Genomic DNA, 57,671 nt, shown 5'->3' with positions numbered 1-57,671 from the left:
GCAGCACGGCACGCAGCCGGGCCAGCAGCTCCTCCATGGCGAACGGCTTGGTCACGTAGTCGTCGGCGCCGGCGTCCAGCACTTCGGCGACGTCGGCGGGTGCGGCATGCTCCGACAGCGCAATGACCGGCATGGACGACCAGGACCGCAGGCCGGTGATGACGTCGGTGCCGTCGAGGTCCGGGAGGTCGAGGTCGACGATGACGGCGTCGGGCGGCTTGTCGGCGGCGAGGCTGAGGGCGATGGTGGCGTCGGGCGCGGTGGCGACGGCGTAGCTCTGCGCCGTGAGACTCACGTCCAGGGCGCGCAACAGCTGCGGCTCGTGGTCGACGACCAGCACGTGACGCGTCATCTCGGTCCCGTCCCTCTCTTTGAGCCGGCGGCCATCTTGCGCCAGGTGTCACACGGCCTGGTCCGGCGAGGGGGAGCTCGCGGAACCGGACAGGGTGACGCATGGGCTGCAGTGCATGTTCATCGTTGCTTCAATGCGGCCAGATCGTGGTTGAGCCGGACGACATTGACACTTTCCTGACCCAGGAATCCCAGCTGGCGGCCGCTGACGTGCGCGGCGACGAGCCCCCGGACCGCGGCCGGGCCCAGCCCACGGGCCTTCGCCACCCGGTTCACCTGCTCGTAGGCGTACGCGGGTGAGATGTCCGGGTCGAGACCGGAGCCGGAGGCGGTGACCGCGTCGGCGGGAACGCTGCTCGGCCGGACGCCGTCGAACGCGGCCACCGCGGCGCGGCGCTGAGCGATCGTCTTCACCAGCGTGGTGTTGTTGGGGCCGAGATTGGAGGCGCCGGAGCTGCTCGCGTCGTAGCCGGTGCTTCCCGCCGCGGACGGACGGGGCTGGAACCACCTGGGATCGGGTGCTGGCGTGGTCTGGTCTTTGCGCAGCGGGAGGCCGAAGTTCTGGCCGATGAGGGCGGAGGCGACCGGACGCCTGTTGTCGTTGATCACGGATCCGTTGGCCTGGTGCGGAAAGATGCCCTGGGCGATGCCGGTGACCGCCAGCGGATAGGCGATGCCGGTGATCACGGTGAACACCAGCAGCATGCGTAGGGCCGCCAGGTGGTGGCGGACCACATGGGCGAGAGAGCCGAGCACGAAGATCGCCCTCCTTGTCGGTCAGTGCAGTCCGGGGACGAACTGGACGATGAGGTCGATCGCCTTGATGCCGAGGAAGGGCAGTACCAGGCCGCCGAGGCCGTAGATCCAGATGTTGCGGCTGAGCAGCGCGGCCGCGGAGGACGGCCGGTAGCGGACGCCGCGCAGGGCCAGCGGGATCAGCGCGATGATGATCAGCGCGTTGAAGATGATCGCGGAGGAGATGGCCGAGGTCGGGCTGTGCAGGCCCATGATGTTGAGATGGTGCAGGCCCGGGTAGACGCTGGCGAACATCGCGGGGATGATCGCGAAGTACTTGGCGATGTCGTTGGCGATGGAGAAGGTGGTCAACGAGCCGCGGGTGATGAGGAGTTGCTTGCCGATCTCGACGATCTCGATGAGCTTGGTCGGGTTGGAGTCGAGGTCGACCATGTTGCCGGCCTCCTTGGCGGCCGACGTGCCCGTGTTCATCGCGACGCCGACGTCCGCCTGCGCGAGCGCGGGGGCGTCGTTGGTGCCGTCGCCGGTCATCGCTACGAGCTTGCCGCCGGCCTGCTCCCGCTTGATGAGGGCCATCTTGTCCTCGGGGGTGGCCTCGGCGAGGAAGTCGTCGACGCCTGCCTCCTCGGCGATCGCCTTCGCGGTCAGCGGGTTGTCACCCGTGATCATGACAGTCTTGATGCCCATGCGGCGCAGCTCGTCGAAGCGGTCCCGCATGCCGTGTTTGACGACATCCTTGAGGTGGATGACACCGAGGATCCGGGCGCTCTCGACCCCTCCCCGTCGTACCACCTCGCCGACGACCAGCGGAGTGCCGCCGCTGGCGGAGATGCCGTCGACCAGCGGACCGACCTCGTCGGTGGGGTGGCCGCCGTGCTCGCGGGCCCAGCGCATCACCGCCGTGGCCGCGCCCTTCCGCAGGGAGCGGTTGTCCAGTTCGTCGTCGAGGTCCACCCCTGACATGCGGGTCTGCGCGGTGAACGGGACGAACTGTGCGTGCGCCAGCTCGCCCTCGGTCCGTGCACGCAGCGCGTGACGTTCCTTGGCGAGGACCACGATCGAGCGCCCTTCGGGCGTCTCATCGGCGATCGAGGACAACTGGGCGGCGTCCGCCAGCGTGTCCAGGTCCACGCCGCTGACCGGCAGGAACTCGGCGGCCTGCCGGTCGCCCAGGGTGATCGTGCCGGTCTTGTCCAGCAGCAGGGTGTTGACATCGCCCGCGGCTTCCACGGCGCGCCCGGACATGGCCAGCACGTTGCGCTGTACGAGCCGGTCCATGCCCGCGATGCCGATCGCGGAGAGCAGCGCGCCGATCGTGGTCGGGATCAGGGCGACGACCAGCGCCACGAGGATGACGATCGACTGCTCGGCGCCAGCGAAGATGGCGAACGGTTGCAGGGTCACCACAGCGACCAGGAAGACGATGGTCAACGAGGCCAGGACGATGTTCAGCGCGATCTCGTTCGGTGTCTTCTGCCGGTCCGCGCCCTCCACGAGTGCGATCATGCGGTCGATGAAGGTCTCCCCGGGTTTCGAGGTGATCCGCACCACGATGCGGTCGGAGAGCACCTTCGTTCCGCCCGTCACGGCGGAGCGGTCGCCGCCCGATTCGCGGATCACCGGAGCCGACTCACCTGTGATCGCGGACTCGTCCACGCTCGCGATGCCCTCGACCACATCGCCGTCACCTGGGATGATCTCGCCGGCCTCGACCACGACGTGATCGCCGAGCCGGAGGTCGGTGCCCAGGACCTCCTCGGTGACCTCCGGTGCGCCGGGCTGCCCGTCACGGATGACACGGCGGGCCATGGTGTCCCTCTTCGTCCGGCGCAGTGTCTCCGCCTGCGCCTTGCCGCGTCCCTCCGCGACCGCCTCCGAGAGGTTGGCGAAGAGCACGGTCAGCCAGAGCCAGACGGTGATGACCCAGGCGAAGACGCTCGGGTCCCTGATCGCCGACAGGGTGGTCAGCACCGCGCCGACCTCGACGACGAACATCACGGGGTTCTTGACCATCAGGCGCGGGTCGAGCTTGCGCAGCGCGTCGGGGGCGGAGGCGAGAAGCAGCCTGGGCTCCATCATTCCCCCGGAGATCCGGTGCGGTTCGGCCTCCGGCGGGCCCTTCGGCGCCTTGGCTTCCAAGGTGGTGGTGGGCATCAGTGCAACCCTTCCGCGAGCGGCCCCAGCGCGAGCGCGGGCAGGTAGGTGAGGCCGACGACGATGAGGATCACGGCGGACAGCAGCCCGACGAACTGCGGCCGGTGGGTGGGCAGTGTGCCCGCTGTGATGGGCACCGGCTGCTGCTGGGCGAGCGATCCGGCCAGCGCCAGCACGAACACCATCGGCAGGAAGCGGCCTAGGAGCATCGCGAGACCGAGCGCGGTGTTGTACCAGACGGTGTTCGCGCTCAGCCCGGCGAACGCGGAGCCGTTGTTGTTGGCGGCCGAGGTGAAGGCGTACAGCACTTCGGAGAAGCCGTGCGGACCGTGGTTGAGCATCGCCGCCCGCTCACCGGGCAGCGCCATCGCGACACCGGTGCCGACCAGCACGATCGCCGGGGTGGTGAGGATGTACAGCGAGGCGTACTTCATCTCCCGGCCACGCAGCTTCTTGCCGAGATACTCGGGCGTGCGGCCGACCATGAGGCCGGCGATGAAGACCGCCACGACGGCCAGGATCAGGATCCCGTACAGGCCGGATCCGGTGCCGCCCGGCGCGATCTCGCCGAGCATCATGTTGAAGATCGTCAGGCCGCCGCCGCCCGGCGTGTACGAGTCGTGGAAGGAGTTGACCGCCCCGCAGGACGTCAGGGTCGTGGACACGGCGAACAGAGCCGAAGCCCAGATCCCGAAGCGCTGCTCCTTGCCCTCCATCATCCCGCCTGCCGCGTGTCCTGCCGAACTGCTCACGCTGTGCAGCTCGTTGGCGGTGACGACGGCCACCGAGGCGGCCCAGATCAGCGCCATCACGGCGACGATGGCGTAGCCCTGCCGTTTGTCGCCGACCATCGTGCCGAAGGTGCGCGGCAGCGAGAAGCCGATCGCGAGCAGCAGGTAGATCTCCAGCCAGTTGGTGAACGGATTGGGGTTCTCGAAGGGGTGGGCGGAGTTGGCGTTGTAGAACCCACCGCCGTTGGTGCCCAGCTCCTTGATGGCCTCTTGGGAGGCGACCGGGCCGCCGGGGATGGACTGGTGCTGTCCGGCGATAGTGGTGATCGACTGGAAGCCGTGGAAGTTCTCGACCGAGCCCGCGGCGACCAGCACGACCGCCATGACCAGCGAGATCGGCAGCAGGACCCGCAGGACTACCCTGGTGAGGTCCTGCCAGAAGTTGCCGACCCGGTCGGTCTTCTTCCGGGTGAACCCGCGGATCAGGGCCGCGACCACGGCGATCCCGACCGCCGCAGAGACGAAGTTCTGCACCGCCAGGCCCGCCATCTGCACCAGATGGCCCAGGGCCGACTCGCCCGAGTACGCCTGCCAGTTGGTGTTGGTGACGAAGGAAGCGGCGGTGTTGAAGGACAGGTCGGGCGCGACCGGCTTCGTGCCGAGGGAGAGCAGCAGATGGTTCTGCAGCCGCAGGAAGCCGTAGAGGAACAGCACCGAGACCACGGAGAACGCAAGCACGCTGCGCAGATAGCCGGGCCACGTCTGCTCGGCGTCCGCGTGCACGCCGCCGACCCGGTAGACCAGGCGCTCCGCGCGCCAGTGACGGGGGGAGGTGAGGACATGGGCCATGTAGTCGCCGAGCGGGCGGAAGGTCAGGGCCAGCGCACCGACCAGGGCGATGATCTGCAGCCAGCCCGCGAGAGTGGCGTTCATGGAGAACCTCTCCAGCTACGGACTGTGTGGGACGCAGCTAGAACTTCTCGGGGAAGATGAGGCACAGGACCAGGTAGATCACCAGGCAGACGGCGACGACCAGGCCGACGATGTTGTCCAGGCTCACAGCCGGCTCACTCCCTTGGCGATCAGACCGATCAGAGCGAACGCGGCGATGACGAGAACGATGAATCCGATATCCGGCATGTATGACACCCCCGTGGCGAAGACAGGAAGGGGATGCTCGGCTGCAGTGCGCCAATGTGGACGCGCGGAAAGGATGGTGCCGGGTGAAAGACCGGTCTTATTCAGCACAGTTTCAGGCCGGTCGTTTGGCCAGTCTCATTAGCGGATTTGTAATGACTTCAGCGGCTTCTTTGATGAGTCCTTGACGCGTGGGGGTCGACTCGCTCCGATCAATGGCCACCGGTACTGATCGGTCGGCGCGCGTGGTCTCGGCTCCTGCCGGAACGCCTGTCCCGCGGGAGGCGGTGCAGTAGCCCATGGCCGTCCGTCCCATTCATTGCCCGCCGAAGGCAAACTGCCGCCAGGCCGCTGTCGGATCTCCTTCGGTCTGAGACGCGCCCACTTCACGTCCTCCGTCCAGGACGGCCGCTCGACGGTGAACGGCTTGCTTCCCTGGGCAAGCGGGTTGCCGGCGGTGGCCGCCCTGCTGTCCTTGCTCGGGTTGCGGCCCAGGCCGGCCGAGTTCCGTCAGGCGTCCGCCAGCCGGGCTTCCTCGAGATCCAGCGCGCGCTGCAGCCTGCGGCGGCTGGTGTCGCTGATGCGGTGGGTGTCGTAAAGGCGCTGCAACTCAGTTGTCTCCACCGCGATGAGATCGCGGCGCAGTTGACGGTAGACCCGGTCGGCGGACTCGGTGGCCGCGGCGGTGCCGTTGCTCTCGGAGAGCCGGTCGCGGGCGTCGTCGAGGCGGGCGTTCAGGCCACGGCGCAGCCGGTCGAGGACGACATCCGAGACGACCTCCAGCTCTGCGAGTTCCTCCAGGCGGGCGAGGCCGGCGTGGGCGAGGTGGGAGCGGGCCTCGGCCTCCTCGCGGGCGGTGTGGGCGGGCTCCAGGGCGATGCCGGAGGCGCGGACGACCGGGGCGAGGGTGAAACCCTGGACGACGAGGGTGACCACGACGACCGAGGTGGTCAGGACCAGGACCAGCGGCCGGTCGGTGAGCGGGCTGCCGTTCTTCGCGACCTCGGGGATGGACAGCGCGGCGGCCAGCGGCATCACGCCGCGGGTGCCCGCCCAGGTCAGCACCATCGGTATCCGCCAGTTCGGCCGGCCGATCCCGCCCTTGCGCTGCACGACCGCCGACAGGGGCGCCAGCCACAGCAGGCGTACGGCGACGAGGGTGGCGGCGACGGCGAGGGCGTACAGCGGCCAGGAGCTGCCGCCGTCGGCCAGCGCCCGCACCTCGCCGGGGAGAGCCAGCCCGATCAGGGAGAAGACGACGCTCTCCAGCAGGAAGACGACGGTGCCGTACACCGCGTGCAGCTGGAGGCGGATGCGGGCGTTGGTCAGCCGGTCGCCCCGGCCGCCCAGCACCACCCCGGCGACCACGCAGGAGGTCACCCCGGAGGTGTGCGCGGCCTCCGCGAGCAGGTAGGCGGCGTACGGGGTGACCAGGGCGATCACCGTCTCCAGGACCGGGTCCTCGGTGCGGCGCCGGATCAGGGTGACCACTCCGGCCACCGCCGTCCCGATCACCGTGCCGCCGCCCGCGAGCAGGAAGAACTGGCCGCTCGCCGCGCCCCAGTTCGCGGCGGCCGAGGCAATGGCGATGCCCGCCGCCACCCGGACCAGCACCAGGGAGGTCGCGTCGTTGAACAGGCTCTCCGCCTGGACGAGGACCTGCACTCTCGGGGGCAGGGCGAGGCGGCGGCCGAGCGCGGTGACCGCCACCGGGTCGGTGGTGGGCGGCACCGCGCCCCCGCCGAACGCGCACCTGCACTGTGGGGGGCCGGGCGGGGCGGCGGCCGTGCGGGGTGCCCGCCACGGGGTCGGTGCTGGCCACCACCGCGCCCAGGACGAACGCCATCGGCCAGGACAGGGGCGTGACCAGCACCGCCACGGCGGCGACGGCCGCCGCGGAGGCGAGCACCAGGCCGATGGCGAGGATCCCGACCGGTTTCCACACCGCCCGCAACTCCCGCCAGGGCATGTCCTCGGCGCTCGCGTACAGCAGGGGCGGGAGGACGACGAGGCCGATGATCTGGGGGCTGATCTGGATCTGCGGGGTGCCCGGCAGCAGCGCCACCGCGAGACCGGCGACCACGAGCAGGGAGGGGGCGGGGATGCGCCAGCGGCGCGCGAAGGTGGCGACCACCGTGGCGAGGACCACGAGGGCGAGAACCGTACCGACGCTGCGCATGCCGTCCCCCTGGGATTGCGGAAGCCGCTCCGGCTCCCGGCCGACCAGACTTCCCGGCACACCTGTCCTCACCCTATCGGGCCAGGTCACGTCAAGACAGTGTCAAGGTCCCCGAGACTGCCGCCAAGGAACCGCTAACACGTGCACCGCGTGCCCCGCGAAGCGGCTTCCTTGGAGGAGGAACCCTTCAGTGCAAGGGAATTTGACTCAGTGAGCGGAGCGCGTCGGCGGCGATGAGTGACGTACGGCCCGGACGACTGAAGGTCTACCTCGGGGCGGCCCCGGGGGTCGGCAAGACCTACCGGATGCTCGACGAGGGACGCCGCCGTGCCGAGCGCGGCGCGGACGTGGTGGTGGGGTTCGTGGAGTGCCACGGGCGTCCGCGCACCGAGGCGATGCTCGACGGCCTGGAGACCGTCCCGCGCCTGGCCTGCACCTACCGCGGCGGCGGCTTCGAGGAGATGGACCTGGCCGCGGTGCTGGCGCGCCGCCCGCAGGTGGCGATCGTGGACGAGTTCGCCCACAGCAACGTCCCCGGCGACGGCCGCAATCCCAAGCGCTGGCAGGACATCGAGGCCCTGCTCGACGCCGGCATCGACGTGATCAGCGCGCTGAACGTCCAGCACCTGGAATCCCTCAACGACGTGGTCGAGAAGATCACCGGGGTGCCGCAGCACGAGACGGTGCCGGACGAGGTGGTACGGCGGGCCGGGCAGATCGAGCTGGTGGACATGCCGCCCGAGGGGCTGCGCCGGCGCATGGCGCACGGGAACATCTACGCCCCGGAGAAGATCGACGCCGCGCTGGCCAACTACTTCCGGCCCGGCAATCTGACGGCCCTGCGGCAGCTGGCGCTGCTGTGGGTGGCCGACCGGGTGGACGAGGCGCTGCAGGAGTACCGCACTCAGCACGGGATCGGGCGGGTGTGGGAGACCCGGGAGCGGGTGGTGGTCGCGCTGACCGGCGGGCCGGAGGGCGACACGCTGGTACGGCGGGCCGCCCGGATCGCCGACCGGTCCGCCGGCGGCGATCTGCTGGCCGTGCACGTGGCCCGCAGCGACGGCCTCGCCGCCGGTGTCTCGCACGCCTCGCTGGCCCGGCAGCGCCGGCTCGTGGAGGACCTCGGGGGCAGCTACCACTCGGTCGTGGGCGACGACGTCGCGACCGCGCTGGTGGAGTTCGCCCGCGCCGAGAACGCCACCCAGCTGGTGCTGGGTACGAGCCGCCGTGGGCGGCTGGCCCGGTTCCTGACCGGGCCCGGCACGGGGGAGACGGTCACCGAGCTGTCCGGCGACATCGACGTGCACCGGGTCACGCACGAGCGTGCCGGGCGCGGCACCCTGCTCCCGTCCCGGCGCCGCACACTGTCCACGGCCCGGCTGATCGCGGGCCCGGTGGCCGGACTGGTGCTGCCGGTCCTCCTCACCGCCGTCCTCGCCCAGCTGCGGGGCACGCTGAACCTGACCAGCGAGGCCCTGCTGTTCCTGCTCGCCGTGGTGGGCGTGGCCTGCATAGGCGGGGTCGCCTCCGCGGTGATCGCGTCGGTGACGGCGTCCCTGCTGCTCAACTACTGGTTCATCCCGCCCATCGGCGCCTTCACGCTGGACGACCCGAACGCCCTGGTGGCCTTGGGGGTGTTCGTGGTCGTGGCGGCAGTCGTGGCTGCGGTCGTGGACCGGTCGCTGCGGCTGTCCCGCCGCTCGGCACGGGCGACGGCCGAGGCGGAGACCATGTCGTCGCTAGCGGGCAGCATCGTGCGCGGCGAGGCGACCATCCCGGCCTTGCTGGAGCGCACCCGGGAGACCTTCGGGATGGAATCGGCGGACCTGATGGACGAGCCGCCCGATGAGACGGGGACGACGGCTGTTGCTGCCGGGCCCGGCGCCTGGCTCGTACTGAAGGGCCGCACGCTGTCGTCGTCCGAGCGGCGGGTGCTGGCCGCGTTCGCCGCGCACGTGGGCTCCGCGGTGGAGCGGGCCCGGCTGGCCGAGGCGGCGGCCGAGGTGGAGCCGGTGAAGGCCGCCGACCGGCTGCGTACGGCGCTGCTGCGGGCCGTCGGCCACGACCTGCGCACCCCGCTCGCCGCCGGCTGGGCCGCCGTCACCTCCCTACGCAGCCAGGACGTCGCCTTCTCAGCGGAAGACCGCGACGAACTCCTCGCCACCGCCGACGAGTCCATGGCCAAGCTCAACCGCCTGGTGGAGAACCTCCTCGACCTCAGCCGCTTGGAGGCTGGCGTTCTTCCCCTGAGCCTGCGTCCCACCTCCCTGGAGGAGGTGCTGCCCATGGCACTGGCCGACGTGGCGGTGGCCGAGGTGGCGGACGTCGAGGACATTCCCGTGGTGCTGGCCGATCCGCCGCTGCTGGAGCGGGTGATCGCCAACCTGGTCGGCAACGCCGCCCGGCACACCCCGGCGGGCAAGAAGGTGCTGGTCACTGCCAGTGCCCTGGCCGGGCGGGTTGAGCTGCGGGTGGTGGACCGGGGGCCCGGACTCCCCGCCGACGGCCGCGACCGTCTATTCGAGCCGTTCCAGCGGCTCGGCGACACCGACAACACCACGGGCCTCGGCCTGGGCCTCGCCCTCGCGCGGGGCCTGACCGAGGCGATGAACGGCACTCTCAGCCCCGAGGACACTCCCGGCGGCGGCCTTACCATGGTGGTGTCGCTGCCGTTCGCGGCACAGGCGGTGGGTGCCGGACCGACCGAGCAGACTGTAGGAGGTGCGTGATGAGCACCCTGACCGGCACGTGGAAGCTGCACCGCGGGGGAGGAACCCGCGCCAAGCCCAGCACCTGGTCGCTGCGCGACCGGCTCGCCCTGGCGGCGGGCCTGGCCACCCCGTTCCTGGTGGCCCTGGCGCTTGTCCCGTTCCGCGCGAGCCTCACGCACACGAACGCCGCACTCGTTCTCGTCGTCGTGGTCGTCGCTGTGGCAGCGCTCGGCAGCCGTACGGCAGGCGTGGTCGCGGCGCTGTCGGCGGCCGCCTGGTTCGATTTCTTCCTCACCCGGCCGTACCAGACCTTCGACATCACGGCCTCGGCCGACATCGAGACGGCCGTGCTGCTGCTTGCCGTTGGGCTGATCGTCTCCCAACTCGCCGCGAGGACCCGCCGCCTGGAGGTCATGACGGTGACGGACGCGGCCTACCTGGCGCGCATCCACCGCACGGCCGACCTCGTCCAGTCCGCCAACTCGGCGGACACCGTGGTCGACCACGTCCGCACCGAGTTGACCGACCTGCTCAACCTGCGCGCCTGCCGCTTCGAGTACGGCACCCTCATCGGCCGGCCGCCGCGCCTGGAGAAGGACGGCAGCGTGACGGTGGGCCGACGCACCTGGAACCCGGACATCGACGGCTGGCCCGATGGTGAGGTCGAGCTGCGTGCCTACGGCAACGGCCACTACCTCGGCCGGTTCATGCTCACCCCCCGCCCCGGCGACGTACCCTCCGTCCAGGCCCGGCTGGTCGCGGTGACGCTGGCCGACCAGACGGGGGCCGCACTGGACACAGCGGGACCGGCACGGAGGTGAACCAGGCGCGACGGATCTCCTGACGCGATCCTGACGCCGGATCCGCCGCCTGCTGGAACGTGGCCGCCCCTCCCGCCGTTCCTTGTCGATGTGACGTCAACTCTCCATCTACGCACAGAACTTGGGCAACGCTCCCAGCACATGGTGATCTGCGGTGACGACGGACTCGCGCACCGGCTCGCGCTCGAACTCGACGCGGTGTGCGGCGAGGTCGTCACCGTGGTGGTGCCGTCCCGGGACGACGAGTACGGCGCCCAGATCGCCGCGCTGCACGACGACCCTCGCTCGCCGGTCGAGCTGCTGGTCTCGGCGCGCCCGGACGAGCGAGCCTTGCGGGCCGCCGGTGTCGAGCGGGCCGCCGCGCTCGCCCTCACCTACCGTGACGATCAGGTCAACATGACCGCCGCGCTGCTGGCCCGCACTCTGAACCCGTCGGTGCGGCTGGTGGTGCGTATGTTCCACCGTGAGCGCGGACGTCACCTGGAGCGCTTGCTGGACCGCGCCGCCGGCCGGGTCGAGGACCCCGTGCAGGACACCTCCACCACGGTGCTGTCGGATGCCGATACCGCCGTACCCGAACTGGTGGCGGCCGCCGCCGTCGGCCACGGACACACCCTCCAGGTCGAGGACAAGGTCTTCCGCGGTGTCGTACGCCCGGCCGGCAGCCCGTCGCGGACCACCGACCTTGCCACCCTCGCCGTCCTCTCCGGCGCTCACCAGGACGACCCGGCGAGCGAGGACAGCCCGGAGACACCGGGGGAGGACGGCACCCAGCTTCTGCCTGACACCGGGACCGCCTACCACCGGCAATTCACGCACGGCCGGCTGATGCTGGAGGAGGTCACCCACCACCACGCGCCCGAACCCGCCCGCCGCAGCCGCCGCGGCCGCACGGGCGCATGGCTGCGGGCGCGGCTGGCGCACCTGCCGTGGAAGGTCTTCCTCTCCCGCGAGGTCACCGCTGTCTTCGGCGCGCTCGGCGCCATGGTGCTGGCCCTGGCCGCGGCGACCGCGCTGTTCGCGGACGAGCACCCGTGGTGGAAGAACCTGTACCTGCCGATGCTGGACATCTTCACCATGGGCGATCCAGCCACGAACGAGTCCGTCGCCCGCCGCATCCTCCAGCTCGTCGCCGGTTTCGTGGGCCTGGCCGTCCTGCCACTCGTCGTGGCCGCCACGCTGAACGCCACCGAAGCCTTCCGCGCCGCCTCCGCGAGCCACCCTCCCGACGAGGACACGACCGGCCACATCGTCCTCGTCGGCCTCGGCAAGATCGGTGCGAGTGTGCTGGCCCGGCTGCGCACCACCGACCACCAGGTCGTGGTGATCGAACGCGACCCGCATGCGCGGGGCGTCGCGCTCGCCCGCGAGTTCGGCGTGCCACTGATCATTCAGGACGCCACCGCCCCCGGCGTACTTGACCTCGCCCGGGTCCGGCACAGCCGCTCGTTGCTCGTCCTGACCCGCGATGACGGCCAGAACCTGGACATCGTCATGGCCGCTCGCGAGACCAATCCACAGGTGCGGGTGGTCATGCGGCTGTACGACGACGACCTGGCGGCGACCGTTCAGCGCACCCTGCGCGCCTCGTACCCGGACGCGCTCACCCGCAGCCGAAGTGTTTCCGCGCTGGCCGCCCCGTCCTTCGCCGCCGCCATGATGGGCCGGCATGTGCTTGGCGTGATGCCGGTCGAGCGGGGCTCGTTGCTGTTCACCTGCGTGGACGTGGCCGGACATCCGGAGCTGGAGGGGCGCTCGGTGCACGAGGCGTTCCGGAAGAACGAGTGGCGGGTGCTCGCCGTCGGTGCCGCGGGCCCCACGTGCAGATTTCCTCCATGGACACGCTGACCGGCCTGCGCCTGAACCGGTCCGGCTTCGACTGGCGTCCGTCACAGGGCCGGGTGCTCCGGGCTGGTGACCGGGTGGTCCTGGCGACCACGCGGCGTGGGCTGGACATCCTCATGACGGGAGTGCAGCCGCATCCGGCGAACCGTAGGGACTGAGCTTCATTCAGCCGGTCGGCGGCTGACGGCTCTCAGCTTCCGTCAGTTGGCCTGACAAGGTGGTGCAGTTCGAGGTAAATGGTTTTCGATCACCTTTCCGCACTCCATTTTTGCTCGACACCTCTGCAGACCTGTGGATCTCCGGCGACGGGCGGACCCACGGCATCGTCAATGAAGACGGAACTGACGATCAGCGCAACACAGGCTTCGCCCGCCGTTGTGGCCCTAGTCCAGTCCGGATGCCTTGAACACGGCCCGCGCGGTCTCGCGGTCCATACGGGCCGAGAGTTGGCGCAGCGCGGTCTGCCCGCACAGCAGCAGGCCGTCGGCCGCCGCCTTCTGTGCGCCCTCGTCCAGACGGAACCACAGCTGCGGGTTGCGCACCAGGACCTCGGGGTCGATCTCGACGCGGCCGCCCAGGGCGTCGCGCAGCAGGAGCCGTGGGGAGACGCCGTCCAGGCAGCGGACCGTCACCAGCAGATCCGTCCGTACGCGGTGCTCGCGCACCAGTCGGCGCGAAGTCAGCCAGTTCCCGCCGGCGGACACCCGGGCGGGATACAGCACGACGAAGAGCAGCCCGGCAACGGCGACCCACAGGACGGCGCGCCACACGGCGATCCGGCTGGAGCCCCAGTCGACCAGGACCAGCAGGCAGAGCAGCACGCCGGCGCAGCGCACAGCGCTCCACAACTCCCGCGTCCACTCCAAATCGTTCACCGCCGCGCCTGGTTCATCAGGGCGTCCCATGACACAGACGGTAGCGACATGGGAAAGCAGATCGGCGGACCTTGATAGGGCTCTGACGCAGATGCCCGTCAAGGCCACGTTAAGGACGACCGGTTGAGCGCGAAGATGCCGCAAGGACGCTCGGATGCGGCGGGAAACGGTCAGAACCTGGGTGCACCCGCGCGCCTCGGCCTTGGTGCGCGGCCCAGGGAAGAAGGAGCACGCGCCCATGTCCGTCCTGACCACCGAGCAGCCGGATGCCGTCCCCGCCGGCGAGGAGCCGCCTGATACCGGCGAACGTCACCGGCTGACCGCCGTCACGGGGCTCGCGGCGCTCTCCCTGGACGCGATGGCGTCGGTGGCGTACGGCCCCGAGGCGATCGTGCTGGTCCTGGCCGCGGCGGGCGCGCACGGGCTGGGCTTCACGCTGCCGGTGACGCTGGCCATCGCGGCCCTGCTGGCGGTGCTGGTGGCCTCCTACCGTCAGGTGATCGCGGCCTTCCCGGACGGCGGCGGCTCCTATGCGGTGGCGAAGACGCACTTGGGGGCGCGGACCAGCCTGGTGGCCGCCGCCTCGCTGGTGCTGGACTACGTCCTCAACGTCGCCGTCGCCGTCACGGCCGGCGTGGCGGCACTCACCTCCGCCTTCCCCGCCCTGTACGGCGACCGGCTGTGGCTGTGCCTGGCGGTGCTCGCGCTGATCACCGGCGTCAATCTGCGGGGGATCGTGGAGTCGGCGAAGGCGTTCATCGTGCCGACGGCCGTCTTCGTCGGCTCTATCTTCATACTGATCATCGTTGGCCTGTTCAGGTCCCACCCGGCGAGTACGGCGACGGCGGCCGGGCATGCCTCGGTCGTCGCGGACAACGCCTCGACCGTAGGGGCGCTGCTTCTGCTGAAGGCATTCGCTTCGGGGTGTGCCGCGCTGACCGGCGTGGAGGCCATCGCCAACGCCGTTCCCTCCTTCCGGGTGCCGCGCGTGAGGCGGGCCCAGCGGGCGGAGGTCGCCCTCGGCGCCGTGCTCGGACTGATGCTGATCGGCCTGTCGGTGCTGATCGGCCGCTTCCACCTCCAGCCGGTCGAGGGCGTCACGGTCCTCGCCCAGCTCGCGGACGCCTCGCTCGGCCACAACTGGGCTTTCTACGTCATCCAGTTCGCGACGATGATCCTTCTGGCGCTGTCCGCGAACACCTCCTTCGGCGGGCTGCCGGTGCTACTGAAGCTGCTCGCCCGGGACAACTACGCGCCGCACGTCTTCGCCCTGAGAGCCGAACGTCAGGTGCACCGGCACGGCGTTCTCGCGCTCGCCGTGGTCTCGGCCGCGCTGCTGGTCTTCTCCGGCGGCGACACCAACACCCTGGTGCCGATGTTCGCCATCGGTGTGTTCGTCGGCTTCACGATCGCCCAGATCGGCATGGTCCGGCACTGGCGCCTGGAGCGGGGCCCGGGGTGGCGCGGGAAGGCCCTGCTGAACGGGTTCGGCGCGGTGCTGACCGGGGTCGCGACCGTCGTCGTCACGGCGAGCAAGTTCACTGAGGGGGCGTGGCTGATCGCGATTGCCCTGCCGCTGCTGGTGGTCGGATTCGAGACTGTGCACCGTGCCTACGGCCGGATCGGTGAGCGCCTCGGGCTCGGTCGCATACCGGATGCCCCGTACCGAGAGCGCTCGCTGGTAGTCGTGCCCGTGTCGTCCCTGTCCCGGCTGACCTCGGAGGCCCTGTCGGCGGCGGCCTCGCTCGGTGACGAGGTCCGTGCGGTGACCGTGTCCTACCCGGACCCCGAGGACCGGGCCCAGCTGCACGCCCTGGAGCGGTCCTGGGCGGAATGGGACCCGGGGGTGCCGCTGGTGCGTCTGTCCTGCGGGCGGCGCAGCCTGGGCCGTCCCATCGCCGCGTACGTCCGTGAGGTGGCCGCCGCCGAGCCCGGCACCCGGGTCACCGTGCTGATCCCGGAGGCGGAGCCGGAGCGGCTGTGGCAGCGGCTGCTGCAAAACCAGCGGGGCGCCGTCGTCGCGCACGCCGTGCGGCGGGAGACGGACGCGGTGATCTGCCGGCTGCGGTTCCGGCTGTGAGCGGGGTCACCGACCGTCACGGCGGGCTGCCCACCGGTACGGCCCAGGGGTCGTAAGAGTCCCGTCAAAGGTGTCGGCGTGGCCGTAAGAGGGTCGTCAACAAGCGACCGGATCCAGCCAGAGAGGCGCTTTCCTCTAACCGTCCTTGTTCCAACCCCGAACCTCTTCAGGAGTTCACGATGGCCGATCTGGCCTTCGTCGTCACCGTGCTCGCGGGTTTCGCGCTGGTGGCCCTCGTCGCCAAGGGGGTGACGAAGCTGTGACCGTCGAGAACATCGTCGGCCTGGTCGTGGCCGTCGCCCTGCTGGGCTATCTCGTCCTCGCCCTGATCTTCCCGGAGAGGTTCTGAGACACGACATGAGTCCCGTACTCGCAGGACTGCTCCAGCTGCTCGCCCTGATCGGCGCGCTGGCGCTCGCCTACATCCCGCTCGGCACCTACATGGCCCGGGTCTACTCCTCCGACAAGCACCTGCGGGTGGAGAAGTGGGTCTACAAGGCCATCGGTGCCAACCCTGACACCGAGATGACCTGGCCCGCGTATCTGCGCGGTGTGCTGGCCTTCTCGGCGGTCAGCGTCCTGTTCCTCTACCTGCTGCAGCGGCTGCAGGGCGTGCTGCCCGGCTCGCTGCACTTCTCCGCGGTCAACCCGGCGCAGTCGTTCAACACGGCCGTGTCGTTCGTGACGAACACCAACTGGCAGTCGTACTACGGCGAGCAGACCATGGGTCACGTCGTGCAGACCGTCGGTCTGACCGTGCAGAACTTCGTCTCCGCCGCGGTGGGCATCGCGGTCGCGGTGGCGCTCGTGCGCGGCTTCGCCCGCTCGCGCACCGGTGAACTGGGCAACTTCTGGGCCGACCTGGTGCGCGGCACGCTGCGCATCCTGGTGCCGGGCGCGGCGATCGCCGCGATCGTCCTGGTGGCGTGCGGTGCGATCCAGAACTTCTCCGGCATCCACGAGGTCGGTCAGTTCATGGGCGGTTCGCAGCAGTGGAACGGCGGCGCGGTCGCCTCGCAGGAGGCCATCAAGGAGTTCGGCACCAACGGTGGCGGCTACTTCAACGCCAACTCCGCCCACCCCTTCGAGAACCCGACGCCCTTCACGAACCTATTCGAGATCTTCCTGCTCCTGGTGATCCCGTTCTCGCTGACCCGCACGTTCGGTGTGATGGTCGGGAACGTGAAGCAGGGGTACGCCATCCTCGCCACGATGTTCACCATCTGGTTCGGCTTCGTCGCGCTGATGATGTGGACCGAGTTCGCGCACCACGGCGCGGCGCTGCAGGCCGCGGGCGGGGCGATGGAGGGCAAGGAGGTCCGCTTCGGCGTCGGCGGCTCGTCGATCTTCGCGGTGTCGACGACCCTCACCTCGACGGGTGCGGTGGACTCCTTCCACTCCTCCTTCACCGGACTCGGCGGCGGCATCACCATGCTGAGCATGATGCTGGGCGAGATCACGCCCGGCGGCACCGGCTCCGGCCTCTACGGCATCCTGATCATGGCCGTGATCGCGGTGTTCATCGCCGGCCTGATGGTCGGCCGCACCCCCGAGTACCTGGGCAAGAAGATCGGCGGCCGCGAGATGAAGCTCGCCGCCTGCTACATCCTCATCACCCCCGCCCTGGTGCTGGTGTTCACGGCCGCCTCGATGGCGCTGCCGACCCCGCCGCACTCGATGCTCAACTCCGGTGCGCACGGGTTCTCCGAGGTGCTGTACGCGTTCACGTCCGCGTCGAACAACAACGGCTCGGCCTTCGCCGGCCTGAACGCGAACACCGACTGGTACAACACCATGACCGGGCTCGCGATGCTGCTGGGCCGCTTCCTGCCGATGGTGTTCGTGCTGGCGCTGGCCGGCTCGCTCGCCGAGCAGAAGCCGGTACCGGTGACCGCGGGCACCCTGCGCACCGAGAAGCCGCTGTTCACCGGGCTGCTCGTGGGCGCGATCCTGATCATCACCGGTCTGACGTACTTCCCGGCGCTGGCGCTCGGCCCACTGGCAGAGGGGCTGGCGTCATGACCACCCGTATAGAGAGCTCAGAGGACTCCATGTCCACAGCCACTCCCACCCGGGCGCCGCACAGCGACGTCCCCAGCGGGCACAAGCCCGCCGAGGGCCGTGTAGGAGCGGGCCTCTTCGACCCCAAGGCACTGGTCAAGTCGCTGCCGGACGCGTTCCGCAAGCTCGACCCGCGGGTGATGGTCAAGTCCCCCGTGATGTTCGTGGTGTGGATCGGCTCGGTGCTGACCACCGTCTTCTCCTTCCAGCACCCGGGCCAGTGGTTCGGCTGGACCATCAGCGCCTGGCTGTGGCTGACGGTGATCTTCGCCAACCTGGCGGAGGCCGTGGCCGAGGGCCGGGGCAAAGCGCAGGCCGACACCTTGCGCAAGGCCAAGACCGACACCGTCGCCCGGCGGCTCCTCGCGGACGGCACGTCGGAGGAGCAGGTTCCCGGTACCGCGCTGACCATCGGTGACCTGGTGGTCTGCGAGGCCGGCGACATCATCCCCGGCGACGGTGACGTCGTCGAGGGCGTCGCCTCGGTGGACGAGTCGGCCATCACCGGTGAGTCCGCTCCGGTCATCCGCGAGTCCGGCGGCGACCGCTCGGCCGTCACGGGCGGTACGAAGGTGTTGTCCGACCGGATCGTCATCAAGATCACGACGAAGCCGGGCGAGACCTTCATCGACCGGATGATCAACCTGGTCGAGGGCGCCGCCCGGCAGAAGACGCCCAACGAGATCGCGCTGAACATCCTGCTCGCCTCGCTGACCATCGTGTTCCTGCTGGCGGTGGCGACCCTGCCGCCGTTCGCCACCTTCGCCCACACGCACCTGACGATGGTCGTGCTGGTGGCCCTGCTGGTCTGCCTGATCCCGACCACGATCGGCGCCCTGCTGTCCGCGATCGGCATCGCGGGCATGGACCGGCTGGTCCAGCGCAACGTCCTGGCCATGTCCGGACGTGCGGTCGAGGCCGCCGGTGACGTCTCCACGCTGCTGCTGGACAAGACCGGCACCATCACCCTCGGCAACCGTCAGGCCGCCGAGTTCGCGCCGGTCAAGGGCACCACCGAGGCGGAGGTCGCCGACGCGGCCCAGCTCTCCTCGCTGGCCGACGAGACGCCCGAGGGCCGTTCCATCGTCGTCCTGGCGAAGGAGAAGTACGGGCTGCGCGAGCGCCACCAGGGCGAGCTGGCGCACGCGGAGTGGATCGAGTTCACCGCCCAGACCCGTATGTCGGGTGTGGACGTCGACGGCCGGAAGATCCGCAAGGGCGCCACCGCATCGGTCATCGCCTGGGTCCAAGAGCAGGGCGGCACGGTCGCCAAGGACGCCGACGCCATCGCGAACCGCATCTCGGAGGCCGGCGGCACCCCGCTCCTCGTCGCCGTGAACGACGACAAGGGCGCCCGCGTGCTGGGTGTCATCTACCTGAAGGACGTCGTCAAGGAGGGCATGCGGGAGCGGTTCGAGGAGCTGCGCCGCATGGGCATCAAGACGGTCATGATCACGGGTGACAACCCGCTGACCGCGAAGGCGATCGCCGAGGAGGCGGGCGTCGACGACTTCCTCGCGGAGGCCACTCCCGAGGACAAGATGGCCCTGATCAAGCGGGAGCAGGCCGGCGGCAAGCTGGTCGCGATGACCGGTGACGGCACCAACGACGCCCCGGCGCTGGCCCAGGCGGACGTCGGCGTGGCGATGAACACCGGTACGTCGGCCGCCAAGGAGGCCGGCAACATGGTCGACCTCGACTCCAACCCGACCAAGCTGATCGAGATCGTCGAGATCGGCAAGCAACTCCTCATCACCCGGGGAGCGTTGACGACGTTCTCCATCGCCAACGACGTCGCGAAGTACTTCGCGATCATCCCGGCGCTGTTCGCGGCGGTCTACCCGGGCCTGGACAAGCTGAACATCATGCACCTGTCCTCGCCCGACTCCGCGATCCTGTCCGCGGTGATCTTCAACGCGCTGATCATCATCGCGCTGGTGCCGCTGTCCCTGAAGGGCGTGCAGTACAGGCCGGTCAGCGCCGACAAGATGCTGCGGCGCAACCTCGGGATCTACGGCATCGGCGGCCTGATCGCGCCCTTCATCGGCATCAAGATCATCGACCTGCTCATCTCCCTCATCCCCGGAATCGGCTGATCGCCATGAACAACTCCGTAACGAACACCGTCCGGTTGCTCGGGGCGGGCCTGCGGGCCCTCCTCGTGCTGACCCTGGTGACGGGCGTCATCTACCCGCTGGTCGTGACCGGCATCGCCCAGGGGCTGTTCGGCGACAAGGCGAACGGCTCGGAGATCAAGGCGGACGGCAAGGTCGTCGGCTCGTCGCTGATCGGGCAGACGTACAACCTGCCGCTGAAGAAGGGCCAGACCAGCCCGGACCCGGACCTGAAGTGGTTCCAGGGCCGCCCGCAGAACGGGCTCGGCACCAACTCCGTCAACACGCGGTACCAGCTGATCCTGTCCGGTGCCACCAACCTGTCCGCGGACAGCGGCGCGGTGAACGGCAAGTGCCCGGACAAGCCCGCGGACAAGACGCTCTGCGCCCAGGTCCTCGCCGCCAAGGACGCCGTGGTGAAGGACAACTCGGTCCCCGGTTACACCGTGAAGCCGGCCGACGTCCCCGCCGACGCTGTCACCTCCTCCGGCTCCGGACTGGATCCGGCCATCTCCCCGGAGTACGCCGAACTCCAGGTGCACCGGGTCGCCGCGAAGAACGGTCTGCCCGTCGCCGCGGTGGAGAAGCTGGTCAAGGACCACACCACCGGCCGCACCCTGGGCTTCATCGGCGAGCCGCAGGTGAACGTCCTGGAGCTCAACATCGCGCTCAAGGACCTCGCAGCGAAGCAGTGATGGCTTTACGCGACCACACGGGAGTCGGCGGCCGGGGGAGGCATCCCGGTTCCGCCGACTCCCGCAGGCATGACAGGAGAGGCACACACCCATGACCAGGGTGCTCGTGGTGGAGGACGACCCGCAGCTCGTACGGGCACTCCTCATCAACCTGCAGGCGCGCCATTACGGCGTCGACGCGGCGCCCGACGGCGCCACCGCGCTCCGCCTGGCGGCTGCACGCCAGCCGGACGTGGTCCTGCTCGACCTCGGCCTGCCCGACATGGACGGCGTCGACATCATCAAGGCGCTGCGCGGCTGGACCCGGGTGCCGATCATGGTGCTGTCCGCCCGGCAGGCGTCCGACGAGAAGGTGTCCGCCCTCGACGCCGGTGCCGACGACTACATCCCCAAGCCGTTCAGCATGGACGAGCTGCTCGCCCGGCTGCGGGCCGCCGTCCGCCGGACCGAGGACACGCCGCTGATCCCCGAGACGACACTGGTCGAGACGGAGCACTTCACCCTGGACCTGCTCGCCAAGAAGGCCGTACGGGACGGCAGGGACGTACGGCTGACCCCGACCGAATGGCACCTGCTGGAGATCCTGGTGACCAACCCCGGGCGGCTGATCACCCAGAAACAGCTGCTCCAGGAGGTCTGGGGCGTCTCGCAGAGCAACAAGACCAACTATCTGCGGGTCTACATGGCCCAACTCCGCCGGAAACTGGAGTCGGATCCCGCCCGGCCCCGCTATCTGATCACCGAGCCCGGCATGGGCTACCGCTTCGAGGGATGACATGGCACGTGGCAGACTCCGGATCTACCTCGGCGCGGCACCCGGCGTCGGCAAGACCTACGCAATGCTGTCGGAGGCACACCGCCGGATCGAGCGGGGCACCGACTGCGTGGTCGCCTTCGTCGAACACCATCACCGGCCGCGCACCGAGGTGATGCTGCACGGCCTGGAGCAGGTGCCGCGCCGGGAACTCGCCTACCGGGGCGGCGTCTTCACCGAGATGGACGTGGACGCCGTCCTCGCGCGCCGCCCCCAGGTGGCGCTCGTGGACGAACTGCCCCACACCAACATCCCCGGCTCGCGCAACGCCAAGCGCTGGCAGGACGTGGAGGAGCTGCTGGCCGCCGGTATCGACGTGATCTCGACCGTCAACATCCAGCACCTGGAGTCGCTGGGCGACGTCGTCGAGTCGATCACCGGGGTGCGGCAGCAGGAGACCGTCCCGGACGAGGTCGTACGCCGCGCGGACCAGATCGAGCTGGTCGACATGTCCCCGCAGGCACTGCGGCGCCGGATGGCGCACGGCAACATCTACAAGCCGGACAAGGTCGACGCGGCCCTGTCCAACTACTTCCGCCCCGGAAACCTCACCGCCCTGCGCGAACTTGCGCTGCTGTGGGTGGCCGACCGGGTCGACGAGTACCTCAACGCCTACCGCAGCGAACACCGGGTCTCCAAGATCTGGGGCTCCCGCGAGCGGATCGTGGTCGGTCTGACCGGCGGTCCCGAGGGACGCACCCTGATACGGCGTGCCGCCCGGCTCGCCGAGAAGGGCGCCGGGGGCGAGGTGCTCGCCGTCTACATCTCCCGCAGCGACGGTCTGACCGCCGCCTCCCCGAAGGAACTCGCCGTCCAGCGCACGCTGGTCGAGGACCTCGGGGGCACCTTCCACCACGTCGTCGGCGACGACATACCAGTCGCGCTGCTGGACTTCGCCCGGGGCGTCAACGCCACCCAGATCGTCCTCGGCGTCTCCCGCCGCCGCAGCTGGCAGTACGTCTTCGGGCCGGGGGTCGGTGCGACGGTGGCCCGGGACTCCGGGCCCGACCTCGATGTGCACCTGATCACGCACGACGAGGTGGGCAAGGGCCGCGGACTGCCGGTGACTCCAGGAACGCGCCTCGGACGCTCCCGGGTCATCTGGGGCTGGCTCGTCGGCGTGTTCGGACCTGTCCTGCTGACATGGCTGCTCACCAGCGCCGCCCCGGACGTCGGCCTCGCCAACGACATGCTGCTGTACCTGACGCTGACGGTGGCCGCCGCCCTGCTCGGCGGGCTCTTCCCGGCGCTGGCCTCCGCGGTGGTCGGCTCCCTGCTGCTCAACTGGTACTTCACCCCGCCCGTCCACACCCTGACGATCGCCGACCCGAAGAACATCGTCGCCATCGCGATCTTCGTCGGGGTCGCCGTGTCCGTGGCGTCCGTGGTGGACCTCGCCGCCCGGCGCACCCACCAGGCGGCCCGACTGCGCGCCGAGTCCGAGATCCTCTCCTTCCTCGCCGGGAACGTCCTGCGCGGCGAAACCACTCTGGAGGCGCTGCTGGAACGGGTCCGCGAGACCTTCGGCATGGAGTCGGCGGCCCTGCTGGAGCGGACCGGCGAGACGGCGCCCTGGACCTGCGCCGGCAGCGTGGGGCCTGAGCCCGCGCGGATTCCTGAGGACGCGGACGTCGACGTACCCGTCGGCGACCACATGGCCCTGTCCCTGCGCGGCCGCGTGCTGCCCGCCGCCGACCGCCGGGTGCTGGCCGCGTTCGCCGCGCAGGCCGCCGTGGTCCTGGACCGGCAGCGGCTGCAGAGCGAGGCCGACCGGGCGAAGGAACTCGCCGAGGGCAACCGCATCCGCACCGCCCTGCTCGCCGCCGTCAGCCACGACCTGCGCACCCCGCTCGCCGGCATCAAGGCCGCCGTCACCTCACTGCGATCCGACGACGTCGAATGGTCCGAACAGGACCAGGCCGATCTGCTGGAGGCCATAGAGGAGGGCGCCGACCGCCTCGACCATCTGGTCGGCAACCTGCTGGACATGTCCCGCCTGCAGACCGGCACGGTCACGCCCATCGTCCGCGAAAGCGACCTCGACGAGATCGTGCCCATGACGCTCGGCGGGGTACCCGAGGACAGCGTGGAGCTCGACATCCCCGAGACCCTGCCCATGGTGCACGTGGATCGGGGCCTGCTGGAGCGGGCGGTCGCAAACGTCGTGGAGAACGCCGTCAAGTACAGCCCGCCGGGGGAACGGGTGTTGGTGTCCGCGAGTGCCCTTGCCGACCGTGTCGAACTGCGGGTCGTCGACCGGGGTCCCGGTGTCCCGGACGAGGCCAAGGACCGCATCTTCGAACCCTTCCAGCGCTACGGCGACTCGCCCCGCGGCGTCGGTGTCGGTCTCGGCCTCGCGGTCGCGCGCGGCTTCGCCGAGGCCATCGGCGGCACCCTGCACGCCGAGGACACCCCCGGCGGCGGGCTCACCATGGTGCTCACCGTGCCGACCACACCGGACCGGCGGCCCGAACAGCCGGAACCGTCGGCAGCGACCACCTCCTGAGGGGCGAAAACCGCCGCTTCAGGCGTCGGGCGGCACGGTCTCGAACTCCTTCTGGAGGTCCCTCATGTCCAGCCGCAGCCGCCAGGTGTTGCGCCGGTGCACGGACGCCAGCGCCGCCTGCAGCGGGGACGGCGGCACCGCGAGGACGGGACAGGTGGCATGGGCGAGGCAGAAGCGGCCGGCCGACGGCGACAGCGCCCGGTGCACCCGGCCCCGCTGTCCGGCACCGACCACCAGGATGTCGTCCTTTCGGTCGGCAATCCGCACCAGCATCGCCCCCGGGGCGCCCCGGACGACGAGCGCCTGCCCGGGCAACCCGGTGTCCGTGCCGCCGAACACCTCACGCAGCGCGCCGACAAGCCTCTCCCGTGCCAGCCGCTCCCATTCCTGGACCATGACGACCGCGGCCGGGAACCTGCGAGCAGCGTGGTCCCCGCCGGGCGGCTCCCAAGCCAACACCGGCCAAAGCTCGGCCTCCCGGCGCCTGGCCTCCTCGGCTGCCCGGCCCAGGGCGGTCAGACTGCCCAGCGAGCCACTCACTCCCACTACGACGCGGGAAGCTGAGGGTGGTTGGGACTCGGACATCTTTTTCACCGTTCTGCACACGCCGACCGAAGGTGTCCTGGTCGACGATCCTCCTTGGAATCGCTTCCATCTCACCTCCCCGCAGGGCTTTCGAACAGCCCGTACGCCAGTTCTTGGCGCCCCTCTGACGGCTCTCTCCATGCCCTCTGACCAGGCACGTCAGCATTCCGTCAAGGTCGCCATGGCACAACTCCTATACGGCGAAGACCTCGAGCCCTCCGATCGGTTCCCGGCCGGCTCCCTGTGCGTCCCGGTCCGACCGGGCCCCTCCGGCTGTGCGGCCCGGCTCTTCCGCACTCCGCTCGGCGACCGTACGGCCGTCGGCTTCACCTCCTTGCGTCGGCTGACCGCCACGCTCGGCCGTGACCAGGCGTGGATCCGCCTTGCCGAGCCTGCGTTGCGTGCGCTGACCGCGCCGCTCGGCGTCATGGCCCTCACGGTGGACCCGCAGTTCACCGCCCCGGCCCCCAGGCCGATGTCCGCACCGGCACCTGCTTTCGTGCTGCGGACCGCCTGAGCGGGGAAGACACGATGACCGCGGTTGACGAACCCACTGCCCCTAACACGGTGCGGACCCCTCGGTGTGGCCCCCGACCCCTTCGGTACCCCCGTCTACGTCCTGGATGAGGCCGAGGTCTGCCTGCGACCGCGGCCATACCGGGAGGCGCACGACCGCCCTACGAAGCACACCAACTCCGCCCGACCCTGAGGAGGTTGTTCCGACTCCTCAGCGGCCTCGCCGCTGGCCCCTTCCTGGGTGAGAACGCGCCGTCAACAGGCAGGGAGCGTGGTGGGGGTGCGCGGGCAATCAGCAGGCACCTATACCTCGATGTGTGAGCCCATGATGACCGTGCGGTCACGGGGCAGCCCGAAGTACTCGGCGGCGTCTGCGGTGATGTAGGAGGTGGCGATGAACAGCCGCTTGCGCCAGGGTGCCATCGTCGGTTCCTTGCCCCGCCGGAGATCGATCTTCGACAGGAAGTAGGACGCCTGGTCGAGCTGCAACGGCCCTTCGGTCTGGGCCGGCTCGAGCATGGCCAGGGTACTGGGTACGTCCGGGGTCTCCATGTAGCCGAACCGGGCGGTGACGTGGATGATCCCGTCGTCGGCGTAGCCGAGGTCGTCGACGACGAGCCGCCGGTCGGCCGGGACGCGGGGCACCGGCTCGGTCTGGAGGGAGAGGATCACGACCTGGTCGTGCCGTACGTGGTTGTGCTCGACGTTGGCCCGCATGGCCAGTGGCGTGGTCTGCTTGCCGCGGTTGAGGAAGACGGCCGTGCCGGGGACCCGCAGCGTCGACACCTCGCCACTGCGGAGGCGGTCGATGAACTCGGGCAGCGGACCCTCCTGGCGGATTCGTTCGGCTGTGACGAGTTCGCGGCCGCGTTGCCAGGTGGTCATGACGGTGAACGCGGTCAGGCCGATCAGCAGCGGCAGCCACGCGCCGTGGACGAGCTTGGTCAGGTTGGCCGCCACGAACAGCAGGTCCACGAAGAGCAGCACGGTTGCGCCGACGGTGATCAGCCACTTGGGTGTGCCCCACTTGGCGCGGGCGACGTAGAAGAACAGCAGGGTGGTGATGGTGATGGTGCCGGTGACCGCCATGCCGAACGCGAAGGCGAGCGCCGTGGAGCTGCGGAAGGCGAACACCAGGGTGAGGACCGAGACCATCAGCAGCCAGTTGATCCAGGGGACGTAGATCTGGCCGATGGTGGATTCGGAGGTGTGCGCGATCCGCAGCCTCGGCAGGTAGCCGAGCTGGGCGGCCTGGGAGGTGACCGAGTACGCGCCTGTGATCACGGCCTGGGAGGCGATCACCGTGGCCGCCGTGGCCAGCAGGACCATCGGCCACCTGCCCCAGTGGGGCACGAGCAGGAAGAAGGGGCTGCTGATGTTGTGCGGGTCGGCGAGGATCAGGGCGCCCTGGCCGAAGTAGCTAAGAACGCACGCCGGGAAGACGAGGAACATCCAACCGCGTGTGATGGCCCGGCGGCCGAAGTGCCCCATGTCCGCGTACAGCGCTTCCGCGCCGGTGACCGCGAGCACGACCGCGGCCAGGGCGAAGAAGGCGGTGCCGAAATGGCCGAACAGGAAACCCAGGGCATAACTTGGCGACAGCGCTCTGAGGATCGCCGGGTGGTCGGCGATGCCGGCCACACCGCAGGCGCCGATGGCCGCGAACCAGGCGATCATGACCGGCCCGAACATCCGGCCCACCGCCGCGGTTCCTCTGCGCTGCACGATGAACAGCAAGACGATGATCACCGCGGTGATCGGCACGACCGCGCTCTCCAGCGACGGCTGGACGACCTTGAGCCCTTCAACCGCGGACAGCACCGAGATCGCCGGGGTGATCATGCTGTCGCCGAAGAACAGCGAGGCGCCGAAGACGCCGAGCGCGGCCAGCACGGCCGTCGTCCGCCGGCCACGCTGCGAGCCCCACCGCCGTACAAGGGTGATCAGCGCCATGATGCCGCCCTCGCCCTCGTTGTCGGCACGCATCGCCAGCAGTACATACGTGACCGTCACAATGATCATCACTGACCAGAACACCAGCGACACCACCCCGTACACGTTCTGCGTGCTGACGGGGACGGGATGCGGGTCGCTCGGATTGAACACGGTCTGGAGCGTGTAGATCGGGCTGGTCCCGATATCACCGAAGACAACGCCGAGGGCACCGATGACCAGCGCGAGACGCACCGCGTCGTGCGCGCTCGCATCATGACTCTCCGGCAGCCACGATGCGGATCCGCCGCCCGACGCGGCTCCGTGCCGGGGATCGGCCATGGCATCCTCCTCCGCTAGGGCCGCTGTGCTGCAGGCCAGGTGGCTTACGCCGCGAAGATACCGATCACATGCACAGCCGTTGGTAGCGCACGCCGCTTCGTTCGAACGGGGCCACCTCGTCTGGCTCCCAGTGAGGGTTTCCAACGAGGGGGAGCAGCGCCGGTGGAGCCGCCGGGCTTACAGAGCGCGGCTCTCGTCCGGAGGCAGCATGCGGGGCGGTGCCCTCTGGGTCCTGGCTCGAGGAGTCCGAATAAGTGGCCCAGCAGAGAGTCGCCGGCTTCGTCACCACTTACGATTCATTGCGCACCGAGGGGTGTTCAGGGGGTGTCCTTCTCCTGCCGGGCCGTGACGTGAATCTCGATGCGGCTCTGGGCGCCGGTCCATACCCTGGTCAAGGTTCTCGGTCGTGGGTGAGGCTGATGGCTTATGCAGACTTCAGTATCTGACTAGCGAACTGTCAGCTGACTCAGCAAGCAGTCAGCGTGAATCCCTCAATGTGTGGGGGCGTTGGCTGGAGGATGAGCCGTTGTAAACTGAGGGGCAGCCCTTGACCTGCAAAAACGCGGGCAGGGAGCGAATTCGGGAGTGCTGAATGCTTCGTAATCTATTCAAGTCCAAGATCCACCGTGCCACCGTCACCCAGGCCGACCTCCACTACGTCGGATCCGTGACCATCGATGCCGACCTCCTCGACGCCGCCGACCTGCTGCCCGGTGAGCTCGTCCACATCGTCGACATCACCAACGGCGCCCGTCTGGAGACGTACGTCATCGAGGGTGAGCGCGGGTCCGGCGTGATCGGGATCAACGGGGCCGCGGCGCATCTGGTCCACCCCGGCGATCTGGTGATCATCATCAGCTACGCCCAGGTTTCCGATGCCGAGGCGCGGAGCCTGCGGCCGCGGGTCGTACACGTGGACGGCGACAACCGGATCGTGGCCCTGGGCACCGACCCGTCCGCGCCGGTGCCGGGCTCGGACCAGGAGCGCAGCCCGCAGGCCGTCGCGGTCTGAGCGCCTGACCAACGGATCGGGTCCCATGACCTCGTACGCCGGGCCGCTCGCCCTGCTCCACACCTCGCCCGTCCACATCCCCGTCTTCGAGTCCCTGCGCGACGAGGCCCATCCGGGGCTCACGCTGGCGCACCTCGTGGCCGAGGAACTGCTGGATCGCGCCCGTACCCAGGGCCCGGACGCCGTGGCCGACGATGTCCGGGAACTGCTCGGCGAGGCCGTCGCGGCCGGCGCCCGGGCCGTGCTCTGCACCTGCTCGACCATCGGCGCGGTCGCCGAGCGCGCGGGGGTCGGGGTGCCCGTACTGCGCGTGGACCGGCCGATGGCCGCCGCCGCGGTGGCGGCGGGCCCCCGCGTCGTCGTGGTCGCCTCGGTGGAGAGCACTCTGGAGCCGACGGCCGCCCTGATCCGGGAGGAGGCGGCGGGGCGATCGGTCGAGGTGCGCGCCCTGCTCGTCGAGGGCGCGTGGGACCGTTTCGAGGCGGGTGACATGGACGGGTATGTGCGTGCGGTAGCCGGCGCGGTCGACGGGATCACCGCCGCCGACGCGATCGTGCTCGCCCAGGCCTCGATGGCCCCGGCGCAGCATCTGACCAGGACCGCCGTCCCGGTGCTGTCGAGCCCCGCGCCGGGGCTCGCGGCGGCCGCCGCAGCCGCCCGCAGCGCCGCCTGGCCCGGTCGAGGTAGTCGGCCGTCCTCGTGTGCGGTGGCCCGCCCGGTCCCTGTGCGTACCGCGACGGGGTGAGTGCCCGCGCGGCGGCCGGGTACCCGGGGGAGATGTCCAGGGCCGATGTATCGACTGGCTGGAGGACACGATGACGCATCCGTTCCCCGATCCCGCACAGCCGGGACCGTTCCCCGGACCGGGACCGACACCGGGACCGGAGCCGACCCCCGAACCGGGCCCCGCACCTGGGCCGGAGCCCGTGCCACCGGGTCCAGGGCCAACGCCGCCCGAACCGGGCCCGGTGCCGCCGGGACCGGGTCCCGACCGTCCGCAGCCCGGCCCGGAACCGGTGCCCAGCCCGGAGCCGCGGCCCACTCCCGAGCCGCCGCCGTCCCCGATTCCCCAACCACCGGGCCCGGATCCTGTTCCAGAGCCCGAGCCAGGACCGCCCCTGAAGTAACCAAGTCGCAATAAGTCGGATTAAATTCGGAACAAGTAGGGATTGGACGTGGCCCGGCGCAGGGGGAAAGGCCTCGCGCCGGGCCATCCTCATACCCCGCGTCCTTGCGGAGCGAAGCCTCCCAGCCCGGCCGCTACGCCTCGACCTCCGACCGGTCCCCGCCCCACAGCGTGTGGAACGAGCCCTCCCGGTCGACGCGCCGGTAGGTGTGCGCCCCGAAGAAGTCCCGCTGGCCCTGGGTGAGCGCGGCGGGCAGACGCTCGGCGCGCAGGGCGTCGTAGTAGGCGAGCGCCGCGGAGAAACCGGGCGTGGGGACGCCCTGGCGGGTCGCCGCGACGAGGACTTCGCGCCAGTCGTCCTGCGCCGCCGCGATCTCCTGCGCGAACGTCTCGTCCGACAGCAGGCTCGGCAGGTCCGCGCGGGCGTCGTACGCGGCGCGGATGCGGTCCAGGAAGGCGGCGCGGATGATGCAGCCGCCGCGCCAGATGGAGGCCACCTTGCCGAGGTCGATGTTCCAGTCGTACTCCTCGCTGCCCGCCGCGATCTCGTGGAAGCCCTGCGTGTACGACACGATCTTCGACGCGTACAGCGCCTGCTCGACGTGGTCGGCGAAGGCCGCCGCCTCCGCCTCGCCGAGTGGCGCGGGCTTGGGCCCGGCCAGCCCGCGTGAGGCCTCGCGCAGTGCCGTGTGCCCGGACAGGGAGCGGGCGAAGACCGCCTCCGCGATCCCGGAGACCGGTACGCCGAGGTCGAGCGCGATCTGGACCGTCCAGCGTCCGGTGCCCTTCTGCTCCGCCTGGTCCTGGACCACGTCGACGAACGGCTTGCCCGTCGCCGCGTCCACGTGGGAGAGCACCTCCGCCGTGATCTCGATCAGGTACGAGTCCAGGCGGCCGGTGTTCCAGGTGCGGAAGATCTCGGCGATCTGCGCGGGGGTGTAGCCGGCGACATCGCGCAGCAGTTGGTACGCCTCGCCGATCAGCTGCATGTCGGCGTACTCGATGCCGTTGTGCACCATCTTCACGAAGTGCCCGGCGCCGTCGGGACCGACGTGGGTGACGCACGGCGCGCCGTCCTTCGCCTTCGCGGAGATCTTCTCCAGCATCGGGCCCAGGGATTCGTACGACTCCTTCGAGCCGCCCGGCATGATGCTCGGCCCGTGCAGTGCGCCCTCCTCGCCGCCGGAGATGCCCGTGCCGACGAAGTGGATGCCCTGCTCGCGCAGCTCCTTCTCGCGGCGGCGGGTGTCCGCGAAGTGCGCGTTGCCGCCGTCGATGATCATGTCGCCGGGCTCCAGGAGCGGGGCGAACTCCTGGATCACCGCGTCGGTGGGCCCGCCCGCCTTCACCATGATGATCAGACGACGGGGCCGCTCCAGCGCCGCGACGAAGTCCTTCGCGGTCTCGGTCGGCACGAAGTCGCCCTCGTGTCCGAATTCCTTCACGAGGTCATGGGTCCGTGCCACGGTCCGGTTGTGCAGGGCGACCGTATAGCCGTTGCGCGCGAAGTTGCGGGCGAGGTTGCGGCCCATGACCGCGAGACCCGTGACGCCGATCTGGGCGGAAGTGCTCATAACGGTTGGCTCCTGGAGGTCCTGGAATCGGCGGTGCCGGTTCGGTCCTTGAGGCATCCCCAATGGGTGGTGCCGGTCGTGCTCGTCAGTATTGCCCGGTGACCATCCTGACGTGCCGGTGCGCCCACCGCGCATCCGGGTGTTACGCCCAGGATTACGCACGCTTTTCCCACGCGCCTCAGCCGTTTCCTCCCGCTGTGGCAACAGGGGGCGATTCCTGGTCAGTTGGCGCGATGGAGCGGCCGATTGCCGTCTTGTCATGGCCTGTTCGCAGCGCTTACTTTTGCCCCTCCTGACGCATGTCGAGGGGGCTCTCCATGGCCGTACGCGGCCGGCACCGCCGGTATCAGCCGACAAGGATCAACCGCGCCTCGCTCACCGTCACGGCGGGCGGCGCCGGGATGGCGATACCACTCATCGGCGCCGGGGCCGCGCACGCGGCCGACGTGGACACCTGGAACAAGGTCGCCGCGTGCGAGTCGAGCAACAACTGGAGCATCAACACCGGCAACGGCTACTACGGGGGACTGCAGTTCACCCAGTCCACGTGGGAGGCGTACGGCGGAACGGCGTACGCCCGGCGGGCGGATCTGGCCACCAGGGACCAGCAGATCGCCGTGGCCGAGAAGGTCCTCAAGGGGCAGGGGCCCGGGGCCTGGCCGGTCTGTTCGGTGCACGCCGGCCTCACCCGAAGCGGTGACACGCCCGATGTCGACACCTCGGGGACGTCCACCCGGACCGCCAAGCGCTCCGTCCGCGATGTGAAACCGCAGACCACGCCCCAGTCGCATGCGGGCACCGTCGAGATGTACACCGTGGTACGCGGCGACACGCTGTCGGGTATCGCCGACACGCACCGCGTCCAGGGAGGTTGGCAGCGGCTGTACGCGGCCAACCGCAGGACCGTCGGCGCCGACCCGGATCTGATTCTGCCGGGACAGCGGCTGAACCTGCGCGGGAAGCCGACGACGCACACGGACCCGACGCGTACGCCGACCCACAAGTCGTCCCCGCCGACCCACAAGTCGTCCCCGCAGAAGACCACTTCGGACCGGGCCACCACCACCGACTCCATGGTCGCCCCGGTGAACGCAGCGATGGGCACGCCGTACCACGCCGCGGGTTCCGAGTGGTCCAAGGGCTACCACACGGGCGTCGACTTCCCCGTGCCCACCGGCACCTCCGTGAAGGCCGTGGCCGCCGGCCAGGTCGTCAGCGCCGGCTGGGGCGGTTCCTTCGGCTACCAGGTGATCATCCGGCACGCCGACGGCCGCTACACGCAGTACGCCCATCTGTCGGCGATCTCCGTGAAGGACGGGCAGAGTGTGGCGACCGGCCAGCGCATCGGCCGCTCCGGCTCCACCGGCAACAGCACGGGCCCGCATCTGCACTTCGAGGTGCGGACGGGGCCCGAGTTCGGCAGCGACGTCAATCCGGTCGCCTATCTCCGGGCGGGCGGCGCCACGATCTGACGCCCGCCACGGCGGCAGACGGTCCGGTCATGGTCCGATGCGCCACGGCGGCAGACGGTCCGGTCATGGTCCGATGCGCCCCGGCGGCAGACGGTCCGGTCACGATTTGACCCGCGCGCGCCTGCGGTCCGGGAAAGGCACCGCCACGAACGGTCCTCCGTAGAAGGGGCCGTACGGGCACGCCGGCTCGCCGTAGGGGGCCGGCTCCCAGCCCCCGTACGCGTTCTCCCGGACCGGTTCCGGTACGGAGAACACACTCTCCTCGGCCGGGGCGGGCGCCTGCGCGGGCAGCGAGGTCAGCAGCTCCGGGAGCGGCTCCGGCTCCGTGGCGGAAGAATCCGGGAGGGTTTCCGTGACGGGCTCGGTCACCGCCACCGTACGCTGCTCGCCGCTGATCCGTTCCGTCGTCAGCAGGATCAGACCGCCCGCGGCGAGGACCCCGCAGCCCAGGGCGAGCACGGTGCCCGTCGTGCCGTAGCGGAAGGTTTCCCCGAACATCGTGATGCCCACCGCGGCCGCCGCCACCGGGTTCACGACCGTCAGCGTGGCAAGCGGCGCCGCGAGCCCGGCACCCCGGTAGGAAGCCTGCGACAGCAGCACGCCGGCCGTGGCGAAGACGCCTATCACCGCCAGGCTCGGCAGGTCCGCCAGGGAGACCCCGTCCGTCCAGTCCACCGCGACCGTCTTCGTGAACACCGACGACATGCCGAACGCGACACCGGACGCGACCGCCAGCAGCACACTGCGCACCGCCGGATGCCGGTGCGCCGCACGGGCCGCGACCATAAGCGCCACGACGCCGCCGGCGGTGACCAGGGCCACCGTCACACGCTGCGGGTCGCTCAGGGAGTGCGTGTCGGACGCCCCGACCAGCGACAACAGGCCCGCCAGGCCCACCGTCGCCATCACGGCGCCCCGCCAGGCGGTCGCCCCGGCCCGGCGGCCCACGAACAGGGCCGCCATCGGCAGCGCGAACACGATGGTCAGCGCGCCCAGCGGCTGGACCAGACTCAGGGGACCGTAGGCGAGCGCCACCACGTGCAGCAGACCGCCGAGACCGTTCAGCAGGACGGCGGCCCACCAGGCCGGCCGGCGCAGCGGCGCATACGGCCGGCCCGGCGACGACACTGCGACCTGCTCCTGCACGATCGCCCCGCCCGCGTACGCGACGGCGGAGACGAGCGACAGGAGCACGGACAACGCGAGGGCGCTCATCAGCGACTCCTCTGCGTGGGGCCGGGGCGCGGGGCCTGGCGCGGCGAACGGTCTTCCATACTCAACACCATGCCGTGCGAAGCTCTTCCCGTCGTCGTACCTGAGCACGCATTGGGTCATACTGCCGATGGAGTACCGCTGTGTTCCCGTCCTCCCCAAGAGGGGTGACAGCGGGAGCGTCCCCCCGGGTGGGAGCCCCTAGGGGCCTTGGTACTACTGACCTTTGTGGACCTCGACCCCGAACTCGCCGCGCTCGGCTCCCTCGGCGGCTTCTTCGTACTGCGCACCGGCGTCCCGCCGCACGGCCCATTGCCGACCCTCGCACAGGTGTACGGAACCGGAACGTCCCGTGCGCCCGCCGATGCCTGCTCGGACCCGTTGACCCTGCGCGTGCGCAAGGTCGCCCGCAGTCTCCACGCGCCCGAAATCCGCGTCGCCGCCTCGATCGCCCACCAGGGCCTCGCGGCCCGGCTCTGGTCCGTCGCCCTCGGCTGCGCCACCCTCTACGGGCAGGTGCCCGACCTCGATCCCCGGCTGGTGCACTGGGATCCGGACGGCAGCGCGCCCGACGACCTGTGGCTCAGCGAGGTGCATGCGCTGCCCGTCGAGTCGCTCGACGCGGTCGTACGCGAGGGACACCTCGTCCCGCTCGCGTCCGCCCTGAGCTCCCGGCACGGCGTCTCCGTACGACTGCTGTGGGGCAACGCGGGCTCGGCGCTCGCGGGCAGCGTGCGCATGCTCGGCCACTGGGCGCGGACGAGCGGCCGTACGGACGTGGCGGAGCGGGCCCACGCACTGGCCGCCGGGCTGCTCGCGCGCTCCGGCCTGTCGGGCACCCTCGACCCCGCCACCGGCCGGCGCCGCAGCTGCTGCCTCTACTACCGGCTGCCCGGCGGCGGCCTGTGCGGCGACTGCTGCTTCGACCGTCCGCCGGGGCGCGGCTGAACACCGGTGGTCTTCCGCAACCGCCGTATCTGGGTGACCATGTGGGGACCAGCTTGAGACAGGGGGTTCCGGGTGCGTGTGGGACTGCTGACCCGGGAGTACCCGCCGGACGTGTACGGCGGTGCGGGCGTTCATGTCGAGTTCCTCGCCCGGGAGTTGCGCTCCCTCACCGACCTGGACGTGCACTGCTGGGGCGAGGGCGCCGCGGGCGGTGTCGTACGCCACCGGCCGTGGTCCGCCCTCGACAGCGCCAACGACGCACTGCGCACCTTCTCCGTGGACCTGTCCATCGCCGCCGCCCTCCAGGGCCGCGAACTGGTTCATTCGCACACCTGGTACGCCAATCTCGCCGGCCATCTCGGCAAGCTGCTGTACGGAATCCCGCATGTGATGACCGCCCACTCGCTGGAGCCGCTGCGCCCCTGGAAGGCCGAGCAGCTCGGCGGCGGATACGCCCTCTCCAGCTGGGCCGAGCGCACCGCGATCGAGGCCGCGGACGCCGTGATCGCCGTCTCCGGCGCCATGCGCGACGACATCCTCAGCTGCTATCCGGCCCTGGACCCGGCGCGGGTCCACGTCGTGCACAACGGCATCGACACCACGCTCTACCAGCCGGACCACGGCACGGACGTACTCACCCGTATCGGAGTCGACCCCGACCGCCCTTACGTCCTGTTCGTCGGCCGCATCACCCGCCAGAAGGGCGTCCCGCATCTGCTGCGCGCGGTGCGGGACATCGACCCGGCGGCCCAGCTCGTGCTGTGCGCGGGCGCACCGGACACCCCCGAGATAGACCGCGAGTTCCGTGAGCTCTTCGAGGAACTGAGCCGGAACCGGAAGGGCGTCCACTGGATCCCGAAGATGCTGCCGCGTCCCGATGTGATCCAGTTGCTGACGCACGCCGCCGTGTTCGTCTGCCCGTCGGTGTACGAACCGCTCGGCATCGTCAATCTGGAGGCCATGGCGTGCGGCACGGCCGTGGTGGCCTCACGCACCGGCGGTATCCCGGAGGTCGTGGACGAGGGCCGCACCGGTCTGCTGGTCGACGTGGACGACGACTTCGAGTCGCGCCTCGCGCGCGCCCTCGACTCCGTCCTCGCCGACCCGGTGGCCGCCAGGCGCATGGGCGAGGCCGGACGGGAGCGCGCGGTGGGGGAGTTCGGCTGGGACACGGTGGCCCGCCGCACGGTTCGCCTGTACGAGGAAGTCCTCGAACAGGGGTAGTCATTGAGCAAAGAGCGGCACAACCGGGCGTAGAGGGGCGGCGGCATGCGGCGGGGTGGACCTTCGGTGCTGGGAATCGTACTGGCTGGTGGCGAGGGGAAGCGGCTGATGCCGCTGACCACGGACCGCGCGAAACCGGCCGTGACCTTCGGCGGTACCTACCGCCTCGTCGACTTCGTCCTCTCCAACCTCGTCAACGGCGACATCCTGCGCATCTGCGTGCTCACGCAGTACAAGTCGCACTCGCTGGACCGGCACATCACCACGACCTGGCGGATGTCCAGCCTGCTCGGCAACTACGTCACGCCGGTCCCGGCCCAGCAGAGGCTCGGCCCGCGCTGGTACCTGGGCAGCGCCGACGCGATCCTGCAGTCGCTCAACCTGATCTACGACGAGCGGCCCGAGTACGTGGCCGTGTTCGGCGCGGACCACGTCTACCGTATGGATCCGCGGCAGATGCTCGCCCAGCACATCGAGAGCGGTGCCGGCGTGACCGTGGCGGGCATCCGGGTGCCGCGCGCCGAGTCCTCGTCCTTCGGCGTGATCAGTCCGGGCTCGGACGGCCTGACCGTGGAGCGCTTCCTGGAGAAGCCCGCCGATCCGCCCGGACTGGCCGACGACCCCGAGACCGTCTTCGCGTCCATGGGCAACTACATCTTCACCACCAAGGCGCTGATCGAGGCGCTCCAGCGCGACGCGGAGGACGAGAACTCCGTTCATGACATGGGCGGTTCGATACTGCCCGCGCTCACCGACCGGGGTGAGGCCCAGCTGTACGACTTCAGCGCCAACCACGTGCCCGGTGAGACCACGCGCGACCGCGGCTACTGGCGGGACGTGGGCACCTTGGACGCGTACTACGAGGCCCATATGGACCTGATCGCGGAGCGGCCCGCCTTCAACCTCTACAACCGCAGCTGGCCGATCTACACGCACTCCGGCCAGCTGTCGCCGGCCCGCTTCAACGCGGGCGGAATCGCCAGCGAGTCGATCATCAGCGCCGGATGTCTGATACGGGGGCAGGTGACGCGGTCGGTCCTGTCGCCGGGGGTCGTGGTGGACCCCGGCGCCGTCGTCCAGGGTTCGGTCCTGCACGACAACGTGCACGTCGGACGGGGCGCGATCGTGCGCGGGGCCGTCCTCGACAAGAACGTCGAGGTGCCGCCGGGCGCGACGATCGGCGTCAATCCGGAGCGGGACGCGGAGTTGTACACGGTGTCGAAGGACGGGGTGATCGCGCTGGGGAAGGGGCAGCACGTGTCGTAGGCGTTTCCGCCGGCGTCAGTCGGACCGTTTCACGACCTTGGACGACCTGAGGACTCTGCCTGCTGCGTCCAGTGCTCTCACCTGGAAGTACGGTCCGGGGCTGTCGGTCGTGACGGCGGTCTCGAAACCGGACCGTGCGGCGTGTGCGACGACGACGGACAGGGCGCGGGGCCCGGGCCCGGCAAGTACCTGCCAGGCCCTGGTCCGCGTCGAGCCGTTCCAGGACGCGTAGACGACGCTGTGTGCGCCCTCGCGCCGTGCCGCCGCGCTCGGCGGGTAGTACGGCGTGCCGACCCACTCGTTCCGAAACGCTCGATACGAGATGTTGGAGCCCGGCATCTCCGCGTCGTAGAGCAGGTTCTGCGCACCGTTGTCCTCGGTGTTCCCCGGCGCCCGGTACTCCGAGTAGTACGGGCTCTGCCCCCAGCCGATGAATTCGTTGCCGTTGGAAAGGGCCTGGGTGTTGCCCTGGGTCGGTGACTCCAGCGGCGGCTGGTGGTAATAGGTCCTGGACATGGTCGCCTTCCGGCTGCGGAAGTCGAGGTCGAGGATCAGCCCGTGCGACTTCTGTTCGGGGGCACCGTCGGGCAGATCGCAGCAGCCGTCGTCGAACATGCTGATCCGGTTTCCCGGCCGGAATCGGGCATCGTGCTGCCAGTAGAAGTCCGCGTTCGGGCCGAAGGCGAAGTCGCTCTTCTTCCCTCCGAGTTGCCAGCGGATCCTGCCGGATCTCTTGGAGACGTCGTAGATGGCCCACATGTTCCGGGACGAGATCAGCAACTGGCCTCCCGGGCCCTCGTCGACCGAGTTGATGTGGAAGGCGTCCCACACCCCGTCGGATGACGACGCGCTGGAGACCGGCTCCTCGGAATCGGCGGGGTCGAGGTGGTCCAGCGCGTTCCAGGAGTAGAGGAGTCGCCCCGTGGCGAGGTCGACCTCCTGGATCTCGCTGTTCAGGATCGCTCCGTCTGCGGGACCACCGTAGGGGGTGAGATCCATGGGCACCGGTCTGGATGCGATGAACAGCGCGGTGCCCCTGCGGGTCAGCGTGAATTCATGCTCGTCCGGGTAGTAGCCGTGATGCGCGAAGACCGTCTTGAGCAGGCGGTAATGGGTGTCGAAGATGTAGTAGCACCCGCCCGGTTCCGGGGCTCCTGCCGGCAGGTTCGTGTACCACGGCGGAAGGGCGAGGGTTCCCTGCCACCAGGTCAGCACCGGCTGTGCTCCGTGCGTACGGGCGTGGTAGTACGTCTGAACCCTGAAGTCGGCGTTCTGAAGGTTCGTGGAGGGCAGTGGCCGGAACCAGACCGGATCGCCGGAGTTGTCGTTGATCAGTGCCCCGGTCTGGCCGACCATCGTGTCCGCGCTGAACGGAGCGACGAAGATGTTGCCGCGAGCCGTCCCCGGCCGGTGCGCGGTCACGGTCACCCGCATGGGGCGCAGACCCGGCTCGGAGACGAAGCGCCACACGTCGCTGCCCGACAGGACGGGAGGCGGAGTGCTTTGCGACGGGGGGACGGGTTCGGTGGCGCACAGGCCGGAGGCTCCCCCGTGCGGACCCGCCGCGGCCGAGGGCACGCAGTTCACGACGACACATCCCGCCGCCAGCGCGCAGGCCCAGGCAGTGCGACGAGTTCTGGCGCGTACCCGGCGAGTCCGCAGCCTCAGCATCACCATTGCCGACCTCCTGGGCGCCAGGTCCTGCCGGACCGTACGGGCAGGTGCGGGCCCCGGCCGGACCCGCGGCAGCGCCAACCGTAGATCAGTCGGGCCCCCGGTCCGCTGCGGCGGACACACAGGATCCGGCACGGCCACCCGAATGACGCACCGAACCGGTCCTCGGCAGGCGCGGCCCGCATCGCGCCGCCTATCGTCGCCCGTGAGTACAAGCTGACCGGCCTGGAAGCGCGGACCTGCTGTGGCGCACTGCAGGAAGTAGAGGGGGGAGAGGACGAAAGCGGGGTCGTGGGTATGACCGAGGCAGCCGTGCACGCTCATCCGCCCGGGCACTCGTCCCCCGGCGGCCGCGCGAAGAAGCCAGGGGGCCGGGGGCGCCGCCGGAAGGCGTTTCTTCGCAGGGATAGGGAATGCGCAGCCGTGCTGCTGGCCGCGCTCCTCGCCGGTGGGTTCGTGGCTCCCTCCGGGAGCACGCACGGTTCCAGCGGTGGACACGACGGGGACGTGGTAGGTGATCCCGCCCCTCTGCGCAATGTCCCGCGGGCGATATCCACCGTGGCCAGGGGCGAACTGATCGTCTACCGCATGCCGGGCATGCAGGGGAAGCAGGTCAACGCGACGGCCATGCTGTTCCTCCCCAAGAAGGCAGCACCGGCGGGAGGTTGGTCGCTGTTCGTGTGGGGGCACGGGACCGTCGGCTGGGCTCCGCAGTGTGCGCCCAGCGTCCAGCTCCAGGAGCACGGCACATGGGCCGACGGTCCGAACGCCGACTTGCTGGCGGCCGTCCTGAAGATGGGCATCGCCGTCGTCGCGCCGGACTACGAGGGGCTGGGACCGGCGTCCGCGGGCGTCGTGCCGGGGCACGGCTACTATCACCTGTCCAGCGAGGGCAACTCCATGATCTTCGCCGCGGTCGCCGCGCAGCGGTACCTCGGCCGCAGACTGTCGGGGCTATGGGTCCCTGGGGGATGGTCGGAAGGCGGCTTCGCGGCGCTCGCCGCCGCCGACGCATCCGGCTCCGCCGCGAAGGCGGACCCCGCGCTGAAGTACCGGGGCACCATAGCCCTCGCTCCGGTGCCGGACGTCCCTGCCATGAACAAAGTCCTCTGGCGGGACATCGACCAGGCCTCCCGGTCCGGACACGCCCCGACGGATCACCAGCTCGACCAGCTGGTCTTCGCCAACGCGGAAACCATCTACTTCACAAAGACCGAACGCCAGGCGGGTTACGCCGTCGACCCGCGCCAGGTCTACGGCGCGAACATGCTCAGGTTCTACGACCACGACTGGCAGACCTGCCTGGACGACCTGAACGCCGCCGTCAGACGGGACATCCAGAACTATCTCAGCACCTCTCCGTCCCACCGCCTGAACACCTATCAGGGCGTGCGTGCGGGCAAGCCCAACGCGCTCCCGGGGACCAGACGGTTCTTCGAGCAGAACCAGGGCAAGCTGGAGAATTCCCATCTGCCGGGCTCGGTCCTGTGGTTGTACGGGACCGACGACATCACCAGCCCGAGTTCCGTGACGTACAACGTCGTCAACAAGATGGTGGCCAACGGCAACGACATCAACCTTTCCGTCCTGCAAGGGGCAGGCCACTACGACGTCCCCACCGCGGGCCTGCCGTTGATCCAGGCCCGCCTCAAACAGCTCTTCGATGTGAGGTCATGACGAGGTACTCGACCTCCGTCCGACCGCCCCTTTGATGATCATCTACGCCCCGCAGGGCCCCGCAGCCGGACTCGGCGCGCCTGCGGGGCGCTCGCGTGACGCCGATGCGCGACGCGCTCCAGGTCAAGTCTTGAGGATCCCCCGGAAACTGACGCACCGCCAGCACCATGTGCTCAACGACGTCGATCTTCCGGAGGTCTCCCGAGATGAGTTGGACCCGGCGCCTGCGCCTGTGCGCGGCGGGCGCGGTGGCGGCCTCGGCGCTGTTCTCCCCGCCGACCGTCCACGCCGCCGAGCCGAGCGACGGCAGGCTCACCGACCTGGTCAACCCGTTCATCGGCACCCAGAACGAAGGCAACACCTACCCCGGTGCCGCCGTGCCCTTCGGCATGGTGCAGCTCTCGCCGGACACCGGGCACAGGACCGGCTACGACTACACGCAGAACCGGATCCGGGGCTTCTCCCTGGTCCACCTCTCCGGCGTCGGCTGCGCCATCGGAGGGGACCTGCCCGTGCTGCCGACGACCGGGGACGTCACCGAGACGGACGACGCCAAGTACGCGGCCACGTTCAGCCACGCCGACGAGCAGGCGAGCCCCGGCTACTACCGGGTCGGCCTCGACACCGGCATCGAGGCGGAACTGACGGCGACCGAGCGCACCGGTGTGCAGCGGTACACGTTCCCGGCCACCGACAAGGCGAACGTCCTGCTCAACGCGGGCCAGGCGCTGCACAAGAACGTGTCGTCCAAGGTCGAGATCCTCGACGACCACACCGTGCGCACCGAGATCACGGGCAGCGGCTTCTGCCGCTCCACCCGGCCGTACACCGTCTACACGGTCACCCGTTTCGACCGGCCGTTCACCGCACACGGCACGTGGTACCAGGACTCGATCACCCCGGGCGCGACGAAGTCGTCGGGCCCCGGGCGCAACGGAGCGTACGTCACGTTCGACACGACCAAGGACCGCACGGTCGAGGCCACCACCGCGCTGTCGTACGTCGACGCGCACGGCGCCGAGGTCAACCTCGATGCCACGAACGGCAGTTCGTTCGATCAGCTCCGGGAGGCCGCACGCCTCGCCTGGGAGGACCGTCTCGACGACGTCCGGGTGCAGGGCGGAAGCGACACTCTGCGCACCTCCTTCTACTCGTCCCTGTACCGGTCCTTCCTCGCGCCGAACATCGGCAGCGACGCCGACGGCCGCTACACCGGCTGGGACCAGAGGATCCACCGGGCGAGGGGGTTCACGTACTACCAGAACTGGTCCCTGTGGGACACCTACCGCACCCAGTGCCAGCTCCTGTCCCTGCTCGCGCCGCGCGAGGCGCGCGACATGGCGATCTCCGTGCTCAAGATCGACGAGGAGGGCGGCTGGCTGCCCAAATGGGGCTACGGCCCGGTCGAGACCAACATCATGAGCGGCGACCCGGTCACCCCGTTCCTCACCCACGCCTACCATCAGGGACTGCTCAAGGGGTACGAGGACAGGGCCTACCGTGCGCTCAAGAAGAACGCCGACGGTGTGCCGCCCGCGGACACCATGTACGTGGGCCGGGAGTCGAACCGCGAGTACATCGCCAACGGCTACGCGCCCCTCATCAAGAGCCGTCCGTACCGGAAGCCCGGCGACTCCGACTACCACCACGGCGGCTCGGTGACCCTGGAGTTCGCTCTGTCCGACGCGATGCTCGCCCAGATGGCGCGCGACCTGGGACATGACGCGGACGCGGCACGCTATGCCGCGCGCTCGCGGAACTACCGCAATGTCTTCGACCGCTCGACCGGCTTCTTCCGCGCCCGGAACGCCGACGGCGGCTTCGACGGACCTGCCGACCCGGCCAGGAGTGAGGGCTTCCACGAGGGCACGGCCTGGCAGTACCAGTGGCTCGTACCGCAGGACCTGCCCGGCATGGTCGGCCTGATCGGCGGCGAGCAGGCGGCCAACGACCGCCTCGACACGTTCTTCGCCTACGACCGGATGCTCAAGGATCCGGGGAGAACCGCGCGCGAGGTGTGGGTGAACGGGCCGTACGCCTACTACAACGCGGACAAGTACAACCCGCAGAACGAGCCCGACCTCATCGCCCCCTACACCTACCTCTCGACGGGCGAGCCGTGGAAGACGACCGACGTGGTGCACGCGGCGCTGACCCTCTTCACGGACGGGCCGACGGGCATCACCGGCAACGACGACCTCGGCACGATGTCCGCCTGGAACGTGCTCTCGTCGGTCGGCATCTTCCCGGTGCAGCCCGGCTACCCCACCTGGGGTCTGACCACCCCCGTCTTCGACCGGGTCGACCTGGTCCTGGACCGGTCGTACTACCCGCGCGGGGGGCTGACCATCACCGCGCCGGGCACGTCCGACAGCGACCGGTACATCCAGGGGGTGCGGCTCAACGGAACGGCCTACGAACGCACGTACGTCACGACGGACGCACTGCGCCGACTCGACACGCTGGACTTCACGCTCGGCGCGCGGCCGTCCGGGTGGGGTACGGCACCGGACGCCGCGCCACCTGCGCTGAAGTGACCTCAGGCGCCACATAAGTCCTGTCCCTTTCGGCGGGGCGGGACTTAATCTGCTGTTAACTGAGCGTAGCTTGATCGTACTTGACCGTAATCGCCTGTCGGAGGTTGACTTCTTGCTTCCCCCATCGTCGACGCGAGGCAAGCCATTGACCTCCGACCTGCTCGCACCACTCGACCTGGCGTTCTGGAACATCGAGTCCGCCCGGCACCCGATGCACCTCGGTGCCCTCGGCGTCTTCTCCTGTCACTCGCCCACCGCGGGCGCCCACGCCGCCGATCTGCTCGCCGCCCGCGCCGCCGCGGTGCCGGGGCTGCGCATGCGGATCCGGGACGTCTGGCTGCCGGACGTGCGCATCCCGCGCGATCTGGCCGCCGCACGCCTTCCGCTCGCCCTGGGCGGCGCGGCCCGCGAACCCGCCCCCGACTTCGACCCGCTCGACCATGTACGGCTGCACGCCCCCACCAGCGACTTCCACGCCGTCGCGGGCCGTCTCATGGAGCGCCCGCTGGAGCGGGGCCGGCCGCCGTGGGAGGCCCATGTGCTGCCGGGGGAGTCCGGTACCTCCTTCGCCGTGCTCTTCAAGTTCCACCACGCCCTCGCCGACGGACTGCGTGCCCTCACGCTGGCAGCCGCCGTCATGGATCCGATGGACCTGCCCGAGCCCCGCCCGCGCCCCCAGGAGCCGGCCCGCGGTCTCCTCCCCGATGTGCGCAGACTCCCCGACCTCGTCCGCGACACGCTCTCCAACGTCGGCCGCGCCCTCGACATCGGTGCCTCCGTCGCCCTGTCCACCCTCGGGGTGAGTTCCTCGTCCGCCCTCATCTCCGAGCCCAGCGGCACCCGGCGCACCGCCGGCGTCGCCATCGACCTCGACGATGTGCACCGGGTGCGCAAGTCGGAGGGCGGCACCGTCAACGACGTCCTGATCGCGGTCGTCGCGGGAGCCCTGCGCCGCTGGCTGGACGAACGCGGCGACGGCAGCGCGGGCGTGGCGCCCCGCGCACTGATCCCCGTCTCCAAGCGCCGCCCCCGCTCGGCCCACCCACAGGGCAACCGGCTCTCCGGCTACCTGATACGGCTCCCGGTGGGCGACCCGGACCCGCTGGAGCGGCTGCGGACCGTGCGCACCGCCATGGACCGCAACAAGGACGCCGGGCCCAACCGGGGCGCGGGTGCCGTCGCGCTGCTGGCCGACCACGTGCCGGCCCTGGGCCACCGGCTGGGCGGACCGCTGGTCAGCCAGGCCGCCCGGCTCTGGTTCGACATCCTGGTCACCAGCGTGCCGCTGCCCAGCCTCGGCCTGAAGCTCGGCGGTGACCCGCTCGCCGAGGTCTACCCGCTCGCGCCGCTGGCCCGCGGCCAGTCCCTGGCGGTGGCGATCTCGACGTACCGCGGCCGCGTCCACTACGGGCTCGTGGCGGACGGCCGGGCGGTGCCGGACCTGGACCGGCTGGCTCGTGCGGTGTCCGAGGAGGTGGAGACGCTTCTGGCGGCCTGTCGTACTTGAGTTGACCATCCGCGTTGCCCGAGCGACGGCGGCCGTGCCGGGGCATGGCCGCCGTCGGCGTTGCACGCCCGTCCGGTTCCATGATCATCGCGGGTTTGGTGACCCGGCCCTGCGCTCCGTAAAATTCCCTGTTCGAAAGCGAGCGCGGTCGGAGCGCTGCGCAGGTGAGCGAGGAACGGCAGCGCGATGACCTTGACAGAGGACGGCCTGACGGGCGGCTGCTCGGCGGCCACGGACGAGGCGTCGTACGGGCCCGGCATCGACCCGGAGCGTCTGGCCGTCTGCCTCAGCGTGCTCGAGGAGCTCGACCGGATCGATGTCGACCACCCCGACGCGATCAAGGTGCGCCGGGCGACCTCGCACATCTACCGCGTGGTCAAGCAGCGCCGCCGCCAGGAGCGCCGGGCCGCCAAGACCGCCCACGACAAGGCGGTCACGGAGGCCACCGCGACCGGTTCCGCGCAGCGCATCGACGACGAGACCGAGGGCATCCTGCCGTCGTCGATCACCGAGGCCGGAGAGATCGCGGGGATACTCCGGCGCCCCCGCTCCTGCTACGTCTGCAAGAAGCGCTACGTCGAGGTCGACTACTTCTACCACCAGCTCTGCCAGAGCTGCGCCGCCGAGAACCGCGCCCGCCGCGACGCGCGCGCCGACCTCACCGGCAAGCGCGCCCTGCTCACCGGCGGCCGCGCCAAGATCGGCATGTACATCGCGCTGCGGCTGCTGCGGGACGGCGCCCACACCACGATCACCACACGCTTCCCCAACGATGCGATCCGCCGCTTCAAGGCCCAGCCCGACAGCGACGAGTGGATCCACCGGCTGAAGATCGTCGGCATCGACCTGCGCGACCCGGCCCAGGTCGTGGCCCTCGCCGACTCGGTGGCCGCCGAGGGCCCGCTGGACATCCTGATCAACAACGCGGCGCAGACCGTACGCCGCTCCCCGGGGGCCTACAGCGAACTGGTGGCCGCCGAGTCCGCCCCGCTCCCGGCGGGCGAGCTGCCGTTCGCCGAGGTCATCGGCACGTTCGGCTCCGGGGCCGTGGCCGCGCTGCCCGTGGCCGGCGGTGGCGCGCTGACCGCGCAGGACGTCACGGATCTGGCGCTGGTCTCCGGTTCGGCCTCGCTGGAGCGCATCGCGGCGGGAACGGCCATCGACGCGGGCGGCCTGGTCCCCGACCTGCACGACACCAACAGCTGGATCCAGACCGTCGAGGAGGTCACGCCGGTCGAGCTGCTCGAGGTCCAGCTGTGCAACTCCACGGCGCCCTTCATCCTGATCAGCCGCCTGCGCCCGGCGATGGCGGCATCGTCGGCCCGCCGCACCTACATCGTGAACGTCTCCGCGATGGAGGGCGTCTTCAGCCGCGGCTACAAGGGCGCAGGCCACCCGCACACCAACATGGCCAAGGCCGCCCTGAACATGCTCACGCGCACCAGCGCCGAAGAGATGTTCGAGAAGGACCGCATTCTGATGACCGCCGTCGACACCGGCTGGATCACCGACGAGCGCCCGCATCCGGACAAGATGCGCCTGGCGGACGCGGGCTTCCACGCCCCGCTCGACCTCGTGGACGGCGCCGCCCGGGTATACGATCCGATTGTGCGCGGCGAACAGGGCGAGGACCTGTACGGCGTCTTCCTGAAGGACTACGCGCCCGGGAAGTGGTGAGCCCGGAGAGGTCCGGAAGGCGGGGACGCGTAGCCCCTGACGCGTGACCCGGCGCCGGCCGGGGACTCGGCCCGTGACGAGCACCGCGCAAGGAGGTCCCATGTCCATTCCACATGAGATCGATCCCCGCGCCGCCGAGGATCCCCGCAACGTTTACCCCAGCGACGAGCAGTTCTATGCGGGAGACCGCCCGGCGAACGCCGCACTGCCGGAGGACCGCCCGCGCGGCGGCGGTCCCGCATCTCCGGTGAAGCACCGCGGGACCTGGGCAACCGTCGGGCTGGTCACCTGCATCATCCTGCTGATCCTCGCCGGGATCGCGCTGTTCCCGTGAGTGATCGACATCCCTGAGGTCCACTGGCACGAGTGAGGTGATGCGTGTGGCGTCACATGTGACGTGGCGCGTGTGACCGCAGTCGGTCGTGGACCGCGTATGCCCCGGAGGCGGAGGACTCCGGGGCGTACGCCGTCCTGACCCGGGTCCCGCCGTCGACCAGCAGATCGGCGCCGGTGACCCAGTCCGCGGCGTCCGAGGCGAGCCACACCACGGCCCGAGCGATGTCCTCGGGCTCGCCGATGCGGCCGAGCGGGAGCCCCGCGGCGATGGCGTCCTCGCCGCCCTCCCAGACGAACCGGGCCATCTCCGTGCGCACGAGACCGGGCGAGACCGAGTTGACCCGCACCTTGGGTGCCAGCTCGCCCGCGAGCTGCTGGGTGAGGTGGACCAGGGCGGCCTTGCTGGTCCCGTACGCACCCACGTTCGGACCCACATGTCCGGCGCCCTCGGTGCAGACGTTGACCACCGCGCCGCCGTGCTCGCGCATCCAGGCCCGCCAGGCGCACTGGACGAGCCGCAGCGGCGCCTCGACGTTGACGGTGAACGCCTCGCGCCAGCGATCGGGGTCGGCGTCCATGAGCGGCCCGTAGGGCTGATTGGTCGCCGCGTTGTTGACGACCACATCGATCCGCCCGAACGCGCTCAGCGCGAGTTCGGTGAGTTCCCGCAGGTGGGCCGGGTCGGCGACGCTGCCCGCGAGCCCGACACCACCGAGTCCCCGCGCGGCCTGCCGCACCCCGTCCGGATCCCGACCGGTGAGGCACACCCGGGCCCCGGCCCGCACGAGCCCCTCGGCGACGGCCCGCCCGATACCGCGCGAACCGCCCGTGACGATGGCGACCCTGCCCTGGAGTCCGTACGGCGACGTCATCTGCGTACGTTCTCATGACGGACCGTCAGAAAACAGTCCCGGGCCCGCCGTTGTGGTGCGGGACGCCGGAAAACGGGCCCCTGCTCTCCTCGCCGGAAAATAGCTGGCCGTGGTCCGGAACCGACGAATAGCGTCTCGTCCCGCAGTGGCGACCGGGTTCCTGCGCATCACCACACCGAAGGAAGGCGGCCGACCATGACCGTCCCCAACATCCTGCTGTCAGGCATCGTCGGCTCGACCGCCTACGGGCTCGCCCACGAGGGCTCCGACGTGGACCGGCTCGGCATGTTCGCGGCGCCCACCGAGAAGCTGCACGGCCTGCACCGGCCGAAGGAGTCCCACGTCAGCACGGACCCGGACCGCACCCTGCACGAGGCCGCGAAATGGTGCCGGCTCGCCCTCGGCGGCAACCCCACGGCCATGGAACTGGTGTGGCTGCCGGACGAGTTGTACGAGGTGCGGACGCCGCTCGGCGACGAACTGATCGGCATCCGTACGTCGTTCCTGTGCGCCCAGCGCGTGCGCGACGCCTACCTCGGCTACGCCACCCAGCAGTTCCGGCGCCTGGAGGGACGCGGCGACGGCTCCTTCTCCGCGGACACCCGCAAGCGCACCGCCAAACACGCCCGACACCTCAAGCGGCTGTGCCACCAGGGCCTTGAACTGTACGCAACCGGAGGCCTGACGATCCGCGTCGAGCACCCGGAGGAGTACCACGACTTCGGCGAGCGCGTGGCCGCGGACCCCGCGGTCGCGCTGCCGCTGCTCCAGTTCTACGAGACGGCCTTCGACGACACGCGCAGCGCCCTGCCGGAACGGCCCGACGAGGCGCCCGCCGAGGCGTGGCTGCGCCGTGTGCGCGCGCACTTCTACCTACCGGAAGGTGAGTCTTCGCGTTGATCCGTCGGCCCGTGGGGGCGTTCGCGTTACCGCCCTTGATCCCGGGCACCCCACGCTTCGTCGACCCGGGTGGGCCGGGCGGGTCCCGCATCCGCGGCTTCGGGCCCGGCGCCGATGGCGAGGAAGGACAGAACGGCGCACACGGCGTAGGCGGCGCCGGGCCAGGCCAGCAGCGCCGGGTAGGGGCTGGGGTGCGGCAGGCCGTCCTCCGCTCGGATCAGGAGCGGTACCACGCGGCCGACCGTGGTGATGGCCCATGCCACCAGCGCGACCCGGCTGAGCAGCCGCCGCCGGGCAGGCCCATGGGCCAGCCAGATCATGGTCGGCAGACACCAGACCCAGTGATGGCTCCATGAGATGGGAGTCACGAGCAGCCCGTACAGCTCAGCAGTGATCAGGATGCCCAGCAGGTCCTGGCGCCGCACGGCGTTCCACAGGGCGCGGCCGGGGAGTACGGTCACCAGCGCGAGGGCCGTCCACCAGGCCACGGCGGTGTCGGCGTCAGGGCCGAGGAGCCGGCTGAGTGCGCCGCGCAGGGACTGGTTGCGTACGGACCACAGTGGCCCGATCCGCTGCGTGTCCGTCACCAGGGTGAACCAGTAACGGACCGACTCGTGCGGTGCGACCTGCCAGGCCAGCGCCGTGGCACCGACGGCGGCGGCGAGGGCCCAGGCCGCCGCCCGCCATTGCCGGGTGGCCAGCAGGTAAAGTCCGCCGAAGGCCGGAGTCAGTTTCACCGCGGCTGCCAGGCCGAGGACCGTTCCCCGGCCCGCAGCCGTGCGCAGCAGCGCCAGGGCCCCCAGGACCAGGGCGCCCAGCAGCAGGTTGACCTGGCCCTGGTCCAGAGTGTGGCGCACGGGTTCGAGCCACAGCCCGCCGGCCGTCCACAGCATGACGCGGGACCTTCCGTTGCGGTCGCGCCCGGTGAACAGGAGCCGGTCGGCGCAGGCGCACATCACGGCAAGGGCCCCTACGGACGCCGCCTGCCACAGAGCGATCGCGGCCGTCCAGGGAATCCACGACAGCGGCAGGAACACCAGTGCCGCGAACGGCGGATAGGTGAACGGCAGCACCGGGATCGGCGGGCTTGTGTGCAGCTGGTAGTCGTACAGACCGCCGGAGAGCACCAGGGGGGAGGCCTCGCGGTAGACGCGCAGATCCAGCGGCATGGGTGGAAAGACGATGACGGCCAGCACATGAAGCGTCAGAGAGGCGGCCAGAAACCATCCCGCATGGCGGGTCATCCAGTGCCCGATCACGCGGCCCCTGGCGAGAGCGATTCCGTGTCGGCGGCACACTTCCCACAGTGTGACGCCGCCCAGGGGTGCATGCAGACCATTCCGGGGAACGGCGTGTCGCACCCCGCACGGCCGTTGACGCCCCTGCCGTGACAGGGCGTCGGATACCGGCCTCGTGCGGTCTCAGTCCGCGGCCCCCAGCCGGGCATGCCGGGCCGCCACCAGTTCCAGCAGCGTGCGCCAGTCCTCCAGCACTCCCGCGTCCATGGCCGCCACCTTGGCCGCGTCGTCGGCCTGCCACAGGGTGAGCGCGTCGTCGGCCAGCGGGTCGCGTGCGAATTCCGCGGCCTCGGCAGGTGTCATCGGCCCGCCCTGCCGGTTCAGGGTCAGCGCGCTCCGTGGGGACAGGCCGCGTCCCGACGAGAGCGCGGCCAGATAGCGCTTGGCGGACACGTGCAGGCGTACGAGACGGGAGACCCGTTCGCCCAGCAACGGCCGTACCGCGTCCGCCGCACGGTCCGCGTGCCCGGCGTGGTCGCCCGGCCGCAGCAGATGACCGATGTCGTGCACCAGGCCGGCCACCTGGAGTTCCTTGTCCGCGGGGTGACTTCGGCGCAGCAGGGCGGCGGTCTGCAGGGCGTGGTCGTGCAGATCGACCGGATCCCGACCGGCGCCCGGGGTGTCCCATGTGCCCCGGCAGGCGTTCAGCAGATCCATCAGCTCCTCGACGCTGCGCAGCTCCATGCGTCAGTCCTCTCGCGAGAAAAGCCGTTGCCGACCGTCAGCAGATCATGGCGAGCTTGCGACACGGCCAACGCGACTTGAACTGAGCACCGTACGCGCCGATCCGCACACTCGCGGTACCGGTGAGCGGTTCGACGATTGGGCCGAATGGGTGGCCCCAAAACATGCTGATTGGCAATAAAACGGTTGATAATAAACCCGAATGGATGCCGGATGACTCACAACAGTTACCTGCTTGTTTCAGCCCTATCGAGCGGACGCCCGCTCATTTGGTTAATCTGGACTGGACGGACCGAACCTTGGGGTCCCACCCACACCCATGGTCCGTCCCGGGACAAGCCGGTCACCACGGCCTGCTCTCGTACGAGTTGCCGGCGCCACCGCGTCCGACCTGTTTTCGACTCAGACCCGAGAGGACGTCGCGGGCACAGCGGCAGGCTGGCCGACGCGTCCCGAGGGTTACCCGACACAAAAGGAGTGCGCGGTGACACCGGAGAAGACAAATCGCGATCAGCGCCCCAAGGAACGCACGGAGCGTGTGGGCCGCCGGACCGAGCAGAAGCTCGGCAGTCTCGATGTGTGGGCCAGGTCCGCCCCCATCCGGCTGGCCGGGTATGAGGACGACCTTGCCGAGCCCCACATCCTGCCGAGCGTCGATTGACGTCGCAGGCCCGTCGTGATCGCTGACGGCATGGGCGTGCCAGACTCGCGCCCATGCTGATCAGAGAAGCCGTGCCCGAGGACTGGCCCGGCATCTGGCCCTTCTGACGCCGGATCGTCTGCTCTTCACCGGTCGCACGTCCATATGTTCGACCATTATTATGTTCGATTCTTATGCCCGCGGGTCGTCCCCTGCCCGGCCCCGGGCGCAGACGATGCACACCTCCGTGTAGGGCACGGCCAGCAGACGCTCCCGGCCGATGACGTCGCCACATTCCGTGCACCGGCCGAAATCGGGCGCTCCCACGCGGGGAAGCGTGGCCAGGATGCGGTCCAGCAGCGTCCGGGCGCGCTCGGCGTCCGCGCGCAGAAGCGCCAGCGCGGTCACCCTCGCGCCCACGTCGGCCGCGTCGAGGTCGCTGTCCGCGTACAGGGCGGGCATCTTGGACTCGGCCGCCGAGAGCTCCTCACGCAACGCGTCCGCCTCGGCGGCAAGCCGGGCGGTGATGTCCTTGAGGTCGTCGGCCGACAGCTGCGTGGGCATGGCTGCTCCAACTCGGTCGGGGGGTTGCAGGGTGAGGGGTCGGCCGGGCGTGTTGCACGCTCAGGGGTTGAGGAGGGCTTTGACCATCCCGTCCTCCTTGGCCTGGAACATCGCGTACGCCTTGGGGCCGTCCTCCAGCGGCATGGCATGCGTCTTGAAGGTGTCGACACCGAGCGGATCCTCGTCCGTGAGCAGCGGAAGGATGTCCTCCACCCAGCGCCACACGTTCGCCTGCCCCATGCGCAGTTGGATCTGCTTGTCGAACATCGTCAGCAGCGGCATGGGGCTCGCGGCCCCGCCGTACACCCCGGAGACGGAGAGAGTGCCGCCCCGGCGTACCAGGTCGATCGCCGAGTGCAGGGCCCCGAGCCGGTCCACTCCGGCGTGTTCCATCAGGGGCTGCGCCACGGCGTCGGGCAGATGGCCGGTGACCCACTGCGCCGCCTTGGCGAACGGCGCTCCGTGTGCCTCCATGCCTACGGCGTCGATCACGGCGTCCGGTCCCCGCCCGTCGGTGAGCTCCTGAACGGCCTCGGTGAGGTCCTTTCCGTGCCGGCGGAGGTCGAAGCAGGTCACACCGTTCACCGCGGCGCGCTCCAGACGCTCGTCCACCAGGTCGACGCCGATGACCAGGCCGGCGCCACGATGCCGGGCGATACGGGTCGACATGTCGCCGATGGGGCCGAGACCCAGGACGGCCACACTGCCGCCCTCGGGGACCGCCGCGTACTCCACCGCCTGCCAGGCGGTGGGCAGCACGTCGGACAGATAGACGTAACGGTCGTCCGGCGGCCCCTCGGGCACCTTGATGGGCAGCGTGTTGCCGAACGGCACCCGCAGGAACTGCGCCTGCCCGCCCGGTATCTGTCCGTACAGCTTCGTGTACCCGAACAGGGCGCCGCCGGTTCCCCGCTCTCTGACCTGGGTCGTCTCGCACTGCGAATGCAGGCCTTGGTTGCACATGAAACAGTCACGGCACGAGATGTTGAAGGGAATGACGACACGGTCGCCCGCCTTGAGCGCGTGCACCTGCGGTCCGACTTCCTCGACGACGCCCATGGGTTCATGGCCCAGGATGTCGCCCGCGTCGAGGTAGGGGCCGAAGAGCTCGTACAGATGAAGGTCCGAACCGCAGATCCCGGTGGACGTGATCCGCACGATGATGTCGTCCGGCTTCTCGATACGGGGGTCGGGGACGGTCTCCACACGGACGTCCCGCCGGCCCTGCCAGGTCAGTGCTCGCATCGTCCTGCTCCTCTGGTCTCACGCGCGTCGGTCGGTACCGGCTGAGCACTCAGGCCTCTCGGCGCCTGTCGGCCCGAGTTCCCACCGACGGCCTGCAGAAACGGCAGGTACAGCACACAGACAGCAGGTCCCCCTCCGCGGCCGGAACATCGGAGCTGTCCTGGTCACGGAGGGGGACCTGCTGCGCAAAGGTCCGGTCGGGCTCCTGGACTAACCCAGCGGCGCCGTACGCTGCCAGGGCTGCAGTGCCTCCAACTGCCCCGCCACCTCCAGCAGCTCCAGCTCCGAACCCGGCCGCCCCACCAGCTGTACGGCACAGGGCGCGCCGCTCGGGAGCGCGCCGAACGGGACCGACATCGCGGGCCAGCCCGTGAGGTTCCACGGGGGAGTCATGGGGGAGTAGTTGGTGTTGGCCAGCACGTTCCGCAGCCAGCCGCGCTCGTGCCAGGGCCCGGCGACCGGGCTGCGGCGTGCGAGGGCGGGGGTGAGCAGCACGTCGTGGTCGGCGAAGAACGGCTCCAGGTGTCGGCGCAGTTGCTCGCGGCGGTCACCGGAACGCACGTTCTTCACGAAACGGCGCCCCACCATCGCGTGCACGCGGGTGCGGCGGGCCAGCCGCCGCGGATCCAGGCCCTCGGCGTCGACCGCGGTGCCCGCCGTCCAGTGCGCCAGGGAGGTGGTGCCCAGCCACCAGGGGTACGGCGGTTCGGCCGGGCGCACCTCGTGCCCCGCCCTCGTCAGCAGCGCGGCCGCTTCGCGGGCCGCGTTCGCGTACGGGCGGCTCACGGTGACGCCGAGCAGGGGGCTGCGCACCGAGAGCGCGATCCTGCACGTGGCGGCGGACTCCGGTACACGCGGCTCCCGCTTGTCCGCAAGGACCTCGAACATCAGCCGTGCGTCCTCGACGGTCGTGGCGAGCGGGCCGTTCTCCGACATGCCGAACCAGTCGCCGTTCGAGATGCCCGCCGGGACGGTGCCGTACCCCGGCTTGATGGTGACCAGTCCGCAGTTGGCGGCCGGGATGCGCAGCGAGCCCATCCCGTCGTTGCCCAGCGCGATCGGTACCATGCCGGCGGCCACCGCCGCCGCGCTGCCGCCCGAGGAGCCGCCCGCCGCGCGGGAGGTGTCCCACGGATTGCGGGCGATCCCGTACACACCCTCTGTGGTGCCGAAGACGCACAGCTCGGGCACGTTCGTCAGCCCCACCACGACTGCGCCCGCCGCCCGCAGCCGGGCCACCGTGACGTGGTCGTCGTCGGCGGGTGTGTCCGGGGTCGCGGCGGTGCCGATGCGCGTGGACTCGCCGCGGACGGCCAGATTGTCCTTGACCGCCACGGGTACGCCGGCGAGGGGGAGCTCGGCCAGATCCGTGCGGTCCGCGACCGCGTCCGCCTCGGCGAGCGCAGCCTCCGCGCGCACCCGCCGGAAGGCACCGATACGGCCGTCGAGCTGTTCGATCCGCGCGAGATGCTCGGCCACCACCTCGTGCGGAGTGGCCCGCTTCTCGCGTACGGCGGCGGCTATCTCGGCGGCGGTCCGGCCGACCCAGCTGGTCACGGGCGCTCCCTGTCGATGCTCGGCATGGTGAGGAGTGGGACGTACTGGCGAGTACGAAGAGCACTGTGCCCTGCCGGAGGCGTCACGTCGAGGGGCCGGCTGTGTCATGTCGCCGACGTCTCAGGAGCTCGTGAGGATGACGAGTTGCCGGGTCGCCCGGGTCATCGCGACATAGCGGTCGACCGCTCCTTCGATGCCCTCGCCGAACTCCTCCGGGTCGATGAGCACGACCAGGTCGAATTCGAGCCCCTTCGACAGTTCCGGGGTCAGCGACCGGACGCGGGCCGTCGGCCGGAAAGTGGGATCGCCGATGACGCAGGCGATTCCCTCGGCGTGTTCGGCGAGCCAGGTGTCCAGGACCGAGTCCAGTTCGTGCACGGATCCGTGGACCACGGGAAGGCCGGCGCCGCGGATGGAGGTCGGCACATTGGCGTCCGGGAGCACGGCCCGGATGGCCGGCTCGGCCTCCGTCATGATCTCTTCCGGCGTGCGGTAGTTGATGCTCAGCGAGGCCAGGGTGATCCGGTCGAACCCGACCCGCTCGAGCCGTTCCCGCCAGGTCTCCGTGAACCCGTGCCGGGCCTGGGCGCGGTCCCCGACGATGGTGAAGCTCCGGGACGGGCAGCGCAGCAGCAGCATCTGCCATTCCGCGTCGGTCAGTTCCTGGGCCTCGTCGACGACGATGTGCGCGAACGGGCCGGCCAGCAGGTCCGGGGCGAGGGTGGGCAGTTCGGACTCGTCGAGGAGGCTGACCTTGGCGTCCGCACCGCGCAGCATCATCACCAGGCCTTCGCCGTCGTCGCCGTCGGCGCCGGAGTCGGCCGCGGCCCCGACCAGGTTGTCGACGACCTGCGCCATGCGCTCGCGCTGGGCGACGAGGACGGCCTCGTGCCGCTGCCTGCGCCGTGCCGCCTCCGGGTCGCCGAGCCGCTGCCGGGCCGCGTCCAGGAGCGGCAGATCGGACACCGTCCAGGCCTGGGCGTCCGCGCGCTGCAACTTCCGTACGTCGTCGCGGCCGAGCCACGGGGCGCACAGCCGCAGATAGGCGGGCACCGACCACAGGTCCCCGACCAGATCGGTCGGTTCGAGCAGCGGCCACGCGCGGTCGAGGGTGTCGACGAGTTCCCTGTCCTGCTGCAGCGAGCTGCGGAACCGCTCGGGCGGGACGTCGTCGCCGTCGTACTTGTCCAGCAGGATGGTGGCCAGCTCCTCCCAGATCTGGTCGCGCGCCTCGTTGTGCGGTGTGCTCGGCCCCGGTGCCCGGAACGCGTCGGCCCAGTCGTCGGCGCTCAGCCAGAGGTCGGCCCAGTCGGTCGTGACCGTCATGCCCTCGTCGGGCGGCTCCTCGTAGAACCTGACGGCCGTCTCGATCGCCCCGACCATGTCCGCGGACGACTTCAGGCGGGCCACCTCCGGGTCGGCCTCGGGCGTCGCGTCGGCCCCCTCGTCGACGAGGTCCCGCAGGACGCAGGTCTGCACGCCCTCCTCACCGAGGCTGGGCAGCACGTCGGAGACGTAGTTCAGGTAGGGCCGGTGCGGGCCGACGAACAGCACGCCGCCCCGACGGTGACCGAGGCGGGGGTCGGAGTACAGGAGATGGGCGGTGCGGTGCAGGGCGACGACCGTCTTGCCCGTGCCGGGGCCGCCGTCGACGACGAGGGCACCCCGGGATCCCGCGCGGATGATGGCGTCCTGGTCGGCCTGGATGGTGGCGAGCACGTCCCGCATCCGGGCCGACCGGTCGGCGCCCAGGCTGGCGACGAAGGCGGACTGGTCGTCGAGCGCGGCGTGCCCTTCGAGCCCGTCGGCGGTGAACACCTCGTCCCAGTAGTCGCTGATCCGGCCGCCCGTCCAGCGATACCTGCGGCGGCTCCGCAGTCCCATAGGGTCGGCGTGGGTCGCCGCGAAGAACGGCTCGGCCGCGGGTGACCGCCAGTCGAGCAGCAGTCGGCGGCCCTCGCCGTCGGTGAGACCGAGCCGGCCGATGTACACGGGCTCGGGGTCGTCCGCGCCGACGATATGGCCCAGGCACAGGTCCAGGCCGAAGCGGCGCAGGGTGCGCAGCCGTCCGGTCAGCCGGTGGACCTCGATGTCCCGGTCCATCGCGGCCCGGCCCGTGCCGCCCGGTGCCCTGAGCTCGGCGTCGAGGCGGTCGGACAGATCGGCGATCGACTGCTCGAGGCACTCCGCAATGGCCGCGAAGTGCCGCTCGTCGCCTGCGATCAGTGTCGGGTCGGCCTTGGGGGAGAGGCGGTCGGGAAGGTCGAAGGCGCTGGTGGTCAGGGGGTTCACTTCATTGGCTCCGAATGGTGAGGTCGCTTGCGACCATTGCGCGCGGCAAGGCGTCTGGGACCGGCGTGACGAACCTGGTGGCCGCGTGGTTCACGCCGGCAGTGGCGGCTTTTCCCGGCTGATCTCGTCGAGCAGCAGCTTCGCGGCCACCGTCGCCCCGTCGGTGCGGATCGTGCGGGCCACGGCCGTCGCTCGTGCACGGGTCTCGGGGGTCAGGGCCGTTTTGAGCGCGGCCGATAGGGACTCGAAGGTCGGAGTCGGACAGTCGTGTGCCGCGCCGATGCCCAACTCGGCCACCCGGCAGGCCCAGTACGGCTGGTCTGCCGACTGGGGTACCACCACTTGTGGCGCACCGGCCCGGGTGGCCGTCGTCGTGGTGCCCGCGCCGCCGTGGTGCACAACGGCGGCCACCCTGCCGAACAGTGCCTGCTGGTTGACCTCGCCGACGACGAAACAGTCGTCCCGGTCGTCGATCGGGGCCAGGCCGGCCCAGCCGCGGGCCACGACCGCGCGGCAACCCTGCGCGCGTACCGCCTCGATGGCCACCTGGGCGACGTCCGTCGATGTGCGCATGGGCATGCTGCCGAAGCCCACGTACACAGGTGGTGCGCCTGCGTCCAGGAACGCCTCCAACTCGGCCGGGAGTGGGTGAACGTCGGGCAGGACCCACGCGCCGGTCTGGACGACGTCGAGGTCCGGCGTCTCCTGCCAGGGGTCCAGGATCGGGTCCGTCGCGAGCCATGGACGGTCGCCGATGACGTAGTCGCGGACGTTGTTCACCGGGGGCAGGCCGACCGAGGCCCGGTTCGTGTTGAGCGCCGCACCGAACAGCGCGTTGATGCTCTGGGCGTCCAGGTCCCACAGCACCCGGTTGTCGGTCACCTCCGGCGGGAACGGCCGGCCCGGATACGCCAGTGGTGGGCGGTGTGGTGACGGCAGAGTGAGCTGCTGGAAGGTCACGGACACGGAGCTGATGCCCAGTTTCTCGGCCACCGACAGGGCGCCGGCTGCGGCCGGCATCATGCCGGTCGCCACCAACGCATCGCATCCCTCGGCCGCCGCGGTGACCGCGTCGAACTGGCCGGCGATCAACTCGGCCGCGCGCTGCGGCAGGTTCGCCGCCGCCGGCGGCGTCGCCGCGGGCGCCTGCGCGCGCCCCGCCCGGCCGACCG

The 57,671-nt window shown here is 70.3% G+C and carries 45 protein-coding genes and 1 pseudogene (1 of these 46 running past the window's edge); 25 read left to right on the top strand and 21 right to left on the bottom strand.

What is annotated here, in order from left to right:
* From ABT186_RS30375 to ABT186_RS30345, 7 genes and pseudogenes are all read right to left on the bottom strand, one after another.
* Window positions 1–352: the 5' end (the start) of a response regulator gene (locus ABT186_RS30375; protein WP_351236038.1), read on the bottom strand. Its footprint begins 353 nt before the window's first position; only the first 352 of its 705 coding nucleotides appear in the window; its start codon is at window positions 350–352; its stop codon lies off the left edge, out of view.
* Window positions 353–471: 119 nt separating this feature from the next.
* Window positions 472–1,107 (bottom strand): potassium-transporting ATPase subunit KdpC, encoded by a 636-nt coding sequence (kdpC, locus tag ABT186_RS30370; protein ID WP_351927747.1) that lies wholly within the window; start codon window positions 1,105–1,107, stop codon window positions 472–474.
* Window positions 1,108–1,128: 21 nt separating this feature from the next.
* Complete coding sequence (gene kdpB / locus ABT186_RS30365) at window positions 1,129–3,261, bottom strand: potassium-transporting ATPase subunit KdpB (protein ID WP_351236034.1); 2,133 nt, start codon at window positions 3,259–3,261, stop codon at window positions 1,129–1,131.
* Window positions 3,261–4,925: a potassium-transporting ATPase subunit KdpA gene (gene kdpA / locus ABT186_RS30360; protein WP_351236032.1), complete on the bottom strand. Its 1,665-nt coding sequence runs from the start codon at window positions 4,923–4,925 to the stop codon at window positions 3,261–3,263. The genes kdpB (ABT186_RS30365) and kdpA (ABT186_RS30360) overlap by 1 nt, the downstream gene beginning before the upstream one ends.
* A gap of 37 nt (window positions 4,926–4,962) precedes the next feature.
* Window positions 4,963–5,052: a K(+)-transporting ATPase subunit F gene (gene kdpF / locus ABT186_RS30355; protein ID WP_351236030.1), complete on the bottom strand. Its 90-nt coding sequence runs from the start codon at window positions 5,050–5,052 to the stop codon at window positions 4,963–4,965.
* Complete coding sequence (locus tag ABT186_RS30350; protein WP_351236028.1) at window positions 5,049–5,240, bottom strand: hypothetical protein; 192 nt, start codon at window positions 5,238–5,240, stop codon at window positions 5,049–5,051. Before ABT186_RS30350 ends, kdpF (ABT186_RS30355) begins: the two co-directional genes overlap by 4 nt.
* Window positions 5,241–5,639: 399 nt before the next feature.
* Window positions 5,640–7,308: pseudogene (locus ABT186_RS30345) on the bottom strand (cation:proton antiporter).
* Window positions 7,309–7,541: 233 nt separating this feature from the next.
* Here ABT186_RS30345 and ABT186_RS30340 point away from each other — a divergent pair.
* The 4 genes from ABT186_RS30340 (at window position 7,542) to ABT186_RS30325 (ending at window position 12,843) form a co-directional block, all read left to right on the top strand.
* The gene (locus tag ABT186_RS30340; RefSeq protein ID WP_351233613.1) at window positions 7,542–10,037 is read left to right on the top strand and encodes a sensor histidine kinase; all 2,496 of its coding nucleotides are present in this window, start codon (window positions 7,542–7,544) and stop codon (window positions 10,035–10,037) included.
* Window positions 10,037–10,840 carry a DUF4118 domain-containing protein gene (locus ABT186_RS30335; protein WP_351233611.1) on the top strand — a complete coding sequence of 268 codons (804 nt, stop codon included), beginning with the start codon at window positions 10,037–10,039 and terminating at the stop codon, window positions 10,838–10,840. Before ABT186_RS30340 ends, ABT186_RS30335 begins: the two co-directional genes overlap by 1 nt.
* A gap of 141 nt (window positions 10,841–10,981) precedes the next feature.
* A complete protein-coding gene (locus tag ABT186_RS30330; RefSeq protein WP_351927745.1) occupies window positions 10,982–12,688 on the top strand; it encodes an NAD-binding protein in 1,707 nt (568 codons plus the stop codon).
* Window positions 12,676–12,843 carry a hypothetical protein gene (locus tag ABT186_RS30325; RefSeq protein ID WP_351927743.1) on the top strand — a complete coding sequence of 56 codons (168 nt, stop codon included), beginning with the start codon at window positions 12,676–12,678 and terminating at the stop codon, window positions 12,841–12,843. Before ABT186_RS30330 ends, ABT186_RS30325 begins: the two co-directional genes overlap by 13 nt.
* Before the next feature lie 225 nt (window positions 12,844–13,068).
* On the opposite strand, the gene ABT186_RS30320 is transcribed toward ABT186_RS30325, so the two are convergent.
* Window positions 13,069–13,590 carry a hypothetical protein gene (locus tag ABT186_RS30320; RefSeq protein ID WP_351233607.1) on the bottom strand — a complete coding sequence of 174 codons (522 nt, stop codon included), beginning with the start codon at window positions 13,588–13,590 and terminating at the stop codon, window positions 13,069–13,071.
* A gap of 208 nt (window positions 13,591–13,798) precedes the next feature.
* Between ABT186_RS30320 and ABT186_RS30315 the strand changes: the two genes are divergently transcribed.
* The 7 genes from ABT186_RS30315 to ABT186_RS30285 all read left to right on the top strand — a co-directional run bounded on the left by ABT186_RS30315 (window position 13,799) and on the right by ABT186_RS30285 (window position 23,830).
* Entirely contained in the window at window positions 13,799–15,640 is a 1,842-nt protein-coding gene (locus tag ABT186_RS30315) for an APC family permease (RefSeq protein WP_351233605.1), read from the top strand.
* A 259-nt stretch (window positions 15,641–15,899) separates the two neighbouring features.
* Window positions 15,900–15,989, top strand: coding sequence for a K(+)-transporting ATPase subunit F (gene kdpF, locus ABT186_RS30310; RefSeq protein WP_067057375.1), 90 nt, complete (start codon window positions 15,900–15,902; stop codon window positions 15,987–15,989).
* Between the two features lie 8 nt (window positions 15,990–15,997).
* Window positions 15,998–17,662: a potassium-transporting ATPase subunit KdpA gene (kdpA, locus tag ABT186_RS30305; RefSeq protein WP_351233602.1), complete on the top strand. Its 1,665-nt coding sequence runs from the start codon at window positions 15,998–16,000 to the stop codon at window positions 17,660–17,662.
* Complete coding sequence (gene kdpB, locus ABT186_RS30300; RefSeq protein WP_351927741.1) at window positions 17,659–19,797, top strand: potassium-transporting ATPase subunit KdpB; 2,139 nt, start codon at window positions 17,659–17,661, stop codon at window positions 19,795–19,797. The genes kdpA (ABT186_RS30305) and kdpB (ABT186_RS30300) overlap by 4 nt, the downstream gene beginning before the upstream one ends.
* 5 nt (window positions 19,798–19,802) lie before the next feature.
* Window positions 19,803–20,510: a potassium-transporting ATPase subunit C gene (locus ABT186_RS30295; RefSeq protein ID WP_351233598.1), complete on the top strand. Its 708-nt coding sequence runs from the start codon at window positions 19,803–19,805 to the stop codon at window positions 20,508–20,510.
* Between the two features lie 91 nt (window positions 20,511–20,601).
* Window positions 20,602–21,285 carry a response regulator gene (locus tag ABT186_RS30290; protein ID WP_351927739.1) on the top strand — a complete coding sequence of 228 codons (684 nt, stop codon included), beginning with the start codon at window positions 20,602–20,604 and terminating at the stop codon, window positions 21,283–21,285.
* A gap of 1 nt (window position 21,286) precedes the next feature.
* Window positions 21,287–23,830, top strand: coding sequence for a DUF4118 domain-containing protein (locus ABT186_RS30285; protein WP_351927737.1), 2,544 nt, complete (start codon window positions 21,287–21,289; stop codon window positions 23,828–23,830).
* A gap of 18 nt (window positions 23,831–23,848) precedes the next feature.
* On the opposite strand, the gene ABT186_RS30280 is transcribed toward ABT186_RS30285, so the two are convergent.
* On the bottom strand, window positions 23,849–24,415 hold the full coding sequence (locus ABT186_RS30280; RefSeq protein ID WP_351927735.1) for a universal stress protein: 567 nt from the start codon (window positions 24,413–24,415) through the stop codon (window positions 23,849–23,851).
* Window positions 24,416–24,596: 181 nt separating this feature from the next.
* Between ABT186_RS30280 and ABT186_RS30275 the strand changes: the two genes are divergently transcribed.
* The gene (locus tag ABT186_RS30275; protein ID WP_351233590.1) at window positions 24,597–24,932 is read left to right on the top strand and encodes an SAV_915 family protein; all 336 of its coding nucleotides are present in this window, start codon (window positions 24,597–24,599) and stop codon (window positions 24,930–24,932) included.
* Between the two features lie 302 nt (window positions 24,933–25,234).
* On the opposite strand, the gene ABT186_RS30270 is transcribed toward ABT186_RS30275, so the two are convergent.
* Window positions 25,235–27,205 carry a potassium transporter Kup gene (locus tag ABT186_RS30270; protein WP_351927733.1) on the bottom strand — a complete coding sequence of 657 codons (1,971 nt, stop codon included), beginning with the start codon at window positions 27,203–27,205 and terminating at the stop codon, window positions 25,235–25,237.
* A 592-nt stretch (window positions 27,206–27,797) separates the two neighbouring features.
* Here ABT186_RS30270 and panD point away from each other — a divergent pair.
* Both panD and ABT186_RS30260 read left to right on the top strand, forming a co-directional pair.
* Window positions 27,798–28,217, top strand: a complete 420-nt coding sequence (panD, locus tag ABT186_RS30265) for an aspartate 1-decarboxylase (RefSeq protein ID WP_351233586.1) — start codon at window positions 27,798–27,800, stop codon at window positions 28,215–28,217.
* A gap of 25 nt (window positions 28,218–28,242) precedes the next feature.
* On the top strand, window positions 28,243–28,962 hold the full coding sequence (locus tag ABT186_RS30260) for an aspartate/glutamate racemase family protein (protein WP_351927731.1): 720 nt from the start codon (window positions 28,243–28,245) through the stop codon (window positions 28,960–28,962).
* A gap of 515 nt (window positions 28,963–29,477) precedes the next feature.
* On the opposite strand, the gene gnd is transcribed toward ABT186_RS30260, so the two are convergent.
* Window positions 29,478–30,917: an NADP-dependent phosphogluconate dehydrogenase gene (gene gnd, locus ABT186_RS30255; protein WP_351927729.1), complete on the bottom strand. Its 1,440-nt coding sequence runs from the start codon at window positions 30,915–30,917 to the stop codon at window positions 29,478–29,480.
* Window positions 30,918–31,234: 317 nt separating this feature from the next.
* Between gnd and ABT186_RS30250 the strand changes: the two genes are divergently transcribed.
* Window positions 31,235–32,389 carry a transglycosylase family protein gene (locus ABT186_RS30250; protein WP_351225068.1) on the top strand — a complete coding sequence of 385 codons (1,155 nt, stop codon included), beginning with the start codon at window positions 31,235–31,237 and terminating at the stop codon, window positions 32,387–32,389.
* A gap of 99 nt (window positions 32,390–32,488) precedes the next feature.
* Here the strand turns inward: ABT186_RS30250 and ABT186_RS30245 are convergent, their stop codons facing one another.
* Window positions 32,489–33,604 (bottom strand): DMT family transporter, encoded by a 1,116-nt coding sequence (locus ABT186_RS30245; protein WP_351225070.1) that lies wholly within the window; start codon window positions 33,602–33,604, stop codon window positions 32,489–32,491.
* 207 nt (window positions 33,605–33,811) lie between these two features.
* On the opposite strand from ABT186_RS30245, the gene ABT186_RS30240 reads away from it, so the two are divergent.
* From ABT186_RS30240 to glgC, 3 genes are all read left to right on the top strand, one after another.
* Window positions 33,812–34,549, top strand: coding sequence for a (2Fe-2S)-binding protein (locus ABT186_RS30240; protein ID WP_351225072.1), 738 nt, complete (start codon window positions 33,812–33,814; stop codon window positions 34,547–34,549).
* 72 nt (window positions 34,550–34,621) lie between these two features.
* Window positions 34,622–35,773, top strand: coding sequence for a glycogen synthase (gene glgA / locus ABT186_RS30235; RefSeq protein WP_351225074.1), 1,152 nt, complete (start codon window positions 34,622–34,624; stop codon window positions 35,771–35,773).
* A gap of 45 nt (window positions 35,774–35,818) precedes the next feature.
* A complete protein-coding gene (gene glgC / locus ABT186_RS30230) occupies window positions 35,819–37,039 on the top strand; it encodes a glucose-1-phosphate adenylyltransferase (protein ID WP_351225076.1) in 1,221 nt (406 codons plus the stop codon).
* Between the two features lie 15 nt (window positions 37,040–37,054).
* On the opposite strand, the gene ABT186_RS30225 is transcribed toward glgC, so the two are convergent.
* Window positions 37,055–38,626, bottom strand: coding sequence for an arylsulfotransferase family protein (locus ABT186_RS30225; RefSeq protein ID WP_351927727.1), 1,572 nt, complete (start codon window positions 38,624–38,626; stop codon window positions 37,055–37,057).
* Window positions 38,627–39,136: 510 nt separating this feature from the next.
* Between ABT186_RS30225 and ABT186_RS30220 the strand changes: the two genes are divergently transcribed.
* The 5 genes from ABT186_RS30220 (at window position 39,137) to ABT186_RS30200 (ending at window position 46,445) form a co-directional block, all read left to right on the top strand.
* A complete protein-coding gene (locus ABT186_RS30220; protein WP_351927725.1) occupies window positions 39,137–40,390 on the top strand; it encodes a hypothetical protein in 1,254 nt (417 codons plus the stop codon).
* A 206-nt stretch (window positions 40,391–40,596) separates the two neighbouring features.
* A complete protein-coding gene (locus ABT186_RS30215) occupies window positions 40,597–42,927 on the top strand; it encodes a GH92 family glycosyl hydrolase (RefSeq protein WP_351927723.1) in 2,331 nt (776 codons plus the stop codon).
* A 145-nt stretch (window positions 42,928–43,072) separates the two neighbouring features.
* Window positions 43,073–44,434 (top strand): wax ester/triacylglycerol synthase family O-acyltransferase, encoded by a 1,362-nt coding sequence (locus ABT186_RS30210; RefSeq protein ID WP_351225084.1) that lies wholly within the window; start codon window positions 43,073–43,075, stop codon window positions 44,432–44,434.
* Window positions 44,435–44,620: 186 nt separating this feature from the next.
* Window positions 44,621–46,111 (top strand): SDR family NAD(P)-dependent oxidoreductase, encoded by a 1,491-nt coding sequence (locus ABT186_RS30205; protein WP_351225086.1) that lies wholly within the window; start codon window positions 44,621–44,623, stop codon window positions 46,109–46,111.
* Window positions 46,112–46,211: 100 nt separating this feature from the next.
* Window positions 46,212–46,445 carry a hypothetical protein gene (locus ABT186_RS30200; protein ID WP_351927721.1) on the top strand — a complete coding sequence of 78 codons (234 nt, stop codon included), beginning with the start codon at window positions 46,212–46,214 and terminating at the stop codon, window positions 46,443–46,445.
* Between the two features lie 52 nt (window positions 46,446–46,497).
* Here the strand turns inward: ABT186_RS30200 and ABT186_RS30195 are convergent, their stop codons facing one another.
* The gene (locus ABT186_RS30195) at window positions 46,498–47,319 is read right to left on the bottom strand and encodes an SDR family oxidoreductase (protein WP_351225088.1); all 822 of its coding nucleotides are present in this window, start codon (window positions 47,317–47,319) and stop codon (window positions 46,498–46,500) included.
* Between the two features lie 195 nt (window positions 47,320–47,514).
* Between ABT186_RS30195 and ABT186_RS30190 the strand changes: the two genes are divergently transcribed.
* Window positions 47,515–48,219 carry a nucleotidyltransferase domain-containing protein gene (locus ABT186_RS30190; RefSeq protein ID WP_351225089.1) on the top strand — a complete coding sequence of 235 codons (705 nt, stop codon included), beginning with the start codon at window positions 47,515–47,517 and terminating at the stop codon, window positions 48,217–48,219.
* A 26-nt stretch (window positions 48,220–48,245) separates the two neighbouring features.
* Here ABT186_RS30190 and ABT186_RS30185 read toward each other — a convergent pair whose 3' ends face one another.
* The gene (locus ABT186_RS30185; RefSeq protein WP_351927719.1) at window positions 48,246–49,463 is read right to left on the bottom strand and encodes a glycosyltransferase 87 family protein; all 1,218 of its coding nucleotides are present in this window, start codon (window positions 49,461–49,463) and stop codon (window positions 48,246–48,248) included.
* A 177-nt stretch (window positions 49,464–49,640) separates the two neighbouring features.
* Entirely contained in the window at window positions 49,641–50,201 is a 561-nt protein-coding gene (locus ABT186_RS30180) for an HD domain-containing protein (RefSeq protein WP_351225091.1), read from the bottom strand.
* Between the two features lie 484 nt (window positions 50,202–50,685).
* Between ABT186_RS30180 and ABT186_RS30175 the strand changes: the two genes are divergently transcribed.
* A complete protein-coding gene (locus ABT186_RS30175; protein ID WP_351225093.1) occupies window positions 50,686–50,862 on the top strand; it encodes a hypothetical protein in 177 nt (58 codons plus the stop codon).
* 171 nt (window positions 50,863–51,033) lie between these two features.
* Here ABT186_RS30175 and ABT186_RS30170 read toward each other — a convergent pair whose 3' ends face one another.
* The 5 genes from ABT186_RS30170 to ABT186_RS30150 form a co-directional block, all read right to left on the bottom strand.
* A complete protein-coding gene (locus ABT186_RS30170) occupies window positions 51,034–51,405 on the bottom strand; it encodes a TraR/DksA family transcriptional regulator (RefSeq protein WP_351225095.1) in 372 nt (123 codons plus the stop codon).
* A gap of 60 nt (window positions 51,406–51,465) precedes the next feature.
* Complete coding sequence (locus ABT186_RS30165) at window positions 51,466–52,650, bottom strand: alcohol dehydrogenase catalytic domain-containing protein (protein ID WP_351225097.1); 1,185 nt, start codon at window positions 52,648–52,650, stop codon at window positions 51,466–51,468.
* A 210-nt stretch (window positions 52,651–52,860) separates the two neighbouring features.
* Window positions 52,861–54,207, bottom strand: coding sequence for an amidase (locus tag ABT186_RS30160; RefSeq protein ID WP_351927717.1), 1,347 nt, complete (start codon window positions 54,205–54,207; stop codon window positions 52,861–52,863).
* Window positions 54,208–54,327: 120 nt separating this feature from the next.
* On the bottom strand, window positions 54,328–56,499 hold the full coding sequence (gene helR / locus ABT186_RS30155) for an RNA polymerase recycling motor ATPase HelR (protein ID WP_351927715.1): 2,172 nt from the start codon (window positions 56,497–56,499) through the stop codon (window positions 54,328–54,330).
* Between the two features lie 90 nt (window positions 56,500–56,589).
* On the bottom strand, window positions 56,590–57,671 hold a 1,082-nt coding region (locus ABT186_RS30150), incomplete at its 5' end, for a glycosyltransferase (RefSeq protein WP_351927713.1).

The sequence above is a fragment of the Streptomyces sp. NPDC001634 genome (genome assembly GCF_040298185.1).
Lineage (GTDB): Bacteria > Actinomycetota > Actinomycetes > Streptomycetales > Streptomycetaceae > Streptomyces.
This window is presented reverse-complemented; position numbering and strand designations above follow the sequence as displayed.

Bases quoted from the DNA above. Each gene is read 5' to 3' on its own strand.
- ABT186_RS30260 (WP_351927731.1), top strand. From the start codon at position 28,243: ATGACCTCGTACGCCGGGCCGCTCGCCCTGCTCCACACCTCGCCCGTC.
- kdpB (WP_351236034.1), bottom strand. From the start codon at position 3,261: ATGCCCACCACCACCTTGGAAGCCAAGGCGCCGAAGGGCCCGCCGGAG.
- ABT186_RS30245 (WP_351225070.1), bottom strand. From the start codon at position 33,604: ATGAGCGCCCTCGCGTTGTCCGTGCTCCTGTCGCTCGTCTCCGCCGTC.
- ABT186_RS30190 (WP_351225089.1), top strand. From the start codon at position 47,515: ATGACCGTCCCCAACATCCTGCTGTCAGGCATCGTCGGCTCGACCGCC.
- ABT186_RS30165 (WP_351225097.1), bottom strand. From the start codon at position 52,650: ATGCGAGCACTGACCTGGCAGGGCCGGCGGGACGTCCGTGTGGAGACC.
- ABT186_RS30205 (WP_351225086.1), top strand. From the start codon at position 44,621: ATGACCTTGACAGAGGACGGCCTGACGGGCGGCTGCTCGGCGGCCACG.
- ABT186_RS30320 (WP_351233607.1), bottom strand. From the start codon at position 13,590: ATGGGACGCCCTGATGAACCAGGCGCGGCGGTGAACGATTTGGAGTGG.
- ABT186_RS30325 (WP_351927743.1), top strand. From the start codon at position 12,676: ATGGACACGCTGACCGGCCTGCGCCTGAACCGGTCCGGCTTCGACTGG.
- ABT186_RS30295 (WP_351233598.1), top strand. From the start codon at position 19,803: ATGAACAACTCCGTAACGAACACCGTCCGGTTGCTCGGGGCGGGCCTG.
- kdpA (WP_351233602.1), top strand. From the start codon at position 15,998: ATGAGTCCCGTACTCGCAGGACTGCTCCAGCTGCTCGCCCTGATCGGC.
- ABT186_RS30340 (WP_351233613.1), top strand. From the start codon at position 7,542: ATGAGTGACGTACGGCCCGGACGACTGAAGGTCTACCTCGGGGCGGCC.
- kdpA (WP_351236032.1), bottom strand. From the start codon at position 4,925: ATGAACGCCACTCTCGCGGGCTGGCTGCAGATCATCGCCCTGGTCGGT.
- ABT186_RS30215 (WP_351927723.1), top strand. From the start codon at position 40,597: ATGAGTTGGACCCGGCGCCTGCGCCTGTGCGCGGCGGGCGCGGTGGCG.
- ABT186_RS30195 (WP_351225088.1), bottom strand. From the start codon at position 47,319: ATGACGTCGCCGTACGGACTCCAGGGCAGGGTCGCCATCGTCACGGGC.
- ABT186_RS30250 (WP_351225068.1), top strand. From the start codon at position 31,235: ATGGCCGTACGCGGCCGGCACCGCCGGTATCAGCCGACAAGGATCAAC.
- ABT186_RS30330 (WP_351927745.1), top strand. From the start codon at position 10,982: ATGGTGATCTGCGGTGACGACGGACTCGCGCACCGGCTCGCGCTCGAA.
- ABT186_RS30170 (WP_351225095.1), bottom strand. From the start codon at position 51,405: ATGCCCACGCAGCTGTCGGCCGACGACCTCAAGGACATCACCGCCCGG.
- kdpB (WP_351927741.1), top strand. From the start codon at position 17,659: ATGACCACCCGTATAGAGAGCTCAGAGGACTCCATGTCCACAGCCACT.
- ABT186_RS30285 (WP_351927737.1), top strand. From the start codon at position 21,287: ATGGCACGTGGCAGACTCCGGATCTACCTCGGCGCGGCACCCGGCGTC.
- ABT186_RS30280 (WP_351927735.1), bottom strand. From the start codon at position 24,415: ATGTCCGAGTCCCAACCACCCTCAGCTTCCCGCGTCGTAGTGGGAGTG.
- ABT186_RS30180 (WP_351225091.1), bottom strand. From the start codon at position 50,201: ATGGAGCTGCGCAGCGTCGAGGAGCTGATGGATCTGCTGAACGCCTGC.
- ABT186_RS30335 (WP_351233611.1), top strand. From the start codon at position 10,037: ATGAGCACCCTGACCGGCACGTGGAAGCTGCACCGCGGGGGAGGAACC.
- panD (WP_351233586.1), top strand. From the start codon at position 27,798: ATGCTTCGTAATCTATTCAAGTCCAAGATCCACCGTGCCACCGTCACC.
- ABT186_RS30315 (WP_351233605.1), top strand. From the start codon at position 13,799: ATGTCCGTCCTGACCACCGAGCAGCCGGATGCCGTCCCCGCCGGCGAG.
- ABT186_RS30200 (WP_351927721.1), top strand. From the start codon at position 46,212: ATGTCCATTCCACATGAGATCGATCCCCGCGCCGCCGAGGATCCCCGC.
- ABT186_RS30290 (WP_351927739.1), top strand. From the start codon at position 20,602: ATGACCAGGGTGCTCGTGGTGGAGGACGACCCGCAGCTCGTACGGGCA.
- ABT186_RS30185 (WP_351927719.1), bottom strand. From the start codon at position 49,463: ATGACCCGCCATGCGGGATGGTTTCTGGCCGCCTCTCTGACGCTTCAT.
- glgC (WP_351225076.1), top strand. From the start codon at position 35,819: ATGCGGCGGGGTGGACCTTCGGTGCTGGGAATCGTACTGGCTGGTGGC.
- ABT186_RS30275 (WP_351233590.1), top strand. From the start codon at position 24,597: ATGGCACAACTCCTATACGGCGAAGACCTCGAGCCCTCCGATCGGTTC.
- ABT186_RS30270 (WP_351927733.1), bottom strand. From the start codon at position 27,205: ATGGCCGATCCCCGGCACGGAGCCGCGTCGGGCGGCGGATCCGCATCG.
- gnd (WP_351927729.1), bottom strand. From the start codon at position 30,917: ATGAGCACTTCCGCCCAGATCGGCGTCACGGGTCTCGCGGTCATGGGC.